The sequence below is a fragment of the Kitasatospora sp. NPDC056273 genome, assembly GCF_042268845.1.
Lineage (GTDB): Bacteria > Actinomycetota > Actinomycetes > Streptomycetales > Streptomycetaceae > Kitasatospora.
The window spans coordinates 57,672-115,342 of the sequence record NZ_JBHJSJ010000025.1 but is presented as its reverse complement, the minus strand read 5'-3'; the positions used below and the strand labels follow the sequence as shown (position 1 = coordinate 115,342).

The following is a 57,671-nucleotide window of genomic DNA, read 5'->3' as shown; positions in this document are numbered from 1 at the left end:
GCGCGCCACCGCCGTCGGCAGGGTGAGCGCGGCGTCGAGGCGCAGGTCGACCATCAGCGGCTTCTCGGCGGCGGCGGCCCGCGCCATGGTGGAGCCGGTACGGGCCCGCAGCTGCCGCCCGTGTGCACGGCCGGTGTTGTGTCGGTACAGGTCCTGATGGACGTCGCGCAGTACGGCGAGCAGCGGCGCGGCCGAGCCGATGCCGGCGGCTCCGGCCCGGTCGAGGACAGCGAGGACGTGGCCGAGCGGGTCGGTGGCCGTCATCGGCGGCCGCAGCGCGGTCAGCAGCACCCGCTGGGCGACCAGCGCGCGAAGCAGCTGCCGGATCGCGGCGGGGTCGTTGCGGGGGAACTCCTCGGCGAGCCGGCCGGCCAGCTCGCCGAAGCTCAGCGGGCCCGCGGCCGCGCGCACCGCGGCTTCGACCGGGCGGGTGCGGCGTACCGCCACCTCCAGCGGGTCGCCGCCGTGGACGGGGTTGGCCTGCCACGGCACGACCAGGCGCTCGCTCCGGGCGAAGCACAGCGGGTTCGCGACCACCGGCAGCCGCTCCAGCAGCAGTTCGTCGCTCTCCAGACGGGCGAGGACGTCGGCCAGCCACGCCGCGTCCGGCCGGGCGACCGCCTGGTGCGCGTCGCCGAGGGTGAGGGAGAGTCGCTCGCCGAGGCGGGCGGGCGCAACGCCGGCGAACAGGCCGAACGGGGTGGCCCGGGACTGCGCCCGCAGCACGTACTTGAGGACCGACACGGTGATGCGCCGCACCTGTCGCCGTGTCCGGCCCCGCCCGTCGATCACCGCGCGGACCTGGTCGGCCAGCACAGGGCTCGCGGCCTCGACGGCCTCGGCGAACCGGGCATGCGACCAGACCGTGTCCAGCCAGGCCCGCCACTGCTCCGCGTCCCCGCCGGCCAGGTCCGGCCAGGTCGGTTCGACGGTCAGGGCCCCCGCCCTGAGCAGCACGGCATCCACGGCACGGTACAACGCTCATCACCCCCCACGAGAAGACGGAAAGGGCCCGGCGGGCGGGCGGGGACGTTTCGGTCCCGGCCCGCCCGCCGAACGTTCAGCTGTTCAGCTCAGGCGACGTTGCCGCCGCCGCTGGCGCAGGCGCTGCCGGAGCAGGTGCTGCCGCAGTTGTCGTTCGTGTCGCGCAGCAGGTCGGCGAACACGTCGCCGCTCTCGACGATGGTCGGGTCGAGGTCGAAGTCCGAGCCGTCGAGCGCGGCGACGTCGGTCTTCTCGGTCTCCGGCGCGATGAGCGTCCGAGGCGCCATGCTGATCCCCTCCTTGGGTGGTCGGTTTCTCGGGTTACCCGGCCCGCTTCAGGGCCAGGAGATCGTGATGCGGGTGTGCCGCTTGTCGATGACGCGGCCCTCACCCAGCTGGCCGTCCGGCGTGGTCGCCGGGTGGACGGTGAACTGCGGGCCGGCGCCCGAGCGGTGGTCTCGGTCCCAGGTGCGGATCTGCTCGGCCAGCCGGGCGGCCAGCTTCGCGCCGTCCGGCCCGTAGCCGTGCGCGCCGAACTCGAACGTCGGGTCCTCGCTGACCTTGCGCAGCGCCAGGTAGGCCAGGCTCGACCCGTCGGTCGTCGCCGGGCAGGCCATGCGGTTCTGCGGTGCGACGAGCTTGGTGTCCGGGGTGGCGGACAACATGCAGAATCCGGGCAGCACGGTGGCCAGCCACAGGTGCAGGGAGTCGAACGGCTCCATCCGGCCGACCGCCACCCCGGTCCACTCCTCGGTGCGCTCGGTGTCCAGGGCGCCGGTGAGCGGGCCGGCGTCGACCGGCGGTTCCTCGTCGAAGCGCAGCCCGACCTCCTCGCCGTGCAGGAGCAGCAGCTGCTCCTCGTGTGCGCCGACGCCCTGCATCCGCACGAAGCCGCACACCTCGGCGGACAGGCTCACCAGCCGGTCGCCTTCGCGGCGCAGGGTGATCGAGCGGGAGACGCCGCGCATCCGCAGCGGCACGGTGATGGTGCCGTGCTCGGTGAGTTGGTCGACCCAGGCCGGCGGGATGTCCCAGGCCCCGACGGTGACCAGGATCCGGTCGAAGGGGGCGCGGTCGGCGCAGCCCACCTCGCCGTCGCCGAGGACGACGTTCACCCGCTCGTAGCCGGCAGCGGCCAGGCCGCGGGTCGCGCGGTCGGTCACGTCCTGGTCGATGTCCAGGGTCGTGACCTCGCCGTCTGCCCCGACGATCTCGGCGATCATCGCGGCGTTGGTGCCGCTGGAGCCGATCTCCAGCACGTGGTGCCCGGGCTTGATGTCGGCCTGCTCCAGCATGAACGCCTGGATCCGCGGGGCGGAGACCGAGCTGATCGCGGTCCCGTGCTCGTTCCGCTTGGTGATCACGACGTCCTCGACGCCGTAGGCCTGCCGGACGGGCGCCTCCGGCACGAAGGCCTCGCGCGGCACCGTACGGAAGGCGCGCTCGACCGCGGCGGTCCGGATCTCGCCCATGGAGATCAGCCGCTCGACCATGGCCGTCCGCAGCTCCTCCGGGGTCTCCGTGCTGGTGGTGGCGGTCTCCACCGTGTCAGACATGCAGTGCTCGCTCTCAATGTGATGAACAGTTAACTGTGCTGCCAGTAAGCGCAGTTGAAACTGGAAGCCTACGGCTCGGTGCGTCACTCCCGCCCGGCGGCCAGGCCGGCGACGGTCTGGCCTATCCGCGCCTCGACGCGGTCGAGCGCGGACTGGGTGGACTGGACCAGCCCGGTGTCCCTCTTGGCGATCCGCAGCCGCAACGCCTCCCGCAGATGAGACCGCGCGAGGACGAGATCGCCCTTCTCCAGCAGGTGCTTGCCGAAGTGCTGGAGCGCGTAGTGGAAGACCCCGTCGATCGGCACGATCCGGTCGCCGTCGGCGATCGAGGAAGCGAACAGGTCGCCGTGCCGGGCCGGGCGGTGCACCCGGACTCGCGGGTGCCGCAGCACGGGCTCGCGCGGGCGCAGCGTCGGGCCGACGTACAGATGATTCATCGGATCCCCCAGGGAGGACATCCCGGTTCAGGAAGCGGGCGGTGACTACCACTCCTGGTCGACGCCCTCCGCGAGCACCAGGTCCTCCAGGGCCTGCGGTTTCTCCTCCGGGCCGGTGCTCGCGGCGATGGCGATGGCGGCGGACTTCGACAGCATGGTGCCTTCCTTCGAATCGCGCCCCTGCCGTCCGAGAGCGGACGCGCAGTGAACGGCGGTGGCACTACGGTCCCGTCTTCGACCCGCTGCGGTCACGGGCAGCGGTGACCGCCTTTTCCGGACCGGCGTCAGCTCGCTCACCTGGGCGGGAGTTTCGGAGCAGGCCCAGAAGAGGACAGTGCGTCATGTGGAAATCGCGGAGCGTGACCCATGTGGCGTAGTCGGGTCGCTACGGTGAGGTGGTCAGGCCGCTCACCGCACCCATCCGGGAGCCACCATGCCTCCACGCCCCAAGCCCGGATCCAAGACCCACCGGGACTCGCTCCGCACCGAACTCCTCGCCGTCGGCGCCCCGATCGCGACGATCGCCGCCGAGATGCGCACCAGCTTCGGCTGCCGTCCGCGGGAGGCCTGGCGCCACGCCCACGGCTGGACTCTCCAGGAGGCGGCCGACCGACTCAACAACGCCGTCGGCGCTGCCGGGCCCGCGACGGACGCCTCCCTTCTCGGCAAATGGGAGAAGTGGCCGGCCGCGGCGGGCCGACGGGTCACCCTGCGGGTGCTCACCGTCCTCGCCGAGCTCTACGGCGCCTCCCTGGAAGACCTGCTGGATCTGGAAGACCGCCGCGCCCTGCCCGAGTCCGATCTGCGCGTGCTGCGACACCAGGCCGCCGGCGATCCGGCCACGGCCGTTGCGGCGCCCCTCCCCCCGGTGCCCGACGTGCCGCTCACCGGCGCCGAGCTCATCCACACCGCGGCCGACGAGTCGGCGCAGTGGACGCAGTGGGCCGAGGTCCCCAACTGCGGGCCGGTCAGCGTGGAGCAGTACGCCGCCGACACCCGCGGCTTCGCCGCCGACTACCTCATGGCCCAGGACCCGCTGAAGGTCTACGGGCAGACCCACAGATCACTCGTCCGCGTCTGGGACCTGCTGTACGGGCACCAGAACCTGGAGCACCGCCAGAAACTCTTCGCGACCGCCGGCTACCTCGCCGCGATGATGGCCTGGATGACCAGCGACCTCGGACACACGCGGCAGGCCGGAACACACATCCGCGCCGCCATGGTGGCCGCCGAGATGGCCGGCGACCGGGGCCTCCAGGCATGGGTCGCCGCCACCCGCAGCAAGCTCGCGTACTGGGACGGGCAGTATCGCGCGGCCATCCGGCACGCCGAACACGGCGCCGCCCTCCAGGCACCCGGAACCGTCACCGTGCTGCTCCACTGCCAGGCCGCGGACGCGTGGGCGGAAGTCGGTGCGCACGCCGAGGCGAAGACCGCCTTCGGCCGAGCCGAAGAGGCCGCCGGGCTCGATCTCGCCAACGCCTTCCACGACCAGGTCGGCGGGCTGTTCGCCTGCACGGACGGACGGCTGGCCAACTACGGGGCGGGCATCTGCCTGCGCGGTGACGACCCGACCCGGGCGCTGGCCCACGCCGACCACGGCCTCGCCGCTCTCCAGCGCCAGGACATCCGGCCCCTGGGCACCATCGCCCAGCTCCACATCACCCGCGCCGGAGCCCACCTGCTCGCCGACGAACCCGAAGGCGTCCTCGACGCACTCGCCCCCGTCCTCGCACTGCCCGCCGAACACCGCACCGCCCCCGTCCGCCGGCGCCTGCGCGACCTCGCCCGGGACGCCGCCGGATCGCCCATGGGCAACAGCGCCGCCGGACGCCGCCTGCAAGCCGTCGTGGAAACCGCCGTCCGCGAAGCCAAACTCGCCCTCTGCCTCGCCGGCCCGGACAGTGATTGGATCAGCAACCATGACTGACACCCCTGCGCGCATGGCCGATCACTGGTGGTGGCGCCCGGGTTGGGAACCGGGCACCCGCTGGTACACCTGGCACCTGACGTTCGACGGCGCCGACGACGTCCACCGCCTGGCCGCCGACTACCGCCACGCCCTGGCCGACGTCCCCGGCCTCGACCTGGTCCCCGACCGCTGGCTTCACCTCACCATGCAGGGCCTCGGCTCCACCGCCGAGGTCAGCGAGGCCGACGCGCGCGCCATCGCCGGCGCCGCCGCCCACCACCTCGCGAAGATCCCCGCGTTCGACCTCGCCCTGGGCCCGGCGATCGTCACTCCCGAGGCCCTGCTCCTCACCGTTGACCCGGCCGAGCCCGTGCGCGCCGTCCGCACCGCCATCCGCGCGGCCATCGCCGACGTCTGGCCCGAGGTCCCCGAGCCCGCCGACAACTTCCGGCCCCACGTCTCGGTGGCCTACTCCAACGCCGCCGGCCCGGCCCGACCGGCCGCCGACGCCCTCGCGGGCGTCACCACCTACCCGGCCACCGCCCGCGTCACCGCCGCCGAACTCATCGTCCTCGGCCGCGACCGGCGGATGTACGAGTGGGAGACCGCCGCCCGCGTCACGCTCGGCTGAACAGCGCCAGGTTCAGGCTCAGGCCGGCCAGGAGCGCCGGAGCCCGTTGTCCCACTCTCCTTGCCGCCCGATCCCACACCGGCCCGGGCCTTCGGGCCTGAACGCCGACCCGGCTGCTGAGCCAGCGGCGCTCGGCCCAGCGAGACAGGACATTCACACCTCTTCCCTCAACTACCCGACAACAGCTCGCTCGGCGTCGACTTCGCGATGCCCAGCTCCACCCGTGCAGCCGCCTGCGAACCGTGGCGCCCTACGAGGAACTGGGCCGCGATGCCGCGCTGCGCCCGTCCGTCCTGACGGTCGAGCGCAGCAGCTCGGTGACGGTGGCGGCCGCCCGGACGCCGGCCGGCGCGTGGACGGCGCGGGCAGGGCCAGCGCGGCTCTGTGGAACCCGCGCAGTTCCGGCGGACAGCTGTACACCGGTGACACTGCTGCCCCATCAGTCTTTCGGAGTCACGGTAGCCAGGTCGACCCTACGGCCCGCAGAACAAGACCCACCAGCTGAATTCACGGCTGAAAAGCCCACTGAGCGCCGGTTTTCGTTCCTACAGGTCTCGACCCGTTACCCCAGGAAGGGGTTGGGGCTGGCGGCGAGGCCGTCGGCGGTGAGGGTGTCGGTGAGGTGGGTGAGCTGGGGGTGGGTGGAGGCGACGGCGCGCAGGAGGTCGCGGACGCTGGGCGCGGGGTCGAGTCGGCGGCCGCGGCCGCTGGTGAGCAGCGGGCCGGCCTCGGGGCTGCTGTGGGGGGCGGCGGTGCGGCGGTGGGGCAGGTAGTCCTCGACGGCGAGGGCGACGGGCGCCGGGAGCTCCTGGAACTCGGTGCCGCCGCCCTTGAGGGTGACGAGGGCGGTGGTGCGGTGCTGCTCGCGCACGATGCCCTCGACGTCGAGCGCGACGGCCTGGTGGGCGCGCAGGCCGCGGCCGAGGACGAGGTAGCCGAGCGCGCGGGCACGGTGGGGCATCAGGCCGCTGTAGCGGTCCAGGGCGGAGACGTAGAGGGTGGACTCGGCGCGGGTGAGGGCGGGGCGGCCGGGGAGGTCGGCGACGGAGGGGCGCAGGGTCTTGGGGGCGGGGTTGACGATGCCGGAGTCGAACCTCTGGGCGTGCTGGTAGAAGCCGCGTACCGCGCTGACGAGGAAGGCGCGGGTACGGGCGTTGTCCGCGCCCTCGGTCCAGTTCCTGACGTCGCGGCCGCCGGCGGTCCAGACCCGGTCCCCGATGTACGCGATCCAGCGCATGACCTCGCGCGGGTAGTTCAGCCGGGCGCTGTCGCCGAGCGGGGTGGTCGTCAGCCAGTCGGCGAGCACCTGCTTGGGGTCGGGGCGGAGGACTGGGAGCTCTTCCTCGGAGGTGGGCTCGCCGGCTGGGATGTGCATGGGGCCCAGGGTGTCACAGGCCGGTAGGGGAGGTGTCGAGCCGGGTGTTCTCCCGCTCGCCGTGCGCCTCCAGCAGCGAGGCGTCCTCGATGTCCAGGTGTTCGGCCGGGTACTTTGCGGTTTCGTCGGCACGTCGGCCGGGTCGTCCAGGAAACACCCCGAGGTAACGCACCGTCGTCAGCCGGGCGGCGAAGCCCAGCCGGTTGTGCGCCCGCCGCTTCGACTCCACCGGGTACCAGGTCCCGGTCCGGGGCGTCCAGGAAGAGCCGCTCCAGCTCCGAGCGGGCCGGCGTCCGTCGGAACGCCGTGTACCCCGCGGCCTGCTCATCCGTCAGAAACTCGACCGGCACCCCGAACCGCGAGGCGGTTGAGCAACGCGACCTCCGACGGTTCAGCCACCATGAAAGCGCAGGTCAACGGGCTCTGGAGAGTGTGGAGAGGGTTTAGCGCCAGTGTCGCTCCGATGTTCCTCGCCCCCGAGACAAGGCTGTCGGCGCGGCGGCGGACCCGTCGCCGTCAGGGGTCGTTCCTGGACTTTGGCCCAATTGAGGGCGGCCACGTCCTCGTCTTCCACTGACCCCTTCCCGGACTCCGTCAGGAGGGAATCTCTCGGGCTCCTGATAGAACGACTCTCCATGGAGACGCGTCGTCCAGATCCCTCAGAAATGACTTTCTATAACAGCCTTACCGTCACCAACTACCCTGGCCAGCCTTCCGAACCGCCATTTCCACGCGTACGTGAGGGGCGCGCGCGGCGACGGCTAAGTGCATGGCTAAGGCCTAGGGCTGTTATAGAAAGTCACTCTGGAGTGGCACTGCGACCCTGCACCCGTTGGAAAGGTGTCCGACGGGTGGCTCCCGCCGCACACCCACAGGGCCGGAGCACATCGGGGTACCGGTGCGTCAAGGCCTGCAGACACGTTGTCGACCGCGACCCGGCCAACAACGGAGCCCTCCGGCGGCGGCCGGGTGCAGCGGGCCCCGGCCATCGTCACCGGGCTCCCACCGCCCGGCCGCCTGTACCCGCACACCGCGATTTCCGGGCGATCGCCCGGGCTGCTGTTCCCAGGTCCCGGCGCCCGCGAGGACGAAGAAGTCGATCACGTCCCCGAACCCTGTCCCAGTCAAGGACGCCGCCGAGCCCGGCACCGGTTGGTCGGGTAGCCGGTGCACGGCAACCCGCCCCTGCTGCCCGATCACCCCCGGCCCCCCACCCACACAACACCCCGCTCCACCCTGCGCATGCCCCGGTCGCCAGGCCGACCCCCGACGCGCGCTTTCCCACCAACCACCAAGCACCAGCACCGCCCCTCACGGCCGCCGATAGTCTGACGACATGACAGGACTGCTGCGGTTCGACGCGCTTCTGGCACACCTGACAGAACACCGGGCGCTCGACTCCACCGCGCTCTCGGCAGCGGCCGGCACCGCCCCGGCAGAACTCCAGGCCGTTCTCAACGGGCGTCCGCCGACCGGACGGCTACTCAGGGACCTCGGGCCAGTGTTCGGGCTGCACGCCGCCGACCTGTTCGTTCTCGCCGGACAATCGGTACCCGACGACCTGACACCGGTCACCCGCGATCCGAACTGGTCGGTCGGTTCCGTCATCCACAACACGATGGTCATGCCCGCCGAGCACCGGCGGGTGCTGCTGGACGCGATCCGGGCACAGCCCCTGGTGGAGAGGGAGGGACGTGGCGGGGTCGACCGGCCGTACCACCGGTACAGGCCGGGCTTCGGCGCGGCGCTCCTGAAGCTCACTCACAGTCGGAACCTCACATGGTCAAGCACCGCGAAGGCCCTGTACGCGGTCACCGACGGGCGGATCTACCTGTCGCCGTCCACCATCGGCGGGGTGGGCCGCGGCATCGTCGAGGCGACCCCCGAGCTCGTGGCCGGCTTCGCGGGCGTGCTCGGTTTCCCTGTCTCCGACCTGGCCGCGCTCGGTGGCGTCCGCCTGCCGGACGACCTGCCGCCGCTCCACTCCCGGGCCGCGGACATGGCCTCGGTCATCTGGGAGGCCCGACGCCTGACCACCGCCCAGCTCGAGGACCTCGAACTCACATCCCGCCACCTCGCCAGCCGCTGACCAGCGCTTCCGAACACTCCCAGGAACCGCGAACCGGACGCAGCGGGCCGAGGTACAGCAGCACGGCCTGGCACTCCAGGAAGCACCACCCGGTGGATGGCCCCGGACGGGTCGGCAGGACGGCGCCGAAGCGGACGGACGGCGGCGACGTCCCGTGAAGCAGGGCTGACCGACCTCACGTCCTATCCCTGGAACCGGTCCTCCAGGCCCTGTGCTCGCATAGCTACGGCGAAGTGACAAGTAGCTCTCTGTAGCCGATCTGACGGGCTGTTGTCACGGGTTCGGGTGTTTTCGTCCCCGGGCTGATGTGCCCGCGTCACTCTGACCGCGATCACGGTGGGTCGAGGTGAGGGGCTTGGAGTGCGGCAGGACTGGGAGCCGGAGGACCTGATCGAGGTCTGGACCCTGCTCGAAGACGACACGAAGAGGCTGCGGAACAAGTCCGGGGCGACCCGACTGGGCTTCGCCCTGCTGCTGAAGTTCTTCGAGGTTGAGGCCCGGTTCCCGGAAGCCCCCGAGGAGGTTCCACATGCGGCGGTGGCGTACGTAGCCCAGCAGGTGAAGGTGCCGGCCGAGGAGTGGGCGGCCTACGACTGGGCGAGCCGGACGATCAAGCGGCACCGGATGGAGATCCGGGAGGGCTTCGGGTTCCGGGAGAACACTGAGGACGACCAGGCGACGCTGGCCGAGTGGCTCTCCACGGAACTGTGCCCGGTGGAGCTGTCCCGCGAGCGTCTGGCCGAGGCGGTGGTCGCGCGGTGCCGCAACGACCGCATCGAGCCGCCGGCCCCCGGGCAGGTACGGCGCCTGGTGGCCAGGGCGGTCAAGGACTTCGAGACGCAGTTCTGCCGCCGGACCGTGGGCTGGCTCTCGCACATCACTCGCTCGCGGCTGGACGACCTGGTGACCGGCGCCGAGCAGGAGGACGGAGCGGACGGCGACCAGGCGGCCGTGGGTGGTGGCCGGGTGTTCTTCGCCGAGCTGAAGGCCGACCCTGGGGCGCCGGGCCTGGAGAGCCTCCTCGCGGAGATCGACAAGCTCGCGCGGGTGCGGCGGCTGGGGCTGCCGGCGGACCTGTTCGCGGACGTGTCGGAGAAGCTGGTGGACTCCTGGCGGGCCCGGGCCTCGAAGGAGTATCCGGCGGACCTGCTGCCGCCCCGGATGAAGCCGGAGATGCGCTGGACGCTGCTGTCGGCGCTGTGCCACGTGCAGGAGGCCGAGATCACCGACTCGCTGGTGGACCTGTTCACCCAGCTGGTGCTGCGGATCAACACCCGGGCGGAGAAGAGGGTGGACAAGGAGTTCACCAACGAGTTGAAGAAGGTCCGCGGCAAGGACGCGATGATGCTGCGGGTCGCGGAGGCCGCGCTGGCCGAGCCGTCCGGGACGGTTCGACGGGTGATCTACCCGGTGGTCGGCGGCGAGCGCACGCTCAAGGCGCTGGCGGCCGAGGCGGCTGCGAACGAGCGCAAGTACCAGGCCCGGGTGCGGACCGTGCTGCGGTCCTCCTACTCGGGGCACTGGCGGCGGATGCTCTCGCCGCTGCTGCGGTCGCTCACGCTGAAGTGCAACAACGACCACTACCGGCCGGTGATGGACGCGATCGACCTGCTGGAGCGGTACCTGGAACAGCCGCTGAAGGAGGGCGCGTTCTTCGACCCGGCGGAGACGGTCCCGCTGGAGGACGTGGTGCCCGACCACTGGCGGGCGGCGGTGGTGGACGACAAGGGCCGGGTCGAGCGCATCCCGTACGAGCTGTGCGTGCTGGTCAAGCTGCGGGATGCGCTGCGGCGCCGGGAGATCTGGGTGGAGGGCGCGAACCGGTGGCGCAACCCGGAGGACGATCTGCCGCAGGACTTCGAAGAGAACCGGGACGTCCACTACGACGCGATCCGCCAGCCGCAGGACCCGGCGAAGTTCGTCGCCGAGCTGCAGAAGAAGCTCCGCGGCTCGCTGGACCGTTTCGAGCAGGCGCTGGCGACCGGTACCACCGGCGGGGTGTCGATCACCAAGAAGCATGGCAACCCGTGGATCAAGGTGTCGCCCCTGGCCAAGCAGGAGGAGCCGGAGAACCTGGTCGCCGTCAAGGGTGAGATCGAGCGGCGCTGGGGGACGATCGACCTCCTGGACATGCTGAAGTACGCCGAGTTCGAGACCGACTTCACCGCTGAGTTCGCCTCGGTGGCCACCCGCGAGACCACGTCCAAGGAGGTGCTGCGGCGCCGGCTGCTGCTGGTGCTGTTCGCCCTGGGCACCAACATGGGCATCAAGCGGGTCGCGGTGACCGGCAAGCACGGCGAGAGCGAGGCGACGCTGCGGCGGGTGCGGCACCTGTTCGTGAACCGGGCCAACATGCGCGCTGCCGTGGTGAAGCTGGTGAACGCCACCTTCGCCGCCCGCGACGAGATGTGGTGGGGCACCGGGACGGCGTGCGCCTCCGACAGCCGCAAGTTCGGCTCTTGGTCCTCCAACCTGATGACCGAGTGGCACCAGCGCTACCGGGGCCCCGGCGTGATGATTTACTGGCACGTCGAGCGGAAGTCGGTGTGTATCTACAGCCAGGTCAAGTCCTGCTCGGCGTCCGAGGTCGCCTCGATGATCGAGGGCGTGCTGCGGCACTGCACCGACATGGAGGTCGACCGGCAGTACACCGACACCCACGACGCCTCGATCGTCGGGTTCGCCTTCGCGCACATGCTCGACTTCAAGCTGATGCCCCGGCTGAAGAACATCGGCTCCGCCCGGCTGTACCGGCCGGCGGCCGGTGAGGACGCGAACTGGCCCAACCTCGCGCCTGTGCTGTCCACCAAGACGATCGACTGGGAGCTGATCGCCCAGCAGTACGACCAGATCGTGAAGTACACCACCGCGCTTCGCCTGGGCACCGCCGAGGCCGAGCAGGTGCTTCGCCGGTTCACTAAGGGCGGCCCCAAGCACCCCACCTACCAAGCGATCGAGGAGCTGGGCCGCGTGGTGCGTACGGCGTTCGTCTGCGACTACCTGGCCGACGCCGACATGCGCCAGGAGATCAACGAGGGACTGCAGGTGGTGGAGAACTGGAACTCGGCCAACCAGGACCTGTTCTACGGCAAGGACGGCGACCTGACCGGCAAGGACAAGGAGAGCCAGGAGGTCAGCATGCTGGCCCTGCACCTGCTCCAGTCTGCCCTGGTCCACGTCAACACCCTGCTCATGCAGCAGGTCCTGGCCGAGCCGAAGTGGGCCGACCGGCTCACCGACGCCGACCGCAGGGGGCTGTCGCCGCTGTTCTGGACGCACGTGAACCCGTACGGTCGGTTCGAGCTGGACATGAGCAACCGGCTCGACCTCAAGCCGCCCGCAACCATCCCCGGCCAACGCACCTCCCGCGAACAGCCGGTACCGACCCTGTGAGATCCCGTGTTCACGCCGGAGGGCGGCCACCAGGTTGGTGGCCGCCCTCCGGCGTCGCGGCAGCGCCTACATGGTGGTCAGTGCCGGCTGCGTCACCCGACACGGGACAACGCAGCGTGCAGACCTCACCGAAGAACCGTGGTTTCGGTTGTCCTGCTCGACCCTTCGGCCGGCAAGATCACATAAGCGCCCAGAACCAATGAGGAACTCCGAGAGATTCTCCGCAGCCTCTCGATGTCCATCCCGTGCGGCCATCGGGTTCCTGCTTCCGACCAAAGAACGCCTGACAGGTCAGTTCCCGAGAGATCGGTGTTGGTGAGGTCAGCCCTTGTGAAGTCGTCCAGGACGCCGCGCCTGAGTAGCTCGGCGAGCCGTTCGACGTTGTTCAAGCCGAACATGCCGCCGACTACCCGTTCGAGCTCGTGGACAAGCTCGCTGGCGAGATCGCAGGCACGGCCCGGAGCGCGATCGAGGGCTTTGTCGCGGGCACGTTCGAAAGCGAGGCCGCGGGCGAGGACTTGGGCGTGTTCTAGATCAAGGGCGAGGTCGCCGGTGCTTTCGAAGGCAATGCCGAGGGCGAGGACGTGGGCGTGTTCGATGGCCTCGACAACGTGGTTGAGGAAATAAGGCCGAGTACTGCGGGTGAGGTCACGTCCGCGGTCGTGAGCCTGGCTGAGGGCGAATCTGACGGCGTGATCATCCTCGGTGGGAGTGGCCCGGGTGTAGGCGCGCTCATGGGCCGCGCGAATGTTCCGGGCGAGCTCGCGGGCGCGTTCCAGGCCTTCACTACGGTTGCGAGCGAGGTCGAGGGCGTGAGCCAGAAGATCACTGATGATGGTGGCGTTCACCACCGGATGGGAGCGGAGGGCCAAGCGAACCTGTGGTGTGGCGCCTTCGATGATCGCGACGGCGCTCTGTCGGTCGGTTTTCCCGCTTGAGGGGGTCGGCGCGAGCACGGGCGTGCCAGTGTCCTTGGCACGATTGGTCCCGAGGGTCTCGGGGCGGTGCGAAGTCTTGAGTTCCGGGCGAGCAGGCTGGAAAGCCAACGCGGCTCGTACCCATCCCCACCCGCTCGATTGCGGCGGCAGGACAACCGGTCCGCGTAGTGTAGATAGAGGCCCCTTCAGTTCCAGCACGAACCGACGCTTAGTGGCCATCGAGAGTCCCCTCCTGCACCGCCTCGGCGCTCGACTTCCCGGGCGCGCGCCGAGGCGGCACCTGCGCCGAGCCTCCCGCTGTCTGGACGCTCGCAGCCTCTACGCCCATCTGTGGCGCTGTTGGCGCCGCCGGTGATGGCGCCTCGCCTCGTACCGCCATCTGTGCGATGAACAACGGCGCTGCAATCCCGATCGTGACAGCGGCGAGTGGACCGGTGATCTGCTGCGACGCGGCATAAGCGGCATTCAGCAAGACCCCCATCGCACACCGACAAACGACCGAGACCACGTAGCCGCGATACACCGGATTGCCATCGCCGTCAGTCCACGGCCACTGGGGCTTCTTAGGTGTGTGTGTTGCCGACCACAGGCCGTACGCCTCGATGAGCGCCACACCCACCAGGCCCCAAAGGCACGCTTGCCACACCTCCATGGATCCCCTCCCCAGGGAGTCTCCGCAACTCCATGCCTCAACATAGCCTTTGATGCGAACTCACGGCCCCCATGCGCGCAGCCCACATCCGAACGGTGCCACTCCAATTGGCGATCTTCAAAAAACCTTCGTTATCTGAAGATCTCCGGTTCAAGATCGAAAAGGCTCCCAGGGCCTTCAAAAACTCCTTCAACAACCCGGGCTGTTCAAGAACCCCCAGTCACCGTTTTCTGTCAGAATTCCGGGCGTGAGCACGCCACTTGAACCCGACCCGTTCGAACTCCTGGTCGCCGAACCGGCCGTGCGGACCGAGATCCGCATCGGATACGCACGGGTGTCCACCGGCGGACAGAAACTCGACCGCCAGCTCGACGCCCTCACCGAAGCCGGCTGCCGTCGCATCTTCGCCGACAAGAAGTCCGGCAAGGACGACCTGCGGCCGGAGCTGAAGGCGTGCCACGCCTTCCTCCAGAGCGGCGACACCCTGGTGGTCCCCGCGCTCGACCGCTACGGCCGCTCGCTGAAGGACCTGGTGAACATGGTCGGCGAGCTGAGGAGCCGCGGAATCGGCTTCACCTCGCTGCACGAGCGCCTGGACACCACCACCCCCGGCGGCCGGCTCATCTTCCACGTCTTCGCCGCCCTCGCCGAGTTCATCCGCGAGCTGATCGTCTCCGGCACCCGCGAGGGCCTGGCCGCCGCCCGCGCCCGCGGCAAGGTCGGCGGCCGGCCCTCCGTCGACGCCGACATCATCAAGGCCGCGCGCGACATGCTGCCCAACCCCGACCTGTCGATCACCGCGATCGCCAAGCTCCTCAAGGTCAGCCCGGGCACGCTGTACAACCACATCCCCGACCTGCGCGAGCTCCGCACCAGCCGCATCCCGGCCCAGCTCAACGGCGGCGGCAACCGATAGCCCACTCCCCGCACCCACCGACTGACACCCGAAGCGACCCCGAGACTCAACGATCGGAGCAAACGCCCGTGAATCCCCACACGCGGCATGACCGCCCCCGGGGCGGCTGGATGGCCTGCGCCTACGGGGCCGCAGCCCTTGGCGCCCTGACGCTGGCCCCGTCCCTGCACTCTCTCCACTACGTGGCCGTGCTCGGGGGCTACTCCGGGACCATGGCCTGGGCGTGGGTCACGCTCCCCGTCGGCGCGGCCGTCGTCGGTCTGCTCACGGTGATGCTGCTGATCGCGCTCGGCTCCAAGGTCGGGATGTGGCCGATGGCCATGCTTGCGCTCGGGTTCGCCGCCGTGGTGGGCGCCGACGGCTACGACGGCGCCACGACGGCCATGTGGACGGCCATGGCCGTCTTTCCGGTGGCCACCCTGGCGGCCATCTTGGCCACCGGCCGCGCCGTCAACCCCAGGGTGGCCAAGTGAGCACCCGACAGATGCGCATCCGCGTGGCCAAGGCGGGCCAGTGCCCACGCCTCGACGTGTAGCGCCCCCTCTGCCGGACGGGACCCTTTCCAACTCGGCCAGACGGTCACCGAGCGCTTCGTTCGTCACTCTGCGCTACTTGTCACTTTGCCGTAGCTATGCGAGCACAGGGCCCTCCAGCACGGGGATGCAGGGCGACAGCAGCGAATCCACGTGCTCGCTCACCCGCCCGCGGACCATCCTGATGACGAGGACCTCGTTCTCACGACCGGGGTCCTCGTCGTCGCGCACATGCAGCAGACCATAGGAGCCCTGCGCCCGCTCACCGACCTCGCGGAAGAACGCCGGGATCTCCGCGTCACGGTGGTTCGGGAAACCCCCGAAGTGAATGAACACCTTCCCGTTCATCCACCGCAGATCGAGCAGGTAAGGGCTGTCGATCTCCCGGATCCGCTCCTCGATGCCCCCGACGACCAATCGGAAGCGATCGTCGTCATACTCCTCGTCGTCGAGGGTGGCGCTCTCCAGAACCTTGATCCAGCCGTGGTATTCGAACATGCGCCGCAACCTACCGAGCAGCCGATCAGCGACCCACCCGATTCCCGCTCACCCGGATCCCCACGTTGTCCGACCGTCGACCAGGTGAGGAACCGGAGCGACACCGGCCCGGTTTCAAGGCTCTGCCCGGGTCCATGTGAATCTCCGGGCCAGAGTCCCATTACCCGCCATACCACCGGAACCGACCTCAGCCGTCCGGAGGACGGAGCGGGGACCGTCGGTCAGCGGGAAGGCGAGCCGTGGACCGCCCACCAGGCCCTCAGGTGTGCCTCGGCCTCTTCGGCGCTCAGGGGGCCCCGTTCCTCTCGGAGCCCGCACATGAACTGGTAGGCACGGCCGACCGCGGCACCCGGTCGGAGGCCGAGGATCTCCATGATCCGGTGGCCGTCGAGGTCCGGGCGCAGGGGCTGCTCCTCGACGGCGCCACCGGTCTGCGCGATGCGACTCTCGAGCTCGTCGTACGCACGCAGCCAGCGCCCGGCCGATCGGGTCTCGCGCGTGCTGCAGTCGGCGCGGACGAGCTTGTGCAGGCGGTCGGCCAGCGGTCCGGCATCCCGTGCGTACCGGCGCACCGCCGGATCGGTCCACCGCTGCGGGACATAGCCGTTGAAACGGGTGTGCAGCTCGACCAGCCGGGCTACCCCGTCGACGGTCTCGACGGGGTAGCCGAGCGCCCGCAGGCGCTTGCGGGCCGTCTTCGCCCCGACGATCTCGTGGTGGTGGAAGGTGGAGTGGCCGTCCGGCCCTGGACGCCGGGTACGGGGAGTGCCGATGTCGTGCAGCAGGACGGCCAGCCGCAGCACCAGGTCCGGGCCGTCCGTCTCCAGGGCGACCGCCTGGTCCAGCACGGCCAGCGTGTGCTCGTAGACATCGGGATGGCGGTGGTGGTGGGCTGATTCCGAACGCAGGGCCGGCAGCTCGGGCAGCAGGCGTGCCGCGAGGCCGCCGTCGACCAGTGCGCGCAGCCCCAGGGAAGGGTGGCCGGCCGTCAGCAGCGCGCTGAACTCACCGCACACCGTCGTCGCGGGGAGTTCCGAGACGCGGTGCGCGTTCGCCGCCACGGCGGACAGGACCTCCGCCGGTACGACGCGACCGTGTTCGGCGCAGCACCGGACCGCACCGAGCATCAGCAGTGGCTCGCGGGAGAACTCGGCGCCGGGATCGCCGGAGAACCCCCACAGTCGTCCCCGTGCCTGGTGGCCGTCTTCCTGCGGAACGGCCCAAGCCGGTACGACCGGCGGTGCGGGAGGCCCCGGAGGCCGGGTGTTCCGGAAGACCGTGCGCCAGTGGTCCAGCCGTTCCCGCAGCTCCCCGGGTAGGCCCGCCCGATCCGACGCTCCAGACGGTCGGCCTCGTCCAGCGCGGAGCGGTACGGATCGCGGAAGACCGGCGGTGACTCCTGCCCGTCAAGGATGTCGAGCACCGCTTCGAGGCGCGCGGACTCCTCCGCCGCCGCGGTCGGCACGGTCTCCACTGCGGCCTCCAGCTGGCGGTGGGTGCGGTGCAGGAGCTGCTGGTGCTCCGCGCGGAGCCGGGCGACCGCGTCGTCGTCCGTGTCCCGGGCCGGGTCGAGGCCCTGCAGGACGTGGCGGAAGAAGGCAGGGGTCACGTCGGTGGACCGGTCGTCGGCTGGGAGGGTGACCAGGGCGGACAGCAGCGGCTGACGGTCCGCCGCGCGTTCGCCGTCCACCAGCGTCAGCAGGGCGAGGCGACGGGCGGGGCTGACGTCCTTCGGTCGGATGTTGTTCGCTTCGAGCAGGTCGCTCCAGGTGATGGTCGTACCGGCCCGGGCGATCTCGACGAGTGTGCGGGTCATCGCCAGCGCCAGGGCCTGCTCCCGGGCGGGAGGCGCGGCCGGAGTCGCCGTCCGCGCCTCGGCGGTCCGCTGAGCGGGGCGGGCCGGCCCGGCGACGGCGGGGCCCGCCGGTGGCGGATCCGATGCGACGCGGGGAGCGACGGAAGCGGCCTCCGTCCGTCCGGCCCGTGGCGGGGGCGTGAGCGCTGTCCAGGCGGTCGCGGCCCCGTCGCCGAGACGACGGATGCGCTCGGCGCGCAGGCACCAGGGTGCGGACGCGTCGGCGGAGCGCGGTTCGCCGACCAGGGCCGCGCCCTCGGTCAGCACGTAGACGGCATGCGGATCGAGGAGTGGCTGCGGGCCGGGCAGGGATATTCGGGCCCGGACAGCCGTGGAGCCGCGGGGCTGCGCCTCGGCGTCATAGGTCCGGCGCCGTCCGGGAGCCGCGTCGGGAGAGGGCCTGGCACCGGTGAAGGCGACCGATCCGGGCACCAGAGGGAACACCGGGCCCACCGCGGCCACAGGCCGGGTGGGCACGAGGCCCGCGACCGTGGTGGCCGGCCCGGCGGGCGGCGCAGCAGGGGTCTTCGCCGGCTGCGCCGCGGGCGGCACGGGGTGGGCCTCCGTACGGGGGCGGATACCGCTGGGCCCTTGTTCGAGCGACGGGGTAAGGACGCCCTGCCGGAGCAGCCGGCACCGGTCGAGGCTGGTCCATTCGACGGTGTGGTCCGGCAGTTGGGTGCCCACGGACACCGTGCGGGTACCGTTCTCGGTCTCGCAGCGGAAGCGCAGGGCATACCCCGTCGCCTCGACCTCGTACGGTGCGAGCTGGCTCTCCGGGCCGTACATGCGGACAAGCGGCGTACCGCGGTGGCGTGCCGAGAGACTCCGGCCATCGGCCTGCCAGTCGGCGAACGGCCGACGGAGCATCTGGACGTGCAGGAGGCGCCTGCGGTCACGCGGGCCGAAGGTGATCTCGATGCTGTCGCTGCGGGCGTGCCGCTGTCTGGCGTAGTGCACGGTGACGCCGGTCTGGCCCTGGCTGCGGAGCCACGCCCCGAGAGCCTTGCCGATGTAGAGGTGGTCGGCGCTGCTCTCACCGAGGGCGGTGCGGCTGCACCGAACCGGCGGGCGGTGGGCGAAGTGGGACTTCTTGTCGTCGCATGCCCGCAGGGTCAGCGGCTTCCCGCAGCCGCCGAGCAGGACGCCGCAGGTGAAGGCGTTGGCGCCGTGGGCATCGCGGAGCTTCGCGGCAGGCTTCTTGTCGAAGGGGAGGAAGACAGGATCGTATCCGTCCGGGCCGCCCAGGACAGCGGTCTGGACCTTGCGGGTGTCCTCTTCGTCTCTGGCCGACGCCATGCGGGGGTGCGCTCCTCGGAGTTGTGGGAGAACCGAGCGGATACCCGGAACGCTGTGGGGGAAGGCGACCCCACAGCGACGGGTAGACCATAGCCAGCCGGGCGGCGAGGCTGCCAGCGCCTCATGGCCCCGCAGGATCGGAGCTCCCCCACCACCAATGTCCCCGCCGCCCCGCACGCCACCTCGCAGACCGGCATCACTGAGGCCCTGCTCGTCGGCGCGGCCGCGGCCGCCAAGGTGACGGCCCGGCTCGACGCCCACCACACCTCCACGAGGCCGGGATGATCGCCCGCCAGGGAGCGAACTGCCCCCTCCTGGCCGCGACGCCGTTGCTCGATACGATCCGCCTCGCCAAGGCGGTAGCCCCCAGGCTCAGCTCGTACGGCCTGGACGCCCCTCCTCGGCCACAACGGCATCGCCAAGCCGGCCGACCGGCACCGTGCACTGCCCGTGTCGGGGTCACCGCCCGGCTGGAGCTATCCCCGCGCTCGCGGGGCCGACATCTCGCGTGGCAGGAGCGCGACCTCGGCGCAGGAGCTATCCCCGCGAGCGCGGGGCCGACACTTCCTGACCTGCTGCGATTGGGCTCAGAGTGCGCCAATCCATTCAGTTCGAATCCGGAGCCCGACGTACGCCGGGCCAACTCCCCAGCGGCTGTCTGTCTCAGCTGCGCCCCGGCGAGCCGACTCTGAACCTTCGCCAACACCGATCGTACGGGCTGTTGTCAGCATGGGTACAGGAGACGGGTTCGCCGGTGGCCTCGTCGGTCAGGGCCCGGGGCTGAGAGGCTGACGAAGGACGACCTCCAGCTCGGCGATGCCGCCGCCCTCGGCGCCTCCGCGATCGGCCGCCTCGCCGCCGTCGCCGAAGTCGGCGCCGCATACCGCCGCTGCGTGGTCCTGCGGACATACGAGGTCGACCCACCGCTCGGGCGCGAGCAGCCGACTGTGGATCGGGTCGTCGGCGAAGGCACAGCGCTTGCCGGTGGTCCAGGTGTCGGCGCCGACTGGCGGGGAGGCACCTCGTAGGAACGTCACCGGTGTCGGCCACGTCGCTTCCTTGGACTCCGCCCGACGGGTCCAGTAGTTCACAGGCCCAGGCTGCTCCGCCTTGGGCGCCGGGTCGGTTGCGGGTTCTGCCCGGTAGCGGCGAGACGGGCCGCTGAGCGCCTGAGGGTGATGCGGTCGGCGGCCTGAGGGTCGGGGGTGGAGGCGAGCCGGTGGTAGAGGCCTTGGGCGGCGAGGTCGGCTCCGAGCGCCGAGACCACGGTGGCGAGGGCCCGCTCGGCGGCCGCGCTCGCCTGGCCGGCGGACCGGTACTCCTCGGCGAGCTCGGCACGTCGGTCGGCGGGCAGCGGCCGGGCCGGCAGCCGGTTGTGCCCGGGGCCGGAGGCCCGCATCACCAGCCGCCGGGTGTCGGCGAGGCGCTCGGCGAGGACCGCGTGGTCTTCGGCGAGGTGCTGGAGCCGAGCGGAGACCTGGCGCAGGGCGTCGCTCCACACCGGCAGGGCCGCGGCGATGTCGCAGGCCTGACGGGTCGGTCCCCCGTGGCCGTGGGACAGCCGCCAGGCCGGGTCGGCGTAGAGGAGCCGGCCCACCCGGTCGACCAGGGCGTGCGACTCCGCGGTGACGGCGGAGAGGGTGTTGTCGGGAGCGGAGCGCAGGGGGAACCAACAGGCGCGTACGCGGCGCCAGGCGAGCTCGGCTGCTTCCCAGGCGGTATCGGCGGCGTGGACGGACGCGAGGTGGGCGGACACGGTGGCGGGAGCGTGGGTGGCAGCGTGGGTGAACAGCAACCGGGTCAGCTGGTAGACGGCGAAGGCGTTGGAGGCCGCGGTGCCCATGGCGGAGGCCGTGTGTGCGTGGGAGTCGTCACCCACCTGTACGGCGCGCCAGCTGATGTCCGCGAGCCGGTCGGCCGAGGCGGCGGCGCCGGCGCTGAGCTGCGCAGGGGTCTCCGCGGTGCGGGGCGGGTCCGGCTGAAGCAGCGCGCGGGGCCGTACGGTGTCGAGCGCCGCGCCGCCGATCCGGACGTCCGGGTCGGCGGCGAGCGCCCGGACCTCCTGCTGCACCACTGCCAGCTGGTCGACGACCCGGCCGAGGCCACGGATGCGTTCGGTGAAGGACGCGCTGGAGGTGGCCGCGCCGAGGCGGCCCACCAGGTCCGCGACCGTTCCGGCGAGAGCGAGGACGCGGACCAGGACGGCGGTGCGCAGGTGTGTGCTCTCCAGGGCGAGTCCGTGCCGGGTGAGGGGTCGGCCGTCGGGATCGGTGTGGGTGGCGAGCAGGTCCAGGCCGGTGCGCAGGGCCTGGATGGCATGGGGGACGTACCGGGGTGCTTGGAACGCCTGGAGGGCCGTGAGGGCCGGCGGCTTGCCGTAGGCGGCTCTGAGCTGTCGGGCGGCTTCGGCCAGGGCTACGTGCAGCCGGGCCCGGCAGGCACTGTCCGGTGCCGGGCCGGGGCCGGTGGGCGCCCGGTCGGGGAGGGTGTCCACCGGTTCCCAGGCGTACCGGGTCTCCACCGCGAGGAAGAGGTCCAGCAGATCCGCGACCTGATGGCCAACGGTCCGTCGGTAGAGCTCCGAGCTCCGCTCGATCGGCAGGTAGTCGGCGTCGCTGAGGTAGCTGCCGGCGAGCACAAGGAACTCGCCGAACTCCGCGCTCACCGGGTGGTCTCCGCCGGGCGGAGCGTGGTGCGCACGGCGGCGGCGGTGTGCCCGAGGAGGCGAACGGCAACCAGGACGGTGTAGGTCTCGTCCGGCGTCGCCGCGGTGGCGGCCGCTGCCGAAAGCCGACGCTCCGCCTGCTCCAGGAATTCGGCGAGCCGTCGGCCGTCGGCGAAGGTGAGGTCGGTTTCGGGGTCGTCGCCGTCGTCGGGCTCCGGCAGGAAGCCGCGGAGCTCGATCGCGTGGTTGAAGGTACCGCAGGCGGCCAGGGTGTCACCGCCTGTGTCGGTGGTGACGGCCAGGGCCCAGTACCCGGTCTGGTTGGCGAGGGACCAGGCCGCCGAGAGCGGGCCCTGGATGCCGGGCTCGGCGAGTCGGGCGGCGATGCGGTCGAACCAGGCGGTCGTCATGGCGGACTCCTTCGTCAGGTGTTGTCGTGGCGGTCAGGGTCGCGGATCCGGCCGCCCCCAAGGACGGTGGTGCGGGTTCCTGTGGACAACCCGGGGGTTGTGGGTGGATCCGGTCACCCGGACGGGGGATCAGGTGACGATCCGGCGGACGGCGACAACCTGGTCGGGGCCGCTGCCGGCCGCTCTCCAGGCCTGGTAGCTGCCCGTCCGGATCTGGAGGCCGGTGCGGGGGGCCTCCAGGAGGAGGCCGTCGCCGATGTAGAGGGCGACGTGGCCGGGGCGGCCCGGGCCTCCGCCGTCCGTTCCGGTGGTGAAGACGAGGTCGCCGGGCCGGATGCTGTCCGGGTCGACCGGTTGCCCCTCCCCGACCTGGGTGAACGTCGAGCGGCTCAGTCGGATCCCGGCGTGGGCGTAGGCCTGCTGGACCAGGCTGGAGCAGTCGCACCGGTGGGAGGGGGCGGTGCCCAGCGGGTCGGCGCAGTCCCCGCCGAAGGTGTACCAGCCGCCGCGCTGGGCCAGGGCCCAGCGGATCGCGGCGGCGGCCTGCGGGTGGGTGCCGGCCGGGACGTCCCACCCCGATGGAAGGGCGCCGTCGGCGGGGCCCTGCGGCCCGGCGGACAGGGGGGCGGTGAAGTCCGGGACCGCGGCGACGACGGCGGCGACGTACTGCCGGGTCTCCTGGTAGGGCGGGATGCCGTGGGCGGCTTCGACGGCGTGCCAGCCCGCGTTGTAGCCCGCGAGCGCGAGCTGCCACGGGTCGGCGTCGATGCCGGAGTCGCGGGCCTGGCGGATCAGCGAGCACATCATCCGACCCTGGGCGTCGATCGCGTCGGCCGGATCGAACGGGCTGGTCACACCGTTGCCGTCGGCGTCCCGGCCCCAGGTATGCCAGGTGTCCGGGACGAACTGGGCCATGCCCTGGGCGCCCGCCGGGCTCTGGGCGTTGGGGTCGAAGCCGCTCTCCTGGTGGAGCTGGGCGGCGAGCCGGGGGGAGGTCAAGCCCTGGTCGCAGGCCCCGGCCGCGCGCTCGATCATCGGGACGTACCGGGCCGGGACGCTGCCCGGCCGAAGGGCGCTGCCGTACGGTCCGCGCCCGGGAGCGCTCGCGGCGGCCGGTGTGTCGGTGGCGGCCATCAGCAGCACCAGGGCGAGCACCCCGGCGGGCGCGGTGGCCGCGCCCGCCGCCAGCAGGATCGCCCGTTTGGGCATGGTCCAGGTCCCTCGATCGTGTGGTGCCCGACGGCATGTCAGATGCCGACCGCCCCGGACGGGCCGGCGCTGACGACGCGCGCGTACCCGGAGGTGGGGAAGAGGACCAGCGGCGGCCCGCCCCTGCAAGGTCGTACTGCACCGACACACTCCTGATCACTATCAGCTCTCAGTCGATCGCCGAGTGTAAGCAGAACGGCCGTCACTGTGCTAGACAGTGCGGCTACAGCCAGTGATGGCCACGGATGGCATCGCTGATCATCGGTCAGGTCAGGTGGGGGGGTGAGCGTCGTGGGCAGGTCCGCGCCCGTGGCCGGGCTGCACTCCGGCGCCCGGCTGGTCGTCCCGGTCCTGGGGGCGGCAGCCGGCAGCGGCCGGAGCACCGTGGCCCTGCTCGCCGCGGCCGGGCTGGCCCGGCTCGCCCCGACGGTGGTGCTCGACTGCGCGCCGACCGCGTCGTCGCCGTGGCGCCGCTGGCCGCTGGCCGGCGGCACCGGGCTCGCCTCCGTACCCGCCGACCGGTCGCTCCACACCGGTCAGGTCCGCGCGGCCGCCTCGTCCTGCCTGGACGGCCTGGTCCAGGTGCTCACCGACCGCAGGCCCTGGTCGCAGCCGCCGCTCGCGCTGCCCTCGGCGCCGTCGGCATGGCCGGCGCTGGCGGGGATGGGCGGCTGGCGGGTGAGCGTGGCGGACACGGCGCTGACCGTCGCGGACGACCTCGGTGACGCCGGGGTCCGCTCGCGCACCGCCCGGTGGATGCTGCTGGAGCGGGCCGTGCCGGTGATCTGCGCGCCGACGTCGCGAGAGGGGCTGGAGGCGGCCGCCGTCGCGATCGCCGCCGCCGAGAGCACGGGGCTGCCGCTTCAACGGTGCGTGCTGGTGCTGGTCGGCGTGGCCGGCGGGATGCCGCGGCAGTGCCGGGCGGTCGCCACCATGCTCGCTCCCCGGGTCGGCGCGGTGGTGCGGGTACCGCACTGCCCCGCCTGGCGGGCGCACGCCCTGCGGACCGACCGGCTCAGCCGCCGGTTCGAGGCAGCCGGCTCCCAATTGACCGACACCCTGATCACCACGGCCGAGAGGTCCTGGGGCCCGCTGCGCGCCCCGGCCGGGACGGCCACCACTCCGGAGGACCCCTCGCATGACGACCTCTACGTCCCTGCCGGCGGCCCGGCTGACCGCCCTGCCGCTCAATGACCCCACCGCCGCCCCGAGCGGGTCGTTCTACGACATCGGGAAGAACTTCACCCCGCAGGTCCCGACCGGGGAGGTCGGCAGCGCGCTGACCACGATCGTGAACTGGACGATGGGGATCTGCCTCGCCCTGGTGGTCGGCGCGCTGTGCGCGTGCGCCGCGATGGACTCGTTCGGCAGCATCTCGGACAAGCCGGACGTCAGTGCGCGGGGCAAGGCCGGCATGCCGAAATGCTTCCGGGCGGCCGTGGTGATCGGGCTGGCCTGGCCGATCGTCTACCTCGGCGCGAGCCTGAAGGGCTGACGAGGTGGACTCCATCGAGCTCCGTCGGCACCGGGCCCTGCGCAGGCTGGCCACCGGGGCGGCCTTGGCAGCGGCCGCCGCCGCGGGCGCGGTCGCCGTCCTGCTCTGGCAGACCGGGCCCGAACCGGGGGCCGGCGCTGCCGCCCCCGCCACCGCTTCGGCCGCCGCCGTGCCGCCGTCCGCGAGCCCGTCCACGGTGGTGGATGCGGTGCCGTTGCCCGCGCCCGCCCGGGTCGAGCAGGGCATCCCGGTCGGCTACCCGCACACCCTGGCCGGTGCCGTGTCCGCGGCCGCCCATTACACCGAGGCCCGCGACCTGCTGAGCCCCGACGCGGCCCCGGCGCAGATGATGGTGATGGCCGGCCAGGGCGACGAGAACTTCTTCAAGCTGACCTCGCTGGCGATCGCGGACGCCCGGGACTGGCGGCGCCTGCTCGGCCTCCCCGAAGCCGGGGGCAGCACCGGCTCGGACTTCATCGCCCTCCAGGTCCGCGCCTACCAGGCAACTCCCGTAAGCGCGGACGCCGTCGACGTGTGGCTGCTGACCACCCAGACTCCCACCGTCAGCGGCATCCAACACGGCACCGGCGTCTTCGCCATCGCCGCCCCGGTGGTGTGGAACGGAGGCGACTGGCACCTGATCGAAAAGAAGGTCACGCAATCCCCGGTCGTCGAGGATCCGGGTACCGCGCAGGCTGACGCGGCCGGCTGGAGGCCCGTTGCCTACCAGCACTAGCGTGCGGCGCGCAATGCTGGCCCTGGTGCTCGTCCTGGCCGCGCTGACCGGGCCCGCCGCCGCGTTCGCCGCCGCGCCCCCGCCGGTTCCCGTCCCGGGCGCCATCACCGGAACGCCCTGCCCCGCGCACACCCGGCCCGTCGGGCAGCCCGAGAAGCCGGCCGCCACCGGTCTGCAACCGAAGCCCCCGGCCGAGCAGATGGACGCGCGCGGCGGCTGTGTACCGCTCGACGAGGGCGGCTGCCAGGCCCTCGGGCTGAGGGACGACCCGCTCACCACCTGCGTGTACGCCACCTTCAAGCACAAGTACTGCGACGCCGATCTCCTGCCCCTGCCCGGGATGGAGGTCTACTGCGAGAACGCCGACAAGGAGATGGCCGCGTGGTGCCAGCAGCACACCAACAGCACCCACTGCATGGTCGGCGCCAAGCACAGCCTCGCCGCCGCCCTGAAGAACCCCGGCGCCGCGATCGCCGATGAGGGCACCAGCCGGCTCGCCCACACCTTCTCCAGCGCGGCGAAGTGGGTCCTCGGGGAGATGGCCAAGGCGGTCCTGGAGGGGTCCGTCGTGGACCTGGACGCTGACGGGATCTCGGACACCCTCGCCCTGATGCTCCAGCTGTCCGCCATCATCGCGACGATCCTGCTGTGCGTGGAGGTCACCCGCACCTGCGTCTCGCACGAGGGCAAGGGGATCGCCACCGCCGTCACGGGCCTGGTCGAGTGGGGCCTGAGCTGCGCGGCCATGTACACCGTCACCCAGACCCTGATCTGGGCCGCCGACGACGTCTCCACCTGGATGATCCGCTCCTCCGGCCAGACCACCGACCAGTTCGTCGCCCGGATCAGCGGCCTGTTCGCCGGGATGGACGCCGTCTCCGAGATGGGTTGGCTGCTGGTGCTGGGCGTCGTCGGATGCCTGGTCGCCGGGCTGATGTGGATCGAGTTCATCTTCCGGCACGACGCCCTCGACCTCCTCGTCGTGGCGTTCCCCGTGTCGGCCGCCGGGGCGATCAGCGAGTTCACCCGGCAGTGGGCGCCGACCGCCCGCAAGGCCGTCTACTCGATCGTCATGATCAAGCCGGTCGTCGTGATCACCTTGCTGATCGGGGAGGGCATGGTCGGCGCGGCCACCACCGTCACGGGCGTCGTCGGGGGCCTGCTGGTCGTCGGCGTCGGTGCCGTCGCCTGGCCGGTGACCGCTCGCTTCATGCCGTTCGCCGGTGGGGGTTCCAGCGGCGGGTCGGTCGCCGGCGGCATCATCGGCGCGGTCGGCGGCACCGCGGCCTCGGCGATCTGGGGCCGCGGTGGCGGGGTTCCGTCCGGGAGCGGCGCGGCGCCGCCGGGGCCGGCACTGGCCAGGGCCCTGGAGTCGGACGACGCGGATCGGCGCAAGGCGGACGGCGGCCCGCGCTCCTCGGCCAGTAGCGCGGTGATGGCCGGGTTGATGGCCGCTCAGGGCGCGAAGGCGGGCACCGAGCTGGCCTCCGGCGGCCTGGACGCGATGGCCGCGCACGCCGGGCTCAGCTCCGGGCGCGACATGGGCGGATCCGTCAACCTGCCGCCCAGCCGTTCCAGTGAGGCCGCTCCCCCGGCCGGGTCGCCGGGCACCGCGGGGGCCCCGGCCGCTGCGTCTCCCGGTCGGGCCCCCGCCCGGTCGTCGACCGCGCGCCCCGGCACGGTAACGGCGCCGCCCGTTCCGGCTCCCGGTACGCCGCGTCCTGCCCCGGCCCGCCCGCCGCAGGTCCCCGCGCCGCCTGCTCCCCCGCAGCCCGGCCCGACGGACGTCCCGACGGCCTCCACCCGCCCGACCCCGGCACCGGTCCAGCCCCTGCCGGCCGACCCGCCACCAGGAGGTGAGGGAACGTGACGTCCCCCGAGGAGCCGGCGACGTACGGCGGTTGGCAGCGCGAGCGCGGCCCGTACCTGGGCGAGCTGAGCCTGGGCGGCCTGGTGACGGTCGCCGGTGCGGGCCTGGTCGCGATGCTGCCGGTCTACACCCACGCGTGGGCGGGCGAGATCGTCGCCGTGCCGGTCGCGCTGCTGCTGCTCGCGGCGGTCTACCTGCGGGTGTACGGCCTGACCGCGGCGGAGTGGGCGGTCCTCGCGGTCCGGTTCGAGGTTGCTGTCGTCAGGAGGCAGACGATGTTCTTCAGTGGTGCGTTCGCGCCCCGGCGGTCGGACGGTTCGCGGCGCACGGACCTGCCGGGTGTGCTGGCCCGCCTGGAGTTCCTGACGGTGCCCACCGGGGCCGGCCGTGAGATCGGGGTCGCCCACGACCCGCTGCAGGGCCACTACTCGGCGATCATGGAGGTGCGCTACCCCGGGATCGCGCTCGCCGACACCGCCCGGGTGAACACCCGGGTCTCCGGCTGGGGCGGCTTCCTCCGGGGGCACTGCGTCGAGGGCGGGCCGATCGTGCGGATCTCGGTCACCGACCGGTCCGCTCCCGAGGACGGCACCGCGCTGATGGCCTGGACGACCGGCCACCTCGACCGGGGCGCGCCCGCGGCGGCCCACGACCTGGTCACCGCTCTCGCCGCCGAGGCGGCGCCCGCGGCGTCCACCCGCCGCACCTACCTGACCGTCACCCTGGCCGCGTCCCGGGTCCGCCAGGACATCAGGAGCTCCGGCGGCGGCACCCTGGGGGCGACCGCCGTCCTGGTGCGCGAGCTGCTCGCCATGCAGGGCGCGATCGCCGCCGCCGACCTCCAGGTCGTCGCCACGCTGACCGTCGGCCAGATCGCCGAGGTGATCCGCACCGCCTACGACCCGGGCGAGGCGCCCGTGCTCGCCGCCCACGCGGCGGCCGCGTGCGCACCCGGGTGGGCCGGCACACCGCCGGGCGTGGACGAGTCGGCCGCCGGCCCCGCCGCGGCCGAGCAGCACTGGGGCCGCTACCGGCACGACAGCGGCGTCTCGGCGAGCTTCGAGGTCTACGGCTGGCCCGAGGGCCGGGTGTACGCGAGCGTGCTGACCCCGCTGATGAGCGCCTCCGGCAACGCCCGGCGGAGTGTCTCCCTGACCTACGAGTGCCTCGGTGCCCGTACTGCCCGGGCCACGCTGAGCCGCGAGCGCACCAAGGCCGACGTCAAGCGCCGGGTGCGCGCACGGGGCGGGCGGATCGAGTCCCTGGACGAGCGCAAGGCGCTGGTCGACACCCAGGACCAGGACCACGCCCGCACGGCGGGCCACGGCATCGCGCGCTTCACCGGTGTGGTCACCGTGACGGTCGACGAGCCTGGCGAGCTGGCGCTGGCGACCGCCCGACTGAAGCGCGACGCGTACACCTCCGGCCTTCGCCTGCGTGAGCTCTACGCCGCGCAGGACTCGGGTTTCGCGGCGACGCTGCCGCTCGGCCTGGGTCTGCCGGTGAAGCGGCGGGCGGTGATCTGATGGGCCGCCTGCGCGACTGGAGGCGCCGCGGGGACACCGACCTGCCCTCGATCGGCCTGCCGGACGTCCTGACGACCGGACCGGCGCCGGTTCCGGCCCAGCGCGGGCGGCGGGCACACCAGCGGCCGGCCGCCGCGGCGCCGACGCCGGTCCTGGGGTGGCCAGGCCCCCACGCCGGGAGGGCCGTACGGGTCGCGGCCCCCGAGGTCTACCGCTGCGACACCTACAACCTCGCCGGCCTCTACCCCTTCGGGGGCGGCTCGGCCCTGCCCGCGGTCGGCGCCTACATCGGCCACGACGTCCTGACCGGCCGGCAGTTCTCCATGCACCCGGGAGCGTGGGTCCAGCACAGGATCGTCTCCAATCCGGCGGTGCTGGTCACCGGCACCATGGGGGCGGGGAAGAGCGCGCTCATCAAGGCGCTGTCCACGAGGTTGGCGGCGTTCGGGGTGAAGGTGCTGATCGCCGGTGACGTGAAGGGCGAGTACGGGCGGGTGTGCCGCTGGCTCGGGTGCGAACCGCTGGAGCTCGGCCCCGGCCTGCCCGGGCGCGTCAACCCCCTGGACGCCGGCTCGCTCGGCGACGGGCTGGAGCGCGTCACCGACCCGGTGGAGTGGCGCGAGCGCCTGACGGAGATCCACCGGCGCCGCCTGAGCCTGCTGTGCACGCTGCTGGAACTGCAGATGCGCAGGCCGCTGACGCCGGAGGAGACGGAGGCGATCTCCGCCGCGATCAAGGAGGTCACCGGCCAGCTGAGCGGCAACACCGTGCTGGCCACCCCGACGCTGCGGGCCGTGCACGCCGCCCTGCGCGACCCGAGCACCGGGATGGCGCGCGAACTGCGGATCCGGGGCGAGGACATCCAGGCCACCCGGGAGGCGACCAGGGCGTCCCGGGCGGCGCTGGCCACCATGCTCGACGGGCACGTCGGCGACCTGTTCAGCACGGCGGAGACCTCCACCAGCCGCATCGACTGGTCCGCGCCGATGGTCAGCATCGACATCTCCCGCACCCGCGCCTACGGCGACGAGACCGTCGCCATGATCATGATGTGCATCTCCAGCTGGACCCAGGCCGCGATCGACCAGCCCGGCGGGCCCCAGCGCCTGGTCGTCAGGGACGAGCTGTGGCGCGCGCTCCAGGTCGGCGGCGCCACGGTGATCCGCAAGCTCGACTCCGACCTCAGGTTGCACCGGGCCGACGGGGTCTTCGACCTCGCCGCCACCCACCGGTTGTCGGACTTCGAGGCGGTCGGCCCGGCCGGGTCCGAGGCCGTGATGATCGCCCAGCACATGGTCTCGTCGTTCGACACCAAGATCACGATGGCTCAGGACGTCCGCTCCCTGGGCGCGATCCGGGACGCGGTGGGCCTCACCGAGCCGCAGGTGGAGCTCGTCTCCGGCTGGGGCCGCGCGCACGCCGGGCGGGGCCTGTGGATGCCCGGCCGCTCCGGCGCCTATCCGGTCCAGCTCCACCTCACCGAGAAGGAGAAGGAGCTGTACCACACGGACGAGCGGATGGCCCTGTGACGGGCGACCAGCGCTCCGAGCCGACCTGGGCCGCGACCGTGCTCGGCGCCGCGGTGCTGTGGCTGCTGTCCTCCGGTGTGCTCGCCGCCCGGGCCGCCGCCCTGCTCACCGGGCACTCCTGCCGCCTGGTCGGCGGCGCCGGCCTCGCCGCCGTCACCTGGCCGTTGCGCGGCCCGGGCGCGGCCTTCGCTCCGGCACCATCGGGCTGGCTGTGGTGGCCGCTGCTGGTGCTGATCTGGTCCGGCCCGGTCGCGGGCGGGACGTGGCTATGGATGCGCCGCGGCACCGACCCCGGCACCGATGGCGCCCGCTGGGGCGGCCGGGCGACCGAACGTCGGCTCCGGGTAGCCGACGAGCCCGGCCTGCGTCGCAACCGCATGGCCTTCGGCCGCAGCAAGGGCCGCCGGAACTGGATCCTCGCCGCCAAGGAGAACATCAGCGCGACGGTGTTCGGCCTGCCCGGCAGCAGCAAGACCACGGGGCTGGTGCTGCCGATCGCCGCCGAGTGGTACGGCCCCTGCGTGATGACCACCGTCAAGGCGGCCGACCTCGACGTGGTGTACGCGCGGCGGGCGGCCCTGGGCCCGGTGCACGTCGTCGCCCCGGCCGGCCTGCCCGACCGCCCCACCGCCCGCTGGTCCCCCGTCGACTACTGCGCGGACGCCAAGGCCGCCGACCGGATGGCCGGCTGGCTGGCCGACGCCGCCTCCACCGCGGGCGACCCGCGGTCCGGCCCCTGGGTCGACCAGGCCAAGGCCGTCGTCAAGGGCGTGCTGCTGGCCGCCAACCTCGCCGGCGGGGACATCACCACGTTCCGGCGCTGGCTCGCGCTCGCCGACGACGCCGTGGACGAGGTCCGCGAGATCCTGGTCGACGGCGGCCACCCCGACGTCGCGGACGACTACGCCGCCGCGTTCGCCCTGCACCCCGACGGCGTCGGGAGCATCAGGTTCACCCTGAGCGTGATCACCAAGGTGTACGCGGACGAGGAGGTCCGCGCCACCGCCGCTGCCAGCGACTTCACGGCCGAGGAGGTCCTCGACCGGTGCGCCACCGTCTGCCTGATCGCCAGTGAGGCCGACGGCGAACGCTTCGCGCCGCTGCTGACCGCGATCACCGCGAGCATCGTCCACGCCGCCCAGGCCCGCTACCAGCGCACCGGCCGCCCCCTCGACCCCGCGCTCGGCCTCGTCATCGACGAGGCCGGCAACTGCTTCCGCTACAAGGCCTTGCCGAGGCTGCTGACCGTCGGACGCGGCATCGGCATCACCGTGCTGACCGTGTGGCACGACCTCAGCCAGCTGATCGGCGTGCTCGGCCGCGAGGCCGCCAACACCGTCATGAACGCCTCCGGCCTGCGCATGCTGCTGCCCGGCAACGCCGACCCCGAGACGCTGAAGGCCTTCACCAACCTGCTCGGCCGGGCCCTGGTGAAGAGGAAGTCCACCAGCAGGGGAGGCGGCGGCAGCTCCACCTCCGAACAGCTGGTCGAGACCGACCTCGCCCCCACCCACGTGCTGCGGGAGCTGCCCGACTTCACCGCGATCGCCGTCTACGGCAACCAGCGCCCGGTGCGGGTGAAGCTCCGCCGCACCTACGCCGACCCGGACCTGATCGAGCTCCTCGCCCGCAGGCCCCTCCCGCCCCTCTGCGCCACCGCGGACCCGGTGCCGCTGGTGATCCCGCCGAGGCCGGGCCACCCGCCCACCGCCGCGGTCCCGCTGGACAAGCCCTCCTGACGAAACGAGAACACCGTGTCCGAGACCTACACCGACCTGACCGACGACGGCCTGGACCCGGCCGATCCATGGGCGGACGTCCCCGAACCCGACCTGGCGCCCGTGCCACGGATCGTGCTGCGCGACATGGAGCCGGAGGAGCGGCGCTCCCGGCTGGAGGAGCTGGGGCACTGGCTGCGCTGGCTGGTGGAGGTCAACCCGGAGGCCCGGGCCTCGGTGCCGCCCTGCTGGCACCGGCACGAGGACGTCATCGAGGTCGTCCTCGCGCTGCAGATCGGATGGGTCCGCTCCTACACCTGCCCCAGCCCGGGCCGCGACACCGCCGAGGCGGACTGGCTGATCACGGCGAACAACCTCCTCCCGACCACCCGCCGTCCGAAGTGCGCCAACGGGCACGCCGACCCGGTCTCCCGGCCCTGGGGCGGTCCGGACGAGGAGACCCTGCGGCAGTGGCTGGAGGAGCCCGGCGGCCTCGGCACCCGCGAGCGCGAACACCCCAGCCCGGCCCTGGCGGCCGAGCTGAACAGCGACGAGCCGCCGCTGTAGTGCACCGGATCCGACGACACCCTGCCCGCCCGCCGAGGTCCGGTGGAAGCCGGCCCCCCCAGAGGAGCACCTGATGCCACCCGAGCCCGCCGAACCGCCCTACAGCGTCTTCGACGACCCGGCGTACGAGATCGTCGAGTCCCGGAGAGTCGGTGGGAGCACCTATGTGCGCGCCTACCGGCGCGGAACCGGGGAGGAGTCCCTCTGGGTCCACCGCGGCGAGGAGTCCGAGGAGCTCATGACCGGCGGCGGGGCGTTCCGGCCCCATGACGCCTACCTCGCGATGACCGGACCGAACGCCCCGACCTCGCTCTACGAACAGCTCGTCAAGGAAGGCGACCTCTGGGACGTCCAGGTCCGCGACCACGAGAGGTGGGAACGCGAGCGCGAGCGGGCCGACGACGAGGCGGCCCTGCACGGCCTGGACACGGGGCCCGACGACGACGGCATGGCCCGGGCCGAGGACGACGGGGCCGCCGCCCCGAAGCTCCGTTCCTCCGACGATGGTTGGGTGTCCGACGCGCTGGCACTCACCGCCGACATGCCGCAGGAGCAAGCCGCGCTCCTGCGGGACCGCCTCGGTGTGCTGACAGCGGCCCCGCGGGACGTCCGGCACGAGCCCGCCCCCGACGACGCGGCGCACGCCGGGCTCTCGCCCGAGCAGGCCCTCGCCGAACTCACCTCCGCCATCGAGACCGTACGGGCCCGCGCGGAGTGGTGGCTGGCGCTGCCGCAGTGGGCACAGGTCCAGTCGGTCCAGGCGGCGGCCGTCGGGGCCTGGGCAGCCGTCAAGGAGGCCATCGGGCAGCAGACGGTGCTCGCCGGCGGTGAGTACCGGGCCACCCGGCTCCTGCGGGGGATCTGCGCCGCGGCCTGCCGGTCGGTCGCCCGCCACGCGGCCGACCTCGCCCACGACCTCACCACCCGCGGCTACGGCGGCACGCCCGCCTGGACCGCGCTGCGCGCCTTGTCCCGGCGGGCCGGAACGCTGGCCGCACAGGTCCTCGGCCGTCCCGTCGACCGCGCCACCGCCCGACGCCTGGCCGCACTCGACGCCGAGGTCGCGGCCGTGGCCAAGGCGGAGCGGGCCGACCGGCGCGCGGTGCTGGCCGACGGGGCCGACCGGGTCGCCGCGGCCTTCGCCGCCTGGGCCGGCACACCGATGGGCCGCCGGCTCGCGCGTTCCGCCCATCCGCGCGTCGCCGCGCTGCGCAGGGCCTGGCAGGGGATCCCGCGCCCCGGCGTCGAACCGGCGCCGGTGGCACGCGCCTACGCCCGGCTGGCGAGGGCGGCCCGCTCCCTGGCCGACGCCGCCCGCACCGCGCGCCGGTTCCGCAGCGCCGACGTGGCGGTGCTGGACGCCGTCACGCGGGCCGCGGACAAGCACACCCGCCGGATCGCGCCCGCCGCCGGCCTCACCCCGCCCCCGCCCGCCGTCCGGCACGCCCCGTACGCGAGCAGGCAGGGAGCGACCGGCGGCTCCCTGCTGGTCGCGGACGCGCTCAGCGCGTGGACGGCGACCGAGATGGGCGGCCACCTGCGCGGCTCCCGGCACCCCCGGGTGGCCGCGTTGAGGGCGGCCTGGAGGAACCTTCCCCCGGTCGGTCTCCCCGACGGCCCCGCCGCAGGAGCCCGGACCTACGACCAGGTCGCGGAGAGGGCGAGGGCCCTCGCAGAAGCGGCTCGCGCCTCCGGCCGCTTCCGGCCCGGCGACCTCGCGTGCCTGGACACCCTCGCCCTGGCTGCCGCCGTCCACGCGGGCCGACTGGCCGCGACCGCCGGAACCGTGCTGTCTTCCGGGGCGGGCACGCCGACGATGCCGGCCCACCGGGCGGCGGTGCGGCTCGACGGGCCGTCACAGCGGGCACCGCGCATGGCGGTCTGAGCTCCCGTTCCCGAGCGGTCGGGCCGAACCGGCCGGGGAGGTGACCGGCCGGAAGCACCGATGTCCTTGGACAGCGAAGTTGGTCCGCTCCGGGCTGGTGACGTACACGGACTTGATCGGTTGTCATGGAGGACCGTTGGCGCGGGCTGGGTGTGCGGTCCTGGCGTCATGCTGATCCGAAAGGCCGATGCCGCGTAGGCGTCCGAAGGCCGTCCGTGCTGAGCGATGGCGGCCACGCAGGAATGTTGCGGTGCGCCGGATTCGGGGTGTCTCCGCGCGGACGCGTGCAGCGGTCCGGCGAGTCGAAGACGAGCGGCTGTGGACCAATGCTGTTGCTGACGCGTTGTCCCGCTTCGAGTGGGTATTCAAACAGCCGGGCTGCTACCTGAACGCATCCCAGGTCTGGCAGCCCGGCGTAGAGGTCGAGTATGCCCGTGATGACCTTGTCCGCGGGCCGTGGCACGGTCCGGCGGAATCGCTTGATCCTTTGTATCCGAACACTACCCGGCGCGGTTTACTTGGAGCGGGTCTCGCCGGGGTTCCCCCTCGCGCTCCGATCACGAGGGCCTCGGCCACCGGCGGATGGTCGAGCCGGGCCGCCGACGCTTACAGCTGTTCGGCCGCTGGCTCCCCCCTCCTGGCCCTGCTCCGCCTCTCCGAACCAGGGCGCGTACCGCCGCCTGCTGCCGCAGCGCCTTCTGCGGCAGGCAGCAGGTCGCCGTCGGCGGCCTAGGCGATGAGTTCCAGGGCGAGGGCGGTGTCGGGGGCCAGCGTGGCGCGGTGCTTGGCGGGGCCGGGCTGACGGACGCCGAGGACGGCGAGCTCGGCGAGCAGGTTGTCGGCCCGGACGTGGGCGCCGGCCCAGCGAGGCGGTTCAGCCGCCCCGGAGGAAAAACCGGCGTCGACTGGGCGTGCGCTGCGACACAATCTCAGGATGATCGGCAACCGGATCACCTATCGCACCGTGGACGGCGTCCGCATACCCGGAACCTGGCGGCACGTCTTCATCCGCAACAGCTACTACTTCCTCACCGACCTCTTCATCTACGCCGACGGGCTCATCGACTGCTGGGGCCTGGTCACCATCGAGGAGTTCGAGGAGAAACTGCGCACCGGATGGGTGGCCACCAGCCTCCCGGAGGGCGCGGAGGCATCCGCGCACGACCTGGCGCACTGGAAGTTCAGCGAGCCGCAGAGCTGGCAGACCCCTGAGCTGCTGCTCGCCGAAGTCCGCGACACCATCGACCAGCTGAACGGGCGGCCCGACTCGACCGGCCGCTGCCTCGCCGCCGTCGATGCCTTCCTCGCTGACCGGACCGAGGAGAACCGGGCCGTTGCCCGCACCGCGTTCCTCGCGATCCCGGAAACCCAGCGCCGCTACGCGCTGGGCGACATGGACCGCAAGGACCAGCCGCTGCGGGTACTGGTGGCAGGGCCCGGAGGCCGGACCTACCTGTCGTTCGACGGAACGGTCACGCAGAAGGACTACGACAGTGCTCTCGCGTACTTCGAGGAGCGGGCCCGCTGGACGGCCGAGCGGCCCAAGCGCGGCCCCGCGGACGGACCAGTGACGTCCCATGCTCCGGCGGTCCACGTAGCCCAGACGTTTCCCAGGGAGCCGGTGGACGATCCCGGCAAGGTCGGCCTGCGCAACGACTACCCCGCCCCGATCACCGTGGGGGAGGCCGGCTACCCCTCCGTTGCCCATGCCTACTGGGCTCTGTCGGTTGCTCAGCCCGAGGTCCGGGGCGCGATCGCGGCGGCGGAAAGCGCCTCCGCGGCGCGCAAGCTCGCGGCCGAGGCGCCTCGCCGCGAGGGCTGGGAACATGTCCGGACCGCCGTCATGACGCGCCTGCTGCGCGCCAAGTACGACCAGCACCCCGGGCTGGCCGAGATTCTGCTGTCGACAGAAGACGCCACCGTGATCTATGATGACATGGAGTCGGCGTTCTGGGGCAACAACGCCGGCCGAGGGCGCAACTGGACAGGGCGTCTCCTCGAACTGGTCCGCTCCGAGCTGCATGCGCGGCGGACTGAGATCCCGGGGTTGTGACCGGACCAGGCGAGTGGCTCTCGAGAACCCTGACTGGCTTTATAGGTGAGTAGTGGGCAAAGCCACTACGGCCGGTAGGAGGGCGGGACACCGTCGTGGGGCAGGCGTTGGCCGCACCGGTGCACCGCCTGCGGCCGGCTCAGCCCGGCCTGCCAGCGCACGGCGGTCTCCCGTTTCTCGGCCCGGCGCCGCCGGACGGCGGGCAGGCGTTCGGCCGCCTCGCGTGCGCGCTCGCCGGCCCGCATCGCCGTACGCGCCTGCTGTTCCTCCCGCAGGGCACCGACCCGCACGCGCAGGCGAGCAGCCCGGTCGCGGTACTCGTGGGCGGTGCGGTGGTGGTGCCGGGCGTCCTGGTCCGCGATCCGGCGCAGGTGGTCGCGGTAGGCCTCGGCGGAGCCGCCGACCCGTGCCCACAGGTCCAGTGCGGCCTCGACGCCGGCGGGGTCGCCGATGTCGGCGAGCGCCTGGGCGCGGAGGAGCCGGTGGTGGTGCTCGGCCTGGAGCAGGGCCTCGAACTCCGCCTGCCGGGTGCGCCGCAGCTCGACGAGGTCTTCGCGCTCCCCGCCCGGGAACGCGGGCCGGCCGGACGGGTCGGCGGCGGCGAGTTCGGCGGCCAGGTGAGCCCGGCGCCGGGTCAGGTCGGCGAGTACGGCATCGGCCGCCCGCAGCCGGGCGGCGCCGGTGACGCGGGCGACGAGCGCCCGGACCTGCTGGTCGATGCGGCCGCCGTCGCGCATCCGGGCCTCGGCACGGGCGGCACGGTCCTCGGCGTCGGCCGCGGCCCGGTCCAGGCGCGCGGCACGGTCGAGGGCGGTCCGCAGGGCCGCGCCGAGTTCGGCGTCCGACCAGCCGCCGAACGGGCGTTCCCGCCAAGCGGGAGCGCCGGCCGGGACGAGGCGCTGCCGGTCGGGGCGGTCGGCGGGCTGCCGGGCACGAAGCTGTTCGACGGCCCGGCAGCGGTCGGCTTCGGCCCTGGCCCGCAGGCCGTCGGGGGCAGTACGGGCCCATCGCCGTTCGGCGGCGGCGAGCGCGTCGGCGGCCCGGTCGGCCAGGACGGTGTGCGCGTCTGCGCGTGCCTGCAGGGCGGCTGCGCGGGCGCGCTGGTCGTCGGTGGCGGCCGTCCGACCCGCGGCGGCGGCGCGGACCCGCTCGTCGTCGGCCTGTTGCTGTGCGCGGGCGGCCAGGCGCCGGGCCGCGTGGACGGCGGCCAGCGCGTCGGCGGCCTCGGCCGCTTCGATGCGGGCGGCCCGTCCGCGTGCGGTGGCCCGCCGTCGCTGCTCCTCGTCGACGACGGTCGGGGCCGGACGGTTCTGCCAGGCGGTGACCGCCTGCCGGGCGAGGTCGTGGTCCGCGGCCTGGATCGGCTCCTCGGGACGGTCGCCGAGCGCCTGCGTCTCGTGTCCGTGGTCCCACAGGCCGCGGTAGGCGGCGACGAGCGCCGCCGCCGTGTCCCAGAGCGGGCGGTGGGGGTGGGCCGGGGCGGGTGCGGGGCCGAGCACATCGAGCCAGGTGGGGCCGGTGGCGGCGAGTTCGGCGGCGTGCTGCTGCTCGTCGGGCAGGAGCTGGGCTGCACGCCACAGGCCTCGCTGCTCGGTGCGCGCGGCGGTGGGGGCGTCTCCGGTGGCGCGGGTGGCGCGGAAGCCGGCCAGATCGCGCCAGGCCGCGGCCGCCGCGATCCGGTCGGCCCACGGGCGGGCCCGGTCGGCGTCCGTGGGTTCGGGCCCGTAGGCGGCCGCCCAGCCGGTGCCGGTGTGGGCGTTCGCGCGGGCGCGGGCGGCGAGGCGTTCCGCCCGGACGGTGGCGTGGGCGGCGAGGTCGTGGACGAGGGTGACGCGCCGGTCGCCGGGGTCGGCGTCGGGCAGCACCAGGCCCATCGCCTCCAACAGTGCGGCGCCGGACCGGGCGGAGGGCGGGGCCCAGTAGGTCGGGGCGGTCGCGGGGCGGGGCGCGCCCTCGGGCAGGCGGAAGCGCTCACCGTGGTGCTCGACCAGGGCGTCGAGGCGGGCGACCACGATGGCCGCCAGGTCGCGCAGCGGCCGGCCGGTACGGTGGTCGGTCTCGTTGCCCCGCTCGTCCGCCCAGACGGCGCGCAGGAGCCGGTCGGTGTCGTAGCCGTCGTCGGCCAGGCACGCGCACCGGGCACGCAAGGCGGGCCAGGCCTCGGCGGCGGCCAGGCGGGCGGCGGCGCGGCCTCCGAGCAGTGCGGCGACCGCCTGCTGCGCGGCTTCGGCGTTGAGTTCGTCGAGGACGTGGACGAGGCGGCTGGTGGAGGTCGCGAGGGACTGGGCCCGCTCCTCCTGGCGGCGGGCGGTGGCACTCGCGGAGAGCTGGGTGCCGTCGCGTTCGACGACGGCGTGCCAGATCTCGCGGGCGGTGTGCGGGTGGCCGGGTTCGCCGCTGTCCTCGTCGGGGGGCTCCTGGGTGACGAGGTAGGCGTGGTTGCCGTAGCGGCCGCGGGTGAGGGCCGGGTAGGCGCCGTTGCGGTTCCAGCCGGTGCCGAGCAGGGCGCGGCCGACGTCGACGGTGACGCCCTGGCAGCGCGCGGAGGTGATCGCGTAGCCGAGGTCGACGGCGTCGGCGACGTAGGCCGGGGGCAGGGTGACGGTGCGGCGGGTGCGCTGGTGGCGCACGGTCAGGGAACCGTCGGCGCCGACGGCCTCGACGCTCCAGGTGTCGCCGTTGCGGACCCACTGGCGCCGGTCGGCGGTGGCCAGGCGGCGGTCGTTGACCCGGGTGACCACGATGTCGCCCGCGCCGACGCGCCCGCGGTCTCCGAGGTCGGCCGTGCGCCGGTCGTCCACCAGGCCGCGGGCGATGCGGTCCTCGCGGGCGAGGCGGGACAGCTCGGCGACGGCGGCACCGGTGGCGGCGATCATGACGGAGGTCAGTCCGTCCTCGACGTCCCGCCGCCAGTCCTCGAAGAGCTGCCGCATGACCGGGGCGGCCGGGCCGGAGTGGATGCGCCCGCGCAGGTCGTACGCGTCGAAAGCGTCACCGGCGTCGCCGACGGACAGCAGGCGGGCCGCGTCGACCTCCCACTGCCGGACCCTGCCACCCGGGTCGCGGAAGCGGCGGACCTCGGTGAGGCGGACGACGGCGCCGGGAACGGTCTCCTCGATGTCGGCGAGCGCTCCGCCCGCTCCTGGCGAGCCGAGCTGGCGCGGGTCGCCGATCGGCAGCAGCCGCCCGCCGGCCTGCCGGACCTGGCCGAGCAGCGCGGCGAGATCGGTGGTGGAGGCCTGGCCGGACTCGTCGACGATGACGATCGTGCCGGGCTGGAGCGTCCAGTGGCGCAGGCCCCGCCCGTACCGCTCGGACATGGTCCGCCACCTGGCGATGTTCTCCGCCCGGATGCCCGCCTCGGCGGCCAGCAGGTCGGCCTGGACCTGGCCGCCTGCCAGGCCGATGACGGGGATCCCGTGGGCCTGCGCGACCTCCCTCACCAGGCGCATGATCGTGGTCTTGCCGGTGCCCGCGGGACCGACCACCCACGTGGCCCGGGTGTCCGCTCCGAAGATCCGGCGGACCGCCTCGCGCTGCTCGTTGGACGGCGCGAAACCGCGCCCGGCCTCGCCGGCCGCGAGCACCCGGTCGACCTGCCCGGTCGTCAGGCGGTGCACCGGCACGGGCGTCGTGGACGCCTCGGCAAGGCTTCGCTCGGCGGCCCGGATGCCGTGGGAGGTCCACACCCGGGCGCCGACCTCGGCGAACAGCGACGGACGGTCGTCGGAGCGGGCGTACCGGGCGGGGAGGGGGACCGCGTCGGGCGGGGTCAGCAGCTCGCACCGGACGGGGCTGAGGACGCCGTCGACGACGCGGACGAGGACCCGGTGGTAGTCGTCGAACAGGTGGGCGCCGAGCGCGGTGAGCCGTCGGCACGCCTCGGCCTCGACGTTGGCGCGCGTCCAGGTGGCGCGGTGGCTCTCCAGCTCGGCGAGCACCGCGTCGATCGCCTTCGGGACGACCATCGGGTCGGGGCCCGGTGCGGGGTGGGTGGCGGAGGTACGGGCGGCGGCCCGCAGCAGCTTGTCGGGGCGCCTGATGCCGTACGCCTTGGCGCGGCGGCGCCACTGCCGGCGCTCGCCGTCGACAGTGGTCGCGGTCTTCGCCGGACGTGACTCGAGGGTGGCGGCCTGGGCCAGCTTGTACTGCTCGGCGCGCTCGGGCGCGCGGCCCTCCCGGACCGTGAACTGCGCGATCATCCGGGCCAGGGCCCGCTCGGTGGCCTCACGGCGCTGGGAGAACCCGCGCACCGCACTCAGGGGCACCCCCAGGAACTCCCGCACCGGCCGCTTCGCGGGCCGGATGCTGTCCTGGCGCGCCCCCGCGCGGATGCCGAACTCGGCGTGCATCTCGCGTTCCAGCTCGGCGGTGTAGGCCTCCGAGAGAGCGACCGCGATCCGGTGCAGATGGCGCGCGTCCAGGGCCAGCCAGCGGCCGTCCTCCACCCGCACCTTGCTGCTGATCGCCAGGTGCCGGTGATACGCCGGATCGGCCGCCCGGCTGCTGCGGTGGACGAACACGCAGGCAATGAAACCCCTGGCACGGACCTGCACCTGGGAGGCGGGCGTCGGGCCGGTCCGGGTGATGCAGGCCTCGCGCTCGACACGCTCGAAGACCCGCCGGAACGCGCGCTCCTCGACGGCCTCCAGCCGGGCCCGCTCCTCGTCACCGGCGCACCCCCACAGCACGCTGAAGCTCTTCACCGGGGAGAACACCATCTCCCACCCGCACCGGGCGGTCCGGTTGCCCTCCTTCTCGGCCTTCGCCCGCAGCTGAAGCAGCCGCTCCTCGGTGGCGTCCGGCTCGGCGGCGGCATACCTCTCGTACAGCTCGTCGGCGCTCGGGTAACGGCTCCAGGACCGGCCGAGGGGGCTGCCGTCGACCGGGCTCAGGGCGTCCTTGAACAGGGCGTCGGCGGCCTCCTGAGTGACCCGCCGGCCTGCGATGCCGAGTTCGGCGGCCTGCGCCCCGAGCCACACGCCGGGGGTGTCACCGCCACCCTCCCAGTGGGCCGCCAGCGACCGCGTACCGATCCTCACGTCGTCGCCGGCGACGGTGGAGAGCAGGTAGTCGATGCCGCTGCCCGCACTGATCGGGTGAAGGGTGATCACCGGCCGACCCCGGCGCCGTCCCGACGCACCGCAGCGCCGGCGACGTACCGGTCGCTCGGGCGGCCGACGGAGCAGGGCACCTGGCGCGCTCCTTCGGGATCAACGGCGGATAGCAAGAGGTGTGCTGTCCTTGATCAGGCTAGTTGCTCGTTCGCTCTCGCTTCGGCATCTCGTCCGTGTCCGCTGCTCTTCCTCGATCGTCTCTCACCCCTCCTGGTCGTCGCTCCGTCGCCTTCCGATCTGCTCGTGATCGGGCACTTCCGGAACACGTATTCCTTCTGCCGAGCGACAACACGAAGCGGCTCACCCGAAGGTGCTGTACTCGGGCAAGGTGGGACGCCAGGATCGCGCCATGACCTCACACAGGAACGAGCAGATGATCGACCGGCGCGCCACCCTGAAGCGACGCCAGGAACAGGAACGCGAGGACCTCCGGCAGCGGCAGAGCCGCCAGACCTCCGCCCTGACCGCGATCGACAGGGCCAAGGAGCGAGTCGAGCTGGCCCAGGGAGAGCTCGCAAGGGAACTGGAGAAGGCCGTGCCGCTCTTCGACGGCGACATCGAGGAACTCGCGGAGACGGCCGGGATCCCCAAGCGCGATGTGCAGGCCGCGCTGAAGGGCCGGAAGGAAATCTCCGCACGCATGGCGAAGCTCGCCTTCCCCTCCCCCGCAGCAGCGCCGGCGAGTGGCGAAAGCCAGGACGCGGAACCCGAGCCGGCCGACGCCTGATGACCGAGGCTCCTCAACCCGCGCACGCCGCCCGATCCGCCTCCGTCCGCACGGCCTGACGGAGGCACTGCCCCGAACGCCATCGACAGCCTCGCGGCGGCCTGCCCCGACCGCATGACGCCCTCAACGCGCGGGCTCACCGCCGGCCCCGGCACCACCTACGACGAAGGGCGACCGGCGAAACTCGCTGTCCGCCGACACCGGCACCCGAACCGCGTCAAGGACAGCCACCGCCTGGGCCACGCCCTGTGCCTCCCGCATCACGTTTCCGCACCTCCGCGACCGCCTCCGAGGAAGGTCCGGCCCGACCACCATCGCCGTCCCCTGCCGCCACCAGGCCGAGTAGGCCGCAGCCCCGTCCTGACTCGCGTATCAGGACCTCCCTCAGGCCGACGGCCCCAGACAGCCATCGGCGAAATGACCCGCAAGCACGTGGCCTGCTGTCCACTACTGACGGGGCGTCATGCCAAGGAGTATCGGCAAGGCACCCGCCCCGCGAACACGGGGCAAATCAGAAGCCGACCAACAGCTCCCTCTGCCAACTCAGAACCGCCTCCGCGCTTGCGGGGAGGACCTCGCACCCCCATCGGCCGGGGCGGAAGATCGGCTGACCCCCGCGCCTGCGAGGAGGACAGCTCAGCGCGCCGTGCCGGGGGTTTGGGGTGCGGCTGACCCCCGTGCGCGCGGGGAGGACCGGCCACAACCGAGTACCGACCCGCGTTGTGTGAGGGGTTCAGCGAGCGTCTATCAAGCGGAGGGGTTCGCGCTTCGTGGGTTGACCAGAGTGAGGATGTTGGCGTCGGAGTGTACGCGCCCGGCATACTCCGCTGCTCGGGCCTGGGTGGAGGCGTAGTTCAGGCGCTCCTGCTGCTTGCGCAGGCGTTCCTCGCAGTTGTCCAGGATCTCACCCCAGCGAACGACCCGGATACTGACCCTGCCGTCGTCCTGCAGCCGTCCGTCGGACAGGTTGCTGGCGTTGATCTGCCATTGCGCGGCGGGGGCGATTTCGTTACCAACGAGCCAGAAGTCCCATTTCACGTCCTGATCGTGGCGGAAGCGCTGATCGTTGGTGACGGTGTAGGCGTAGCTGCGGACCTGGGTGATCTCCTTGTCGGTCAGCGTCAGGTTCGGGCGTTTCAGTTCCACGACCAGGTGCCGCTTGTCGTCGCCTGCTCCTACGACGGCGGAGAGCATGAGGTCGAGCCGTCCGCTGCTGCCGTCCGCCCGCCGGACCTGCTGCGGGGGCCGTCGGGTCGGCGTCCCGCTCGCCTCGTCGAGCATGCTGAGATGCCGTTCGAGTGCTTCAGTCAGTCCGATCTCGGAGACTGCCGAGGCGTACTGGTCGCCGAAGACCCACAGCTCCTTCTCCAACATCCGGTGCAGTTGGTCCTTCTCCCGCAGGGCCTGGCGGGAAGCATGTCCGAAGAGGAGGGTGCGCAGCAGTGTCAGGAAGTCAAGGCGATCGATGGTCTGGGCGTTGGTTGCGATCAGATTGGACAGCGGGGTCTTGTCGACCAGTTCCTCCAGTTTCTCCTTCTGGGCCTGGCTGAGGTTGAACAGCTCGTCGAGTACGCGCGGCATGGCCGTGGGCTGGCGTCGCAGGGCTTCGCGCAGGAGCACCATCTGGGTACGCTTCACGGCTTTTGCGCCCTGGATGTGTCGGCTGATCAGGGTGGCGACCTCGTCGAAGGTGGTGCGCTCGGCAGTCTCGACCGGGCTGCCGGCCTCGCCGTTGTAGGGGTAGATCTCCTCCTCGATCCACTGTCGGACCTGGTCCTTCGTCCGTTCACGCTCACGTTCACGGAAGTAGGAGCGCAGCCGGGTGCGAGCGGCCTGCACCGCCATGCCCAGTATCGAGTCGGTGTGCTCGAACTCCCCTTCTAGGGAGTCGTGGTCAGTCAGGCCGGCGAACTGTTCACCGAGGACGTAGGCAGTGAAGTGGAAGTCCGGCGCCTGAATGCCTGCGGCGAGGGTGAGGCGGTGGACACCGATGCTGTCGCAGATCAGCAGTTCCCGCTTGGGGGGCTTGACCCGCCACTCGACGATGCGCAGCATTGGCGGCTCGCCCGCCGTCCAGGCTCCGACGTCGAGGGGTTCGGTGAACTCCTTCAGTACTGCCTCGGCGGGGTTCAGCGCGGTGCCGCGCCAGAGGATCTGCACTGCGGGGTACTTGTTCAGGTAGATCGCGAACCGGCTGTTCAGGGCGGTCAGTGTCGCCTCGCTGTCCAGCAGTCGGGTTTTGCGTTGCGCCTCTCCTGTGATGCGGATCGTTGTCCCTGTGTCCGCAGTCGAAGTGCCCTGGCTGTCCAGGTTGAAGATGCTGCTGCCGTCGTTGAAGTTGATGGTGATGCACTCGCGTGTTCCGTCCGGGCTCTCGGCTACGGAGGACCATTGGGCCGTCGAGCCCAGCGCCAGGACCCGGAAGCGGCCGTAGCCGTTGCGGCCGTGTAGCTGCCGACCTCCGTGTGTGCCTGGAGCAGCGCGTTTCCAGGAACCGCCCATCCCGCTGAAGGCGTCGGTGGCGGACGCACTGGGAATTCCGTGCCCGTTGTCCCGGATGATCACAGCGGCAAGTCCGCCGAGGTCGTTGAGTTCAAGATCGATCTCGACACGGGTTGCATCGGCGTCGAGGCTGTTCCAGACCAACTCTTCGACCGCTCCGACGGGATCGGTCCGACGTGCAACCTTCTCGATGAAGTCGGGCTTTACTTCAACCGGAATCCGCATTGCAGCAATATGGCACAGCCCGACGACTTGTTGGCAGTTGCCCAGCAGGCGGGCGCTGGCTCTCGCTGGCGACTGTGTCCTCCGTACTGCGTCGCCCGTGGGCGGCTGACCCCTGCGAGCGCAGGGAGAACGACCAGCTGCCGGAGCGGTCGCGTCAAGTGGTCGGCTGACCCCCGCAGGCGCGGGGAGGACTAGGCGGTCAGGATGCGGCCCTGGTCGTCGACCGGCTGACCCCCTGTCGGCAACGACTCAAAACGGGCCGGTTCCAGCGGTTCAGTTGTGGGCCAGTCGTGGTCTCGCTGGATGGATGGTGTGTGTCAGTCGTTGTCGTCGGTGGGGACGTGTCCGAGTTCGCGTCCTCGCATGCGGTAGGACTCGCCTTTGAGGGAGTGGACCTCGGCGTGGTGGACGAGCCGGTCGATCATGGCGGCGGCGACGGTCTCGTCGCCGAAGACCTCTCCCCAACGCCCGAACGGCTTGTTCGAGGTGACGATCACGCTCGCCCTCTCGTATCTGTTCGAGATCAGCTGGAAGAACAGGTTCGCGGCCTCGGCCTCGAAAGGGATGTAGCCGACTTCATCAACCACGATCAGCGGGTAGCGGCTGAGCTTGACCAGTTCGTCCTGGAGCCGGCCGGCCTGGTGGGCGGCGGCCAGGCGGTCGACCCACTGGGCGGCGGTCGCGAACGCGACCCGGTGCCCGGCCTGGCAGGCCCGGATGGCGAGCCCGGTGGCCAGATGTGTCTTGCCCGTCCCGGGCGGGCCCAGAAAAATTGCGTTCTCCCGGGCTGCTATGAAGTCCAATGTTCCCAGATGAGCGAGTTGCTGGCGCGTCAGCCCGCGCAGGTGCGCGAGGTCGAGGTCCTCGATGGTCTTGATGGCGGGGAAATGCGCGGCGCGGATGCGGCCCTCTCCGCCGTGGCTGTCGCGGGCGGCGACTTCGCGTTGCAGGCAGGCGACAAGGTATTCGAGGTGGGTCCAGGACTCGGCCTGGGCGCGTTCGGCCAGGCGCTCGGCGGCGTCCAGCAGGGCGGGGGCCTTCATCGCGCGGGCGAGGAAGACGAGGTCGGCGGCGGTCTGCCGGCCGGTGCGGGCAGCGCGTGTATCGGGTGGACGGCCGCTCTTGGCGGTGGTGGTGTTCTGGCTGATGGGGGCGGTGGTCGGGGTCATCGGGGGTCCTCCTTTCCGGCTCCGCCCTCGATGAGGGTGAAGATACGGTCGTAGGTGGCCAGCTCGCGCTGCTCGACCTCGACGCCGAGGCCGTCGGGCGCCAGGAGCCGGGCCTGGGCGGTGCGTGCGCGGGCGGGCCGTTGCTGCCGGACCTCCTCGCGCAGGCGGTGGGCCGCGGCGGCGTGCTCGGGGTCGGTGATCGACTGGTGGCGGGCCCAGCAGCGGGCATGGCGGGCCACCACGTCGTCGCCGCAGGTCACGGTGATCTCCTCGGTGTCGGCCCGGACGGTGACGAGGCGGCCGATCGCGCGGGGGTGGACGGAGTAGTCGTTGGTGTCGACGCGGATGTAGTGGTCGCGGCCCAGGCGGGTGCGAAGCGGCCACCAGGTGGGCGGGTCGACGGGCGGGACGGCCAGCATGGCCGCCTTGTCCGTCTCCCAACGGTCGAGGGGCCGGGCGTCGATCGCGCGGTGCCGGCGGCGGTTGGCGTTCTGCAGCCATGCGGTCAGCTGGGTGTTGAAGTCTCCGGGTCCGGCGAACGTGCGTCCTGGCAGGAAGGAGGTCTCCAGGTAGCCGTTGGCGCGCTCGACCAGACCCTTCGCCTCCGGATCGCGGGGCCGGCAGAAGTGGATCCGGATGGCGAGCAGACCCGCCAGGGCGGCGAACTCGCTGGTCGGCCGGCCCCTGCCGACGCCCGGTTCGTTGTCCCAGACCAGCGTCTTCGGAACGGCGCCCCAGCCGGTCAGCAGCCGCCAGTGCCCGTCGATCAGATCGTTGGTCTGCCGCGAGGGCAGCATCCTGGCGGTGATCATCCTGGAGTAGCCGGAGACGATGACCAGCACGGGCGGACGGCCGCTCTGGCCGTAGCCGAGCGGGATGTCCGCCTCCGGGAACCACAGGTCGCACTGGGCCAGCCCGCCGGGCTCGTAGACCGTCCGCGAGACCGGGTCGACGGGAAGGTAGGCCGGCCGCAGCTCGCGCACCCGCTCCCGCAGGATCGACAGCCCCCGGTCCCAGCCGATCCGCTCGGCGATCACCGTGACCGGCATCGTCGGGGTCTGCTGCAACAACTCGCGGACCGCCGGCTCCACCGCATCCACCGCCGAGCCCTTCAACGGCCGCTGGTAGACCGGCGGTCGATCGGAGCCCAGGGCCCGCGCCACCGTGCCCCGGGAGATCCCCAGCTGCCGGGCCACCGCCCGCGCCGACAACCCCTCGGCCCGATGCAGCCGACGGATCTCAGCCCAGTCCTCCACTCCGATCACCTCTTTCCTCCTGACTCCCGTACCCATGAAGTCAGGATCATCAAGAGATCACGAAGTGACCCGCTTTTGATCCGCTGTCCGTGGTCCTCGTTTCAGGTTCTGGATCACTTTCAGTGCTGATGTGACTGATCGTCATTGCCTGTGCCGGGAACGGGTGCCGGTCACACGGCGAGGAGAACGCGCTTGCATAGGAGGTCCAGGCCCGCGCGGCCGAACATCTGCCGCTTCAGCATCTTGATCCGGTTCACCTGCCCCTCCACCGCCCCCGAGCTGAACGGCAGACTCAACCCCGCCACCACCGCCCCAAGATCAGAACCGATCCCGTTCACAAACGACACCAACTCGGGCGGGCCGCCGGCCTTAACCTGGTCGATCCAGCCGGCCAGCTGGTCGCGGCCGGTGCGGGCGGTCATCATCTCGGCGAAGGTCCGGACGTGGTCGGCGGTGACGTCGAGCTGTGGGCAGCGGGTGAGAATGCCCTTGAGCTTGAGGGTCTCGTCGGTGGTGAGGCTGTCGGGGTGACGGGTGATCCAGGTGGTCACGTCGCGGACCGAGGGCGGCCGGGTGGAGCGATCCTGTGGCTGGGCGCCGGATCGCAGGGGTCGCAGGTAGTCGCGCAGAACCGTCAGGCCACCGGTGTAGCCGGCGGCCTTGATCTCGTCGAAGAGCGTCTTCGCAGTGGTGCAGCCCTCCTGCCATCGCTGGTGGAGGTAGGGCTTGTAGTCGTCCAGGACACTGGTGCGGCCCTGCCACTTGCCGACCACGAGCTCCTCGGGGGCGGCGGCGTGGGCGAACCTGCGCACCGTTCCGCGGGCCAGGCCCAGTCGGCGGCTGATCTCCCGCCGGGACAGGCCCTGGTCGAGGAGGGTATGCACAGCCTGGTGCCGTTCGCGGGTGCGGTCCGCGTAGCGGTGGGCGCCCCGGTCTGCCTTCGCGGTCGTGGTGATCAGTTGCAGTTTGGCGAGGGCTGCCGCGGATTCCTCAGGGGTGGGGACATGGGCGGGTTCGCGCAGTTGGGTGGAGTGCCGGGTGACGCACGATCCACGGCTTCGGTGAGGTTGTGGAACAGGTGCCAGCGGTCCGCGACCTGGACCGCGTTCGGTGCGCCGAGGCGGGCTCCTTCGGCGTAGCCGGTGGCGCGGTCGCGGCAGATGACCTCGACGCCGGGGTGCTCGGTCAGCCAGTGGGCGAGGGTGGCGGCCTCGCGGTCGGGCAACAGATCGACGGGGCGACGGGTCTCGATGTTGATCAGTACGGTGCCGTAGACGTGTCCCTTGCGCAGGGCGAAGTCATCGACTCCAAGTACTCGCGGTGTTGGCGTGTGAGGGTCGGGCATCGCGCGGATCAGCCGCAGCAGCGTCGAGCGGCTGACCTTCGAGCTGAGGACGTCGGACAGTCGGGCGCCGGCTCGGCCAGCCAGCATCAAGGCCACCGCCTGCAGGATCGTGTGCAGCCGCAGGCTCCGCCGCCCGTGGCGGAAGGTGAGCCCGGCGACCTGCTCGACGAATGTCGCCCGGGGACACAACGTCGCGGGGCAGCGGAAGCGCCGGACCTGCAGTTTCACGATGACTTGTCGGCCACCGACTGCCGAGTCCGCCAACCGGCGCTCGTAGCGGCTGTGGACCCGACGTGATCCGGCGCCGCAGGCCGGACAGACCGCCTCGGGCGCCCGCGCGCCGGCCGCGACGGTCACGGTATCGCTGCCGATCTCGATGTTCGCTATCTCCAGGTCGTCCAGGTCTGGGAACAGGACTTCCTGAGCATCCACCTTGTTCACGGCCATTGATCATCACGCACGTGGCGCCGTCCCATTCGGAGACCACCGAAAGTGATCACACATCGTTGGTGTCGTTTGTGAACGGGATCGGTTCTGATCTTGGGGCGGTGGTGGCGGGGTTGAGTCTGCCGTTCAGCTCGGGGGCGGTGGAGGGGCAGGTGAACCGGATCAAGATGCTGAAGCGGCAGATGTTCGGCCGCGCGGGCCTGGACCTCCTATGCAAGCGCGTTCTCCTCGCCGTGTGACCGGCACCCGTTCCCGGCACAGGCAATGACGATCAGTCACATCAGCACTGAAAGTGATCCAGAACCTCGTTTCACCCGTTGCCGACATGAGGATTCCGGGTGCCGCCGCCCTCGATGGTGGCTCCTCCCCCGGCCCCGCCCACACAGGCCCAAACACCGCCCAGGCCTTCAACGGTGTCCGCGGAGAACGGTGTCGTGGCCGTCTGCCACGATGGGCGCTGCTCCTTGACACCTCGACAGGCCGGCCCGCCTCGTGTTCCTCGGCAGGCTGGTCAAGGCCTGGCAAAGCCGTCAGAACGATGCAGGTCGCGAAGGGTCTTCCCCGCGAGCGCGGGGGTCGGCCGTCCCGGACAGTGCCCGGGGGGCAGGTCACCGGTCGATGGACTCTCTCCCGGCGGGGGATCTGGCCCGGCTATCGTGTGGGCATGACGTACCGGGTGCAGTACACCGTCGAGGCGAGGGCGACGTTCGATGCCCTGCCCGCTGACCGGCGCGACCTCCTGGACCGCGCGCTCACCGTTCTCGCCCGCGATCCGTACCACAAGACGGCGACGGCGCCGCTCGGCCCGGACGAGCACCTGCGCAAGGCGTACGCCGCGCCCGGTGTCGTGGTGGAGTTCATGGTCGCCGACCATGTCCTGGTCGTCGTCGTACTCCAGATCTTCGACGAACTCCAGTACCTGATCGACGAGGCCGACGCACGCTGAACAGCCCGCCGCCCACGGGACACGGACCGGAGCACCCTCCTTTCGTCCGCCCAGGGGCCGAACCAGACATCGCCCGGGCATCCGACAGCGATCGCCATCATGGCCGTCTGCGCGACGGACGCTGCTCCTTGACACCTCGACAGGCCGGCCGGACTTGCCCTCGGCAGGCTGGTCAAGAAATGGCAAAGCCGTCAGAACGGTGCAGGTCGCGAAGGGTCCTCCCCGCGAGCGCGAGGGTCAGCCGCTTGGCTTTATACGTGAGTTGTGACAGCACCTGTCGGTCAGCGACGACAGCGTCCTGTGCCACGGGAGAGTGATGTCGCTGAGTTTTGACAGCGCCTGAGTGCTTGCTTCGGGACCATGGTTGTGCTCTGCACGACGAGGGGGCATGGGTGCTGCCGAAGTCCAAGGTCGATCTGTACGCGGCTATCCGCCGCGACTCCCGGGCGGGCCTGTCCGGTCGTGCGCTGGAGCGCAAGTACGGGGTCGGGTTCCGCACGGTACAGAAGGCGTTGTCGTCGGCCTGGCCGGAGCCGCGGAAGAAGCTGCAGCCCAGGGCGACCAGGCTGGACCCGTTCAAGCCGTTGATCGACCAAATGCTGCGGGCCGACCTGGACGCGCCGCGCAAGCAGCGCCACACGGTGAAGCGGATCTTCGATCGGCTGGTGGACGAGCACGGTGCGGACGAGATCTCCTACCAGATGGTCCGCGGCTACGTGGCGTCGCGGCGCGAGGAGATCCGCGTCGAGGCGGGGCGGGGCACGGTGGACGCGTTCGTGCCGCAGACCCACAAGCCCGGTGCTGAGGCGGAGGTCGACTTCGGGGACGTGACGGTGCGTCTGGCCGGTGAGCTGGTGACCTGCTACCTCTTCGCGTTCCGGCTGTCCTACTCGGGCAAGGCGGTGCACCGCATCTTCGCCTCGGCCGGCCAGGAGGCGTTCTTCGAGGGCCACGTCCACGCTCTCAACGTGCTCGGCGGGGTGCCGACCGGGAAGGTCCGCTACGACAACCTTAGGGCCGCGGTCGCCCAGGTGCTGGGCTTCTCCCGCCAGCGGGTGGAGGCCGACCGCTGGACCGCGTTCCGCTCGCACTATGCCCTCGACGCCCTCTACTGCCAGCCCGGCATCCGCGGCGCCCACGAGAAGGGCGGCGTCGAGGGCCAGATCGGCTGGTTCCGCCGCAACCACCTGGTCCCCGTCCCCGAAGTCGCCACGCTCGCCGAACTGAACGCCATGATCGACCAGTGGGACGAGGAGGACAACGCCCGCCGGATCCGCTCCCGGCCCCGCACCGTCGGCGAGTACTTCGCCGCCGAGCAGCCGTTGCTGGCGCCGCTGCCGGAAGAGCCGTTCGAAACGGGACGGCTGTTCACGCTGCGGGTCGACCGATACGGCCAGATCAGCGTCCGCACGAACCGCTACTCGGTGCCGGTGCGGTTGATCGGCCGCACCGTCCGCGTGATGCTGCACGCCTCCGAGGTGGTCGTCCATGACGGACGGGAGGAGGTCGCCCGGCACGAGCGGCTGATCGCCAAGGGCGGCACCCGCCTCGACCTGGATCACTACCTGGAGGTTCTGGTCCGCAAGCCCGGTGCCCTGCCGGGGGCGACCGCGCTCGAACAGGCCCGCTCCGCGGGCAGGTTCACCCCGGTCCACGACGCCTGGTGGGCAGCGGCCCGCAAGGCCCACGGCGAGCGCGATGGCACCCGCGCGCTGATCGAGGTCCTGCTGCTGAGCCGCCACCTGCCCCACGAGCACCTCGTTGCAGGCCTCGCAGTCGCCCTGAAGGCCGGCGCGCTGACCGCCGACGCCGTCGCATTGGAGGCCCGAAAGGCCGCCGAGGCAGACACCGCAGCGGTCCCCGCCGAGCCGGAGCCGCTGGCGACAGGCCGGGCAAGCGTGACGTCGCTGACCGCTCGGCGCCTGGCCCACCTGCCGCCCGACACCCGGCCGCTGCCCTCGGTGGCCCACTACGACCAGCTGCTGCGACACCGGCGGCCGGACCGCCCGACCACCACCTGAAGGAGAGCACCGTGACCTTCCCCCGCCAGCGAGGACTCACCGAGCAGGCCGCCAACGCCGCCGTCGACCAGGCCTGCCGGATGCTGCGGCTGCCCACCATCCGCGCTCAGTTCCCCGAGCTCGCCGAGGCGGCCTCGCGCGAGCAGATGTCCTACCTCGGGTTCCTCGCCGAGCTGCTGATGTCCGAGTGCGACGACCGGGCCCGGCGCCGCTCCGAGCGCCGGATCAAGGCCGCCGGATTCCCCCGCGACAAGTCGCTGCGGAAGTTCGACTTCGACGCGAACCCGAACATCGACCCCGCGATGATCCACACCCTCGCCACCTGCGAGTGGATCAAGAAGAGCCTGCCGCTCTGCCTGATCGGTGACTCCGGAACCGGCAAATCCCACCTGCTGATCGCGCTGGGCACCGAGGCCGCGATGGCCGGCTTCCGGGTCAAGTACGTGCTGGCCACCAAGCTCGTCAACGAGCTCGTCGAGGCCGCCGACGAGAAGCAGCTCGCCAAGACCATCGCCCGCTACGGCCGCGTCGACCTTTTGTGCATCGACGAACTCGGATACATGGAACTCGACCGCAGGGGCGCCGAACTGCTGTTCCAGGTCCTGACCGAGCGCGAGGAGAAGAACAGCGTCGCCATCGCCTCCAACGAGTCCTTCGGCGGCTGGACCAAGACCTTCACCGACCCCCGTCTCTGCGCGGCCATCGTCGACCGACTCACCTTCGGCGGCAACATCATCGAGACCGGCACCGACTCCTACCGTCTCGCCACCACCCGCGCCCGCGCCGAACAGCAAACGGTCGGCTGACAACTGCAACTGAGTGCGGTGTTCGGGGAGATCGTTGGGCGGGAGCCCGAACACCGCACCGGAAGGTCAGCCCGCGAGCACCCGCCGCACGTTCTCAAGACGCGCACGGTGATCCTCGATCCAGCCGGCTGGCGGCAAGAGAGGAAGGCTGACCGTCACCTGCGACGACGGACCGTCATGGATCGACACTCCGATCACACCAGGCCGCAACGGCTTGATCCCGAGCTGGACCGACCGACCGGAGTTCAGCCACGAGACCAACCGACTATCAGCGAGCTTGTCGAGGGCTTCCTCCCACGCGTCGAGGTCATCGGACGTGATGCCGACAGGGAAGCTGCCGTTGATGGTCCCGGTCTCCACAACGAACTCGCAGTCGAGGAAGTCGCTGCCCGGGACCCGCTCCAGCACCCGGAGAGAGACCACGTGACCGCTCGTTCCTGGCGGATCAGCGAGGTGAATCAGGTCGCCAAGGTCGTCATCCATCACAGTCCCTCTCGTCGGCCTCGAATAAGGGGCATCATTCCGGAGGCCACCGACACGCCCGCCCCCAGCCTGGGTGCTGTCAGGTCTGGCCGATATTCCGCGGCCTGTTGATCACAACCTGCTGCCCAAACTCGTCGATAAGTGCTGTCACCTCTCACCTACGCAGCCAGCCGCTCGTCGCCGAGGGCCGCCTCGCCCCCACGGCGTCTTCCCCGCGAGCGCGGGGGTCAGCCGGTGATGGCGGCGTTCACGGGGTCCTCCTGGAGGTCTTCCCCGCAGGCCCGGGGGTCAGCCGCACCGCAGGCTCACCGCCCGCACGGTGTCGGCGTACACCCGGGTCTGCCCAGGGCGGTGCAGCTGAAGGTGCTCAGGTTTCACGCTGAACCCGGCTCGACAGAACGCGGCGCCTCGCGTAATCGGGAGGCGCTGAGGGCAGGTTGTGCGGAACACTTCGCCGGGTGATCGTGATGCAGCCCGTCCTGGAGATCCGCAGCCCTGATGGCTTCGACCTCTGGCCCGTCTCCGAGACCGAGGCCGCCAGCTTCCTGCCCCTCAGCGGCGGACTCTCGCCCGCCGAGGTCGGGACGGCGGTGATGCGCATCGTCAGCTGCAACGACATCGACCCCGACGACGACCCCGCCAACAGCCGCCCTCCCCGGCCCGCCGACCCGCTCGGCTCTCTCCTTCACGGACTGCTGACCTTCGACAACCTCTTCGCGGCCGGCGGTCTACGGATCACCGACACCACCACCGGCACCGTGTTCCTGCCCGGCTGCTGCGACGGGCTGGAGGACTGGCGCGACTGGCACCGGTTCGTCGAGAGCGGCGGCCTGCTCGGCTTCGGCCACGAACCCGTGTCACCGGTCGCGGAGTGCACCGGCGACACCGTCCGGCTCACGGTCAACGCCGAACAGAGCGACAGCCCGGTGATCGAACTACCCGTCACTGAACTCCGCAGCCTGCTCGCTGGTGCCGAGCACGACCTGGCCGGCTTCCTCGCACTGGCCGCCGACTGGGCCCGCTGGCGACTGCCCAACCACCAGGCTCCTGTCACCGCCGCCCTTGCCCGGGTCCTCGACCTGCCCGTACCTGCCGGATCGCCCGAGCAGTAGAACAGCGGCCCCAGTTCCACCGGCCGAACCGAGCTCGACACAGCACCCAAGCCTGCGCGCGGTGAGCACGTTTCACGGGGTCTGTCGCAATCGCTGTGATCGGGCCCGCAGTAGTGGCACCTTCTGTGATCATGTTCGGCGTGCGACTCCCGTGATCTTGAGTTACTTCTTCCTCACCTGACGGCCGTGTCGGTCGAGTGGGTCGAGCGGACGGCTGCCGGAGTACGGCTCCATGCCCGCGCGAAAGCCGCCACGGCGGTGTGCTCCCGCTGCGGGCTGGCGTCGTCCCGGGTTCATGGGCGGTACGTCCGGCGGCTGGCCGATGCCGCGATCGGCGGCGCCAGGGTGGTAATCGAGCTGATGGTCCGACGGTTCCGTTGCCAGAACTCGTCCTGCGCCACCGTCACGTCCGTCGAGCAGGTGAACGGGCTGACGACACCCCATGCCCGTCGCACACCACTGCCCTGGCGGACGCTGACCTCGATCGCGCTGTCGGTTGCCGCCAGGCCAGGAACCCGCCTGGCGGCCGCGCTGGGAGTCGACGTCGCGAAGGACACCCTGCTCCGCCTCACCCGCGCTCTGCCCGAGACGGCCGTGACCCAGGTCCGGGTACTCGGCGTGGACGACTTCGCGCTGCTCAAGGGCCACCAGTACGCCACGATCCTGGTGGACCTGGAACGCAGGGAGCCCGTCGACGTGCTGGCCGGACGGGAGGCTGACTCGCTGGCGGCCTGGCTGCGGGCGCATCCGGAGGTGGAGATTATTTGCCGGGACCGGGCCCGCTCCTACTCCGAGGGCTGCACTCTCGGCGCCCCGCAGGCCGTGCAGGTCGCGGACGCCTGGCACCTGTGGCACAACCTCGCCGAAGTGGTGGAGAAGACGGTCGCCGGACACTACACCTGCGTCCGACAGGCCTACGGCACCAAGGCCCGCCAGCTCGCGGACAGCCACGAAGACTCGCCAACTCCTCTGCCGGACGCCGAGCGTGACGTCCGTGGGCGCGAGCGCCGCATCGTGGCCACGATGCGGGAACGATACGCCGCCGTGCACCAGTTGCTGGCCCAAGGCCGATCGCTGAAGGGCATCAGCCGCGACCTGCGGCTCGACTACTACGCCGTGCGACGGTACGCCCGAGCCGGCAGTGTCGACGAAGTCCTGGTCAAGGTGGTCAACCGGTCCACCCTGCTTGACGACTTCAAGTCCTACCTTCACCAGCGGTGGAACGAGGGCTGCCGCAATGCCAGCCAGCTTCACCGGGAGGTGCAGGCCCTCGGCTACGAAGGTAGCCGAGACGGCGTCGGCCGCTACATCCGCCTGCTCAAGAGCTCCACCGTCGTGCCACCAGCACCTCGCTCCGCCCCGCGGCCCCGCCGAATCCTGAAGTGGATCACCACCCGGCCAGAGCTCCTACGACCCGACGAGGCCCTCGACCTCAAGGAGATCCACGCCGCCTGCCCCGAGCTGGAGGCCGCCACCGGCCACGTCCGCAGCTTCGCCGACATGATGACCAACCTGCGCGGCCACAAACTGCCCGCCTGGATCAGCGGTGTCCTGCGCGACGACCTGCCGGCCATCCGGGCGTTCGCCCAAGGACTCCAGTACGACGAGAACGCCGTCATCGCCGGACTGTCCCTGCCCTGGAGCTCCGGCCAGGTCGAAGGCCAGGTAACGCGAGTGAAGCTGATCAAGCGTCAGGGATACGGCCGTGCCAGCCTCGATCTTCTCCGTAAACGGATACTTCTCGGGGCCTGACCCGCCCTGAGCAAATGATCGGCGCCGTCGTGGCGCCACCACGTATACCGGGATCCAGCGGGGTCTACTCAGGGCGCTGATCGCGCGCCACGCCTACGGCTGCCGCCTGCACCGCCTCTTACTCCCGCTGGTTCGGTCCACTGGACCTCGGGTGCCCCGGCGGCACCTGTTGAAGCGACTTCGTGAGCGTTTCACAATCGAGCCGCCCGCACCAGCCCAAGCTCGACCATGCAGAAGGCCGAGCCGCCCCGGGCTCGATCACACCGATTGCGACAGACCCCGTTCACTCGTACGTGGCTGAGCACATCCATGCGTACGCCGACACCCGGATCAGGGCCTTCGGCCGAAAGGGCTGGCTGCCGGCGTTCCGCGACGCCACCCTGTTCAAGACCGCCTACGCCTACGGGCTGCGGCGCAACGAGACGCGGATGCTCAACGCCGCCGACTTCGGCCGCAACCCGCACGGCGCCGAGTGCGGCGAGTTCGGCCGCTGCCAAGTCCGGTTCGGCAAGGCCAAGAAGGGCTCACCGCCCAAGCGCCGCGGCGTGCTGACCGTGTTCGGCTGGACGCCCGACGTCCTGGACGAGTGGTTCACCGAGGTCCGCCCGCTGCTGGGCACCGACGGCAACCCGGCAGCCTGGCCGTCCGAGCGCGGACTGCGGATCGGCTGCCAGCGCATCAACTCCCGTTTCATCGCCTACCGCAAGGCCCTGGGCCTGGACGACGGCCTGGACTACCACTCCTTCCGAAGGTCCTACGTCACCCACCTCATCGAGGACGGCTGGGACCCCCGCTTCGTCCAGGAACAGGTCGGCCACGAGCACGCCAGCACCACGTCCATCTACACCTGCGTCTCCTCGGACTTCCGCACCCGCACCCTGCGCCGGCACCTGGACGCCACCGTCGCCGCCGCCCTCCAAGCCCAAAACGGGAGGCAGGCATGAAGCGCAAGGTCGGCTACACCTGGCGGCTGCGTGAGCTGATGGCCCAGCACCGCATCTTCACCGCGACCGAGCTGGTGGGGTCTGGCCC

At 71.8% G+C, this 57,671-nt stretch carries 47 protein-coding genes (1 of these 47 only partly in view); 25 read left to right on the top strand and 22 right to left on the bottom strand.

Annotated features, from left to right (window positions below; all coding sequences use genetic code 11):
• The 4 genes from ACFCY1_RS22975 to ACFCY1_RS22960 all read right to left on the bottom strand — a co-directional run.
• Positions 1-966 carry the 5' end (the start) of a lantibiotic dehydratase gene (locus ACFCY1_RS22975; protein WP_375875846.1) on the bottom strand. Its footprint begins 2,052 nt before the window's first position, so 966 of the gene's 3,018 nt are visible here — the first part of the coding sequence; the start codon lies at positions 964-966; its stop codon lies off the left edge, out of view.
• Between the two features lie 107 nt (positions 967-1,073).
• Positions 1,074-1,271: an FxLD family lanthipeptide gene (locus ACFCY1_RS22970; protein ID WP_375875845.1), complete on the bottom strand. Its 198-nt coding sequence runs from the start codon at positions 1,269-1,271 to the stop codon at positions 1,074-1,076.
• Between the two features lie 48 nt (positions 1,272-1,319).
• Entirely contained in the window at positions 1,320-2,540 is a 1,221-nt protein-coding gene (gene fxlM / locus ACFCY1_RS22965) for a methyltransferase, FxLD system (RefSeq protein WP_375875844.1), read from the bottom strand.
• Positions 2,541-2,623: 83 nt separating this feature from the next.
• The gene (locus ACFCY1_RS22960; RefSeq protein WP_375875843.1) at positions 2,624-2,977 is read right to left on the bottom strand and encodes a hypothetical protein; all 354 of its coding nucleotides are present in this window, start codon (positions 2,975-2,977) and stop codon (positions 2,624-2,626) included.
• Between the two features lie 433 nt (positions 2,978-3,410).
• Here ACFCY1_RS22960 and ACFCY1_RS22955 point away from each other — a divergent pair, with 433 nt between their 5' ends.
• A complete protein-coding gene (locus ACFCY1_RS22955) occupies positions 3,411-4,907 on the top strand; it encodes a helix-turn-helix domain-containing protein (RefSeq protein ID WP_375875842.1) in 1,497 nt (498 codons plus the stop codon).
• A complete protein-coding gene (locus ACFCY1_RS22950) occupies positions 4,900-5,520 on the top strand; it encodes a 2'-5' RNA ligase family protein (protein ID WP_375875841.1) in 621 nt (206 codons plus the stop codon). The genes ACFCY1_RS22955 and ACFCY1_RS22950 overlap by 8 nt, the downstream gene beginning before the upstream one ends.
• A 562-nt stretch (positions 5,521-6,082) precedes the next feature.
• On the opposite strand, the gene ACFCY1_RS22945 is transcribed toward ACFCY1_RS22950, so the two are convergent.
• Positions 6,083-6,895: a hypothetical protein gene (locus tag ACFCY1_RS22945; protein WP_375875840.1), complete on the bottom strand. Its 813-nt coding sequence runs from the start codon at positions 6,893-6,895 to the stop codon at positions 6,083-6,085.
• Between the two features lie 13 nt (positions 6,896-6,908).
• A complete protein-coding gene (locus tag ACFCY1_RS22940) occupies positions 6,909-7,124 on the bottom strand; it encodes a DUF4158 domain-containing protein (RefSeq protein WP_375875839.1) in 216 nt (71 codons plus the stop codon).
• A 1,107-nt stretch (positions 7,125-8,231) separates the two neighbouring features.
• Here ACFCY1_RS22940 and ACFCY1_RS22935 point away from each other — a divergent pair.
• Together ACFCY1_RS22935 and ACFCY1_RS22930 are read left to right on the top strand one after the other, a co-directional pair.
• The gene (locus ACFCY1_RS22935; protein WP_375875838.1) at positions 8,232-8,984 is read left to right on the top strand and encodes a hypothetical protein; all 753 of its coding nucleotides are present in this window, start codon (positions 8,232-8,234) and stop codon (positions 8,982-8,984) included.
• Positions 8,985-9,344: 360 nt separating this feature from the next.
• Entirely contained in the window at positions 9,345-12,377 is a 3,033-nt protein-coding gene (locus ACFCY1_RS22930; RefSeq protein WP_375875837.1) for a Tn3 family transposase, read from the top strand.
• 125 nt (positions 12,378-12,502) lie between these two features.
• On the opposite strand, the gene ACFCY1_RS22925 is transcribed toward ACFCY1_RS22930, so the two are convergent.
• Entirely contained in the window at positions 12,503-13,513 is a 1,011-nt protein-coding gene (locus ACFCY1_RS22925) for a pentapeptide repeat-containing protein (RefSeq protein ID WP_375875836.1), read from the bottom strand.
• A 701-nt stretch (positions 13,514-14,214) separates the two neighbouring features.
• On the opposite strand from ACFCY1_RS22925, the gene ACFCY1_RS22920 reads away from it, so the two are divergent.
• Together ACFCY1_RS22920 and ACFCY1_RS22915 are read left to right on the top strand one after the other, a co-directional pair.
• Positions 14,215-14,883, top strand: a complete 669-nt coding sequence (locus ACFCY1_RS22920) for a recombinase family protein (RefSeq protein ID WP_375875835.1) — start codon at positions 14,215-14,217, stop codon at positions 14,881-14,883.
• A 68-nt stretch (positions 14,884-14,951) separates the two neighbouring features.
• Complete coding sequence (locus ACFCY1_RS22915; protein ID WP_375875834.1) at positions 14,952-15,356, top strand: hypothetical protein; 405 nt, start codon at positions 14,952-14,954, stop codon at positions 15,354-15,356.
• A 156-nt stretch (positions 15,357-15,512) separates the two neighbouring features.
• On the opposite strand, the gene ACFCY1_RS22910 is transcribed toward ACFCY1_RS22915, so the two are convergent.
• The 3 genes from ACFCY1_RS22910 to ACFCY1_RS22900 form a co-directional block, all read right to left on the bottom strand.
• A complete protein-coding gene (locus tag ACFCY1_RS22910; protein WP_375875833.1) occupies positions 15,513-15,914 on the bottom strand; it encodes an Imm7 family immunity protein in 402 nt (133 codons plus the stop codon).
• Positions 15,915-16,135: 221 nt separating this feature from the next.
• Entirely contained in the window at positions 16,136-17,041 is a 906-nt protein-coding gene (locus ACFCY1_RS22905; protein WP_375875832.1) for an HDIG domain-containing metalloprotein, read from the bottom strand.
• Positions 17,041-19,068 carry a competence protein CoiA family protein gene (locus tag ACFCY1_RS22900; protein WP_375875831.1) on the bottom strand — a complete coding sequence of 676 codons (2,028 nt, stop codon included), beginning with the start codon at positions 19,066-19,068 and terminating at the stop codon, positions 17,041-17,043. Before ACFCY1_RS22900 ends, ACFCY1_RS22905 begins: the two co-directional genes overlap by 1 nt.
• 123 nt (positions 19,069-19,191) lie before the next feature.
• On the opposite strand from ACFCY1_RS22900, the gene ACFCY1_RS22895 reads away from it, so the two are divergent.
• On the top strand, positions 19,192-19,353 hold the full coding sequence (locus tag ACFCY1_RS22895; RefSeq protein WP_375875830.1) for a hypothetical protein: 162 nt from the start codon (positions 19,192-19,194) through the stop codon (positions 19,351-19,353).
• Positions 19,354-19,835: 482 nt separating this feature from the next.
• On the opposite strand, the gene ACFCY1_RS22890 is transcribed toward ACFCY1_RS22895, so the two are convergent.
• The 4 genes from ACFCY1_RS22890 to ACFCY1_RS22875 form a co-directional block, all read right to left on the bottom strand.
• Positions 19,836-20,159 (bottom strand): hypothetical protein, encoded by a 324-nt coding sequence (locus tag ACFCY1_RS22890; RefSeq protein WP_375875829.1) that lies wholly within the window; start codon positions 20,157-20,159, stop codon positions 19,836-19,838.
• Positions 20,156-21,733 (bottom strand): hypothetical protein, encoded by a 1,578-nt coding sequence (locus ACFCY1_RS22885; protein ID WP_375875828.1) that lies wholly within the window; start codon positions 21,731-21,733, stop codon positions 20,156-20,158. Before ACFCY1_RS22885 ends, ACFCY1_RS22890 begins: the two co-directional genes overlap by 4 nt.
• Positions 21,730-22,143: a hypothetical protein gene (locus tag ACFCY1_RS22880; RefSeq protein ID WP_375875827.1), complete on the bottom strand. Its 414-nt coding sequence runs from the start codon at positions 22,141-22,143 to the stop codon at positions 21,730-21,732. Before ACFCY1_RS22880 ends, ACFCY1_RS22885 begins: the two co-directional genes overlap by 4 nt.
• A 129-nt stretch (positions 22,144-22,272) precedes the next feature.
• A complete protein-coding gene (locus tag ACFCY1_RS22875) occupies positions 22,273-23,352 on the bottom strand; it encodes an NlpC/P60 family protein (protein ID WP_375875826.1) in 1,080 nt (359 codons plus the stop codon).
• Positions 23,353-23,643: 291 nt separating this feature from the next.
• Between ACFCY1_RS22875 and ACFCY1_RS22870 the strand changes: the two genes are divergently transcribed.
• The 9 genes from ACFCY1_RS22870 (at position 23,644) to ACFCY1_RS22830 (ending at position 34,678) form a co-directional block, all read left to right on the top strand.
• Entirely contained in the window at positions 23,644-24,546 is a 903-nt protein-coding gene (locus ACFCY1_RS22870) for a hypothetical protein (RefSeq protein ID WP_375875825.1), read from the top strand.
• Positions 24,491-24,847, top strand: coding sequence for a hypothetical protein (locus ACFCY1_RS22865; protein WP_375875824.1), 357 nt, complete (start codon positions 24,491-24,493; stop codon positions 24,845-24,847). The genes ACFCY1_RS22870 and ACFCY1_RS22865 overlap by 56 nt, the downstream gene beginning before the upstream one ends.
• A 4-nt stretch (positions 24,848-24,851) precedes the next feature.
• Positions 24,852-25,583, top strand: coding sequence for a hypothetical protein (locus ACFCY1_RS22860; protein ID WP_375875822.1), 732 nt, complete (start codon positions 24,852-24,854; stop codon positions 25,581-25,583).
• Position 25,584: 1 nt separating this feature from the next.
• The gene (locus ACFCY1_RS22855) at positions 25,585-27,453 is read left to right on the top strand and encodes a hypothetical protein (RefSeq protein ID WP_375875820.1); all 1,869 of its coding nucleotides are present in this window, start codon (positions 25,585-25,587) and stop codon (positions 27,451-27,453) included.
• Complete coding sequence (locus tag ACFCY1_RS22850) at positions 27,450-28,979, top strand: SCO6880 family protein (RefSeq protein WP_375875819.1); 1,530 nt, start codon at positions 27,450-27,452, stop codon at positions 28,977-28,979. The genes ACFCY1_RS22855 and ACFCY1_RS22850 overlap by 4 nt, the downstream gene beginning before the upstream one ends.
• Complete coding sequence (locus ACFCY1_RS22845) at positions 28,979-30,508, top strand: type VI secretion protein (protein ID WP_375875818.1); 1,530 nt, start codon at positions 28,979-28,981, stop codon at positions 30,506-30,508. Before ACFCY1_RS22850 ends, ACFCY1_RS22845 begins: the two co-directional genes overlap by 1 nt.
• Positions 30,505-32,247, top strand: coding sequence for a type IV secretory system conjugative DNA transfer family protein (locus ACFCY1_RS22840; RefSeq protein WP_375875817.1), 1,743 nt, complete (start codon positions 30,505-30,507; stop codon positions 32,245-32,247). Before ACFCY1_RS22845 ends, ACFCY1_RS22840 begins: the two co-directional genes overlap by 4 nt.
• Before the next feature lie 15 nt (positions 32,248-32,262).
• On the top strand, positions 32,263-32,793 hold the full coding sequence (locus tag ACFCY1_RS22835; protein ID WP_375875816.1) for a hypothetical protein: 531 nt from the start codon (positions 32,263-32,265) through the stop codon (positions 32,791-32,793).
• Between the two features lie 73 nt (positions 32,794-32,866).
• The gene (locus ACFCY1_RS22830) at positions 32,867-34,678 is read left to right on the top strand and encodes a hypothetical protein (protein WP_375875815.1); all 1,812 of its coding nucleotides are present in this window, start codon (positions 32,867-32,869) and stop codon (positions 34,676-34,678) included.
• Positions 34,679-35,407: 729 nt separating this feature from the next.
• Here ACFCY1_RS22830 and ACFCY1_RS22825 read toward each other — a convergent pair.
• Positions 35,408-35,605 carry a hypothetical protein gene (locus tag ACFCY1_RS22825; protein WP_375875814.1) on the bottom strand — a complete coding sequence of 66 codons (198 nt, stop codon included), beginning with the start codon at positions 35,603-35,605 and terminating at the stop codon, positions 35,408-35,410.
• 7 nt (positions 35,606-35,612) lie between these two features.
• Here ACFCY1_RS22825 and ACFCY1_RS22820 point away from each other — a divergent pair, with 7 nt between their 5' ends.
• Positions 35,613-36,731, top strand: coding sequence for an NADAR family protein (locus tag ACFCY1_RS22820; protein ID WP_375875813.1), 1,119 nt, complete (start codon positions 35,613-35,615; stop codon positions 36,729-36,731).
• Positions 36,732-36,796: 65 nt separating this feature from the next.
• Here the strand turns inward: ACFCY1_RS22820 and mobF are convergent, their stop codons facing one another.
• A complete protein-coding gene (mobF, locus tag ACFCY1_RS22815; RefSeq protein ID WP_375875812.1) occupies positions 36,797-41,845 on the bottom strand; it encodes a MobF family relaxase in 5,049 nt (1,682 codons plus the stop codon).
• 352 nt (positions 41,846-42,197) lie between these two features.
• On the opposite strand from mobF, the gene ACFCY1_RS22810 reads away from it, so the two are divergent.
• Positions 42,198-42,575 (top strand): hypothetical protein, encoded by a 378-nt coding sequence (locus tag ACFCY1_RS22810; RefSeq protein WP_375875811.1) that lies wholly within the window; start codon positions 42,198-42,200, stop codon positions 42,573-42,575.
• A gap of 747 nt (positions 42,576-43,322) precedes the next feature.
• Here ACFCY1_RS22810 and ACFCY1_RS22805 read toward each other — a convergent pair.
• The 5 genes from ACFCY1_RS22805 to ACFCY1_RS22785 all read right to left on the bottom strand — a co-directional run bounded on the left by ACFCY1_RS22805 (position 43,323) and on the right by ACFCY1_RS22785 (position 49,513).
• Positions 43,323-45,302 carry an ATP-binding protein gene (locus ACFCY1_RS22805; protein WP_375875810.1) on the bottom strand — a complete coding sequence of 660 codons (1,980 nt, stop codon included), beginning with the start codon at positions 45,300-45,302 and terminating at the stop codon, positions 43,323-43,325.
• A gap of 317 nt (positions 45,303-45,619) precedes the next feature.
• Positions 45,620-46,471: an IS21-like element helper ATPase IstB gene (gene istB / locus ACFCY1_RS22800; RefSeq protein ID WP_375875809.1), complete on the bottom strand. Its 852-nt coding sequence runs from the start codon at positions 46,469-46,471 to the stop codon at positions 45,620-45,622.
• Entirely contained in the window at positions 46,468-47,736 is a 1,269-nt protein-coding gene (istA, locus tag ACFCY1_RS22795) for an IS21 family transposase (RefSeq protein WP_375875808.1), read from the bottom strand. The genes istB (ACFCY1_RS22800) and istA (ACFCY1_RS22795) overlap by 4 nt, the downstream gene beginning before the upstream one ends.
• A gap of 161 nt (positions 47,737-47,897) precedes the next feature.
• A complete protein-coding gene (locus ACFCY1_RS22790; protein WP_375875807.1) occupies positions 47,898-48,611 on the bottom strand; it encodes a transposase in 714 nt (237 codons plus the stop codon).
• A gap of 71 nt (positions 48,612-48,682) precedes the next feature.
• Positions 48,683-49,513 carry an ISL3 family transposase gene (locus ACFCY1_RS22785; RefSeq protein WP_375875805.1) on the bottom strand — a complete coding sequence of 277 codons (831 nt, stop codon included), beginning with the start codon at positions 49,511-49,513 and terminating at the stop codon, positions 48,683-48,685.
• 20 nt (positions 49,514-49,533) lie between these two features.
• On the opposite strand from ACFCY1_RS22785, the gene ACFCY1_RS22780 reads away from it, so the two are divergent.
• From ACFCY1_RS22780 to istB (ACFCY1_RS22765), 4 genes are all read left to right on the top strand, one after another.
• On the top strand, positions 49,534-49,758 hold the full coding sequence (locus ACFCY1_RS22780; protein ID WP_375875856.1) for a hypothetical protein: 225 nt from the start codon (positions 49,534-49,536) through the stop codon (positions 49,756-49,758).
• Between the two features lie 425 nt (positions 49,759-50,183).
• The gene (locus tag ACFCY1_RS22775) at positions 50,184-50,465 is read left to right on the top strand and encodes a hypothetical protein (RefSeq protein WP_375875803.1); all 282 of its coding nucleotides are present in this window, start codon (positions 50,184-50,186) and stop codon (positions 50,463-50,465) included.
• A gap of 395 nt (positions 50,466-50,860) precedes the next feature.
• A complete protein-coding gene (istA, locus tag ACFCY1_RS22770) occupies positions 50,861-52,486 on the top strand; it encodes an IS21 family transposase (RefSeq protein ID WP_375875854.1) in 1,626 nt (541 codons plus the stop codon).
• Between the two features lie 11 nt (positions 52,487-52,497).
• Positions 52,498-53,292, top strand: coding sequence for an IS21-like element helper ATPase IstB (gene istB, locus ACFCY1_RS22765; protein WP_375875802.1), 795 nt, complete (start codon positions 52,498-52,500; stop codon positions 53,290-53,292).
• A 66-nt stretch (positions 53,293-53,358) separates the two neighbouring features.
• On the opposite strand, the gene ACFCY1_RS22760 is transcribed toward istB (ACFCY1_RS22765), so the two are convergent.
• Positions 53,359-53,775, bottom strand: coding sequence for a DUF5959 family protein (locus tag ACFCY1_RS22760; RefSeq protein WP_375875801.1), 417 nt, complete (start codon positions 53,773-53,775; stop codon positions 53,359-53,361).
• A gap of 467 nt (positions 53,776-54,242) precedes the next feature.
• On the opposite strand from ACFCY1_RS22760, the gene ACFCY1_RS22755 reads away from it, so the two are divergent.
• The 3 genes from ACFCY1_RS22755 to ACFCY1_RS22745 all read left to right on the top strand — a co-directional run bounded on the left by ACFCY1_RS22755 (position 54,243) and on the right by ACFCY1_RS22745 (position 57,583).
• A complete protein-coding gene (locus ACFCY1_RS22755) occupies positions 54,243-54,887 on the top strand; it encodes a hypothetical protein (RefSeq protein ID WP_375875853.1) in 645 nt (214 codons plus the stop codon).
• Between the two features lie 186 nt (positions 54,888-55,073).
• A complete protein-coding gene (locus ACFCY1_RS22750) occupies positions 55,074-56,639 on the top strand; it encodes an ISL3 family transposase (protein WP_375875800.1) in 1,566 nt (521 codons plus the stop codon).
• A 293-nt stretch (positions 56,640-56,932) separates the two neighbouring features.
• Positions 56,933-57,583, top strand: coding sequence for a tyrosine-type recombinase/integrase (locus ACFCY1_RS22745; RefSeq protein WP_375875799.1), 651 nt, complete (start codon positions 56,933-56,935; stop codon positions 57,581-57,583).
• Positions 57,584-57,671: the final 88 nt, after the last annotated feature.

Coding starts and splice junctions, on each gene's coding strand:
- ACFCY1_RS22970 (WP_375875845.1), bottom strand. CDS start 1,271: ATGGCGCCTCGGACGCTCATCGCGCCGGAGACCGAGAAGACCGACGTC.
- fxlM (WP_375875844.1), bottom strand. CDS start 2,540: ATGTCTGACACGGTGGAGACCGCCACCACCAGCACGGAGACCCCGGAG.
- ACFCY1_RS22960 (WP_375875843.1), bottom strand. CDS start 2,977: ATGAATCATCTGTACGTCGGCCCGACGCTGCGCCCGCGCGAGCCCGTG.
- ACFCY1_RS22955 (WP_375875842.1), top strand. CDS start 3,411: ATGCCTCCACGCCCCAAGCCCGGATCCAAGACCCACCGGGACTCGCTC.
- ACFCY1_RS22950 (WP_375875841.1), top strand. CDS start 4,900: ATGACTGACACCCCTGCGCGCATGGCCGATCACTGGTGGTGGCGCCCG.
- ACFCY1_RS22945 (WP_375875840.1), bottom strand. CDS start 6,895: ATGCACATCCCAGCCGGCGAGCCCACCTCCGAGGAAGAGCTCCCAGTC.
- ACFCY1_RS22935 (WP_375875838.1), top strand. CDS start 8,232: ATGACAGGACTGCTGCGGTTCGACGCGCTTCTGGCACACCTGACAGAA.
- ACFCY1_RS22910 (WP_375875833.1), bottom strand. CDS start 15,914: ATGTTCGAATACCACGGCTGGATCAAGGTTCTGGAGAGCGCCACCCTC.
- ACFCY1_RS22905 (WP_375875832.1), bottom strand. CDS start 17,041: ATGCTCGGTGCGGTCCGGTGCTGCGCCGAACACGGTCGCGTCGTACCG.
- ACFCY1_RS22900 (WP_375875831.1), bottom strand. CDS start 19,068: ATGGCGTCGGCCAGAGACGAAGAGGACACCCGCAAGGTCCAGACCGCT.
- ACFCY1_RS22895 (WP_375875830.1), top strand. CDS start 19,192: ATGGCCCCGCAGGATCGGAGCTCCCCCACCACCAATGTCCCCGCCGCC.
- ACFCY1_RS22880 (WP_375875827.1), bottom strand. CDS start 22,143: ATGACGACCGCCTGGTTCGACCGCATCGCCGCCCGACTCGCCGAGCCC.
- ACFCY1_RS22875 (WP_375875826.1), bottom strand. CDS start 23,352: ATGCCCAAACGGGCGATCCTGCTGGCGGCGGGCGCGGCCACCGCGCCC.
- ACFCY1_RS22865 (WP_375875824.1), top strand. CDS start 24,491: ATGACGACCTCTACGTCCCTGCCGGCGGCCCGGCTGACCGCCCTGCCG.
- ACFCY1_RS22845 (WP_375875818.1), top strand. CDS start 28,979: ATGGGCCGCCTGCGCGACTGGAGGCGCCGCGGGGACACCGACCTGCCC.
- ACFCY1_RS22830 (WP_375875815.1), top strand. CDS start 32,867: ATGCCACCCGAGCCCGCCGAACCGCCCTACAGCGTCTTCGACGACCCG.
- ACFCY1_RS22820 (WP_375875813.1), top strand. CDS start 35,613: ATGATCGGCAACCGGATCACCTATCGCACCGTGGACGGCGTCCGCATA.
- ACFCY1_RS22810 (WP_375875811.1), top strand. CDS start 42,198: ATGACCTCACACAGGAACGAGCAGATGATCGACCGGCGCGCCACCCTG.
- ACFCY1_RS22805 (WP_375875810.1), bottom strand. CDS start 45,302: ATGCGGATTCCGGTTGAAGTAAAGCCCGACTTCATCGAGAAGGTTGCA.
- istB (WP_375875809.1), bottom strand. CDS start 46,471: ATGACCCCGACCACCGCCCCCATCAGCCAGAACACCACCACCGCCAAG.
- ACFCY1_RS22775 (WP_375875803.1), top strand. CDS start 50,184: ATGACGTACCGGGTGCAGTACACCGTCGAGGCGAGGGCGACGTTCGAT.
- ACFCY1_RS22760 (WP_375875801.1), bottom strand. CDS start 53,775: ATGGATGACGACCTTGGCGACCTGATTCACCTCGCTGATCCGCCAGGA.
- ACFCY1_RS22755 (WP_375875853.1), top strand. CDS start 54,243: ATGCAGCCCGTCCTGGAGATCCGCAGCCCTGATGGCTTCGACCTCTGG.